Origin of the sequence: Bacillus sp. FSL K6-2944, assembly GCF_038005385.1 — a bacterium.
GTDB classification, from domain to species: domain Bacteria; phylum Bacillota; class Bacilli; order Bacillales; family Bacillaceae_G; genus Bacillus_A; species Bacillus_A cereus.
Genome location: NZ_JBBOTE010000003.1, coordinates 602,501 through 660,171 on the forward strand (window position 1 = coordinate 602,501; position 57,671 = coordinate 660,171).

Below are 57,671 nucleotides of genomic sequence, written 5' to 3' on the forward strand. Positions count from 1 at the left end.
ATTAAAGCGGTACGCGAGCTGGGTTCAGAACGTCGTGAGACAGTTCGGTCCCTATCCGTCGTGGGCGTAGGAAATTTGAGAGGAGCTGTCCTTAGTACGAGAGGACCGGGATGGACGCACCGCTGGTGTACCAGTTGTTCTGCCAAGGGCATAGCTGGGTAGCTATGTGCGGAAGGGATAAGTGCTGAAAGCATCTAAGCATGAAGCCCCCCTCAAGATGAGATTTCCCATAGCGTAAGCTAGTAAGATCCCTGAAAGATGATCAGGTTGATAGGTTCGAGGTGGAAGCATGGTGACATGTGGAGCTGACGAATACTAATAGATCGAGGACTTAACCATATAATATGTAGCAATGTTATCTAGTTTTGAAGGAATATGCCTTCATAGTTTGGTGATGATGGCAGAGAGGTCACACCCGTTCCCATACCGAACACGGAAGTTAAGCTCTCTAGCGCCGATGGTAGTTGGGACCTTGTCCCTGTGAGAGTAGGACGTCGCCAAGCTATTTATATTGTCGCGGGGTGGAGCAGCACGGTAGCTCGTCGGGCTCATAACCCGAAGGTCGCAGGTTCAAATCCTGTCCCCGCAACCAAATGGTCCCGTGGTGTAGTGGTTAACATGCCTGCCTGTCACGCAGGAGATCGCCGGTTCGACCCCGGTCGGGACCGCCATTTCATATAAAGAAAAGAACGAAACAAGTTGTTTCGTATTTTTTTATTTGTTTTAACAAAAAACTAATAAAGACAGTCAAACTATCCTTAGGACAACTCCTAAGGACTTTTTTATATATTCAAAACCTGTATAATAAAGAGCAGAGAACATTGTGAGTAAAGTAGGTGAAGTCTGTGAGTAAATATGAAGTAACAACAAAATCTTCTGAGGAAACACAAAGGTTATCAGAAAAACTAGGTGAGCTCGTAGAGGCACAAGACGTAATTATTTTAGAAGGAGATCTTGGAGCTGGTAAGACGACTTTTACAAAGGGACTAGCAAAAGGTCTTGGAGTGAAAAGAGTTGTAAATAGTCCTACCTTTAATATCATCAAAGAATATAAAGGAAGATTACCGCTATATCATATGGACGTGTATCGCTTAGCAGAAAGTGAAGAGGACTTAGGCTTTGATGAATATTTCTACGGTGAAGGAATTACGGTAGTAGAATGGGCTCATTTAATAGAAGCATATTTACCGAATGAAAAGTTACAAATTAGTTTATTCCATGCTGGAGATGACACAAGAAAAATTATACTCGAGCCAATTGGAGATCGCTATATTAGATTATGTGAGGAGCTATTACAAGATGAAAGTACTAGCAATTGATACTTCAAATTACGTAATGGGTGTATCCCTTATTGAGGAAGAAAACGTAATTGGGGAAATCATTACAAATTTAACAAAAAACCATTCTGTACGTCTTATGCCAGCTGTAGAGAAACTGTTAAAAGAGTGTGGCGTAAAACCGAAGGAATTAACTAAAATCGTTGTAGCTGCTGGACCTGGATCCTATACAGGTGTTCGTATAGGCGTGACAGCGGCGAAAACATTAGCTTGGTCACTTCAAATACCAATTGTAGGTGTATCAAGTTTAGAGGTAGTAGCTGCAAACGGTGCTAACTTTAACGGGTTAATTTGTCCTTTATTTGATGGAAGACGTGGGCAAATTTATACTGGGTTATATACATATGAAGGAGAGCAGTTAACTTCAATAGAAGAAGACCGAATTATTCTTATTGTAGACTGGTTGCAAATGTTAAAAGATAAAGGACAGCCTGTTTTATTTATCGGTAACGATGTTAAATTGCATAAAGAAACAATTATAGAACATTTAGGTGATCAAGCTGTATTCGCTCCATTTACTAAAAATAACCCAAGACCAAGTGAGCTAGCATTCTTAGGATTACAAAAAGAAGAACAAGATGTGCATACGTTTGTTCCAAGCTATCTTCGTTTAGCTGAAGCTGAAACAAAGTGGTTAGAAAGTCAAAACAAGTAGGAGCTTGCAGAAGATGGATATGATATTTAGAAAGATGGAGCTTGATGATATTGCTCAAATTGTAGCTATTGAAGAAGCGTCTTTTTCAACTCCTTGGACTGCAGATGCCTTTCACCGTGAATTAACGATGAATGAACATGCACATTATATTGTGTTAGAAAAAGATGGTCGTGTAGTCGGGTATTGTGGATTGTGGATAATTATTGATGAATCACATATAACAAATATAGCTATTTTGCCAGAATACCGAGGTCAAAAGTTAGGAGATGCCCTATTGAAAGCAGTTATTTCTGAAGCGAAAGAACTAGGGGTAAAAACAATGACACTTGAAGTACGTGTATCAAATGAAGTAGCAAAGCAGTTATACAGAAAATACGGATTTCAAAATGGTGGGATTCGTAAACGATACTATGCAGACAATCAGGAAGATGGTCTCGTAATGTGGGTGAATATATAATGGAAAAAAATACGATTATACTTGGTATTGAAACAAGTTGTGATGAAACAGCAGTAGCAGTTGTTAAAAATGGAACGGAAATTATTGCGAATGTCGTTGCATCACAAATTGAAAGTCATAAACGTTTTGGCGGCGTTGTACCAGAGATTGCATCCCGTCATCATGTAGAAGAAATTACAGTTGTGTTAGAAGAAGCTTTAAAGGAAGCAAACATCACATTTGATGATATTGATGCAATTGCTGTAACAGAAGGTCCTGGTTTAGTAGGAGCACTTCTAATTGGAGTAAATGCAGCGAAGGCAGTAGCGTTTGCACATGATATTCCGTTAGTCGGTGTTCATCATATTGCTGGTCATATTTATGCGAACCGTTTAGTAAAAGAAGTTCAATTCCCGTTATTATCACTTGTTGTATCTGGTGGGCATACAGAACTTGTTTATATGAAAGAACATGGTTCATTCGAAGTAATTGGTGAAACACGAGACGATGCAGCTGGAGAAGCATATGATAAAGTAGCTCGTACGTTATCTATGCCATATCCAGGTGGTCCTCATATTGATCGCCTTGCACATGAAGGAGAACCGACAATTGATTTGCCTTGTGCATGGCTAGAACCGGATTCGTATGATTTTAGCTTTAGTGGATTGAAATCAGCAGTTATCAACACTGTGCATAACGCAAAACAGCGCGGTATAGAAATTGCACCAGAAGATTTAGCGGCAAGTTTCCAAGAAAGTGTAATAGATGTACTTGTAACGAAAGCAGCTCGTGCAGCAGAAGCTTATAATGTAAAGCAATTACTTCTTGCTGGTGGAGTAGCTGCTAATAAAGGACTTCGTGCGCGATTAGAAGAGGAATTTGCACAAAAAGAAAACATTGAATTAATTATTCCGCCACTATCTTTATGCACAGATAATGCAGCGATGATTGCAGCGGCAGGGACAATTGCTTATGAACAAGGTAAGCGTGCAACATTAGCCTTAAATGCAAATCCAGGATTAGATATTGAAGCATAGTTATACACATAATTAACCACAGGTTGTGGATAAAACCCATATTATCTGTTGATAATGTGGGTTTTATTGTGTATATAAAATGTTGATAACTTTTTTATTGACTGTGGATAATGTGGAAAAGTTATTTTGATGTTTATTTTATAAAGATGGATATGTGTATAAACTTGTGGATAAATAGGTTGATGTCAGACCTTTGAATTTGTTCTTTTTCGGGAAATAAAAAGCAAGAAGATATCCCCGAAAAACATTTTGAAACATCTCCCCATTATAGAAGATGCTAATATTGTCAATCTTTGTCGTTAAAACGATATTTCGTGTCGAATTGTTAATATATATAGGGTTACAATAGATATATTTAAAAAATCGTTAGTATATTCTAAGTTACGATAGATATATTCAAAAAATTGTTTAAGTACTAAAAAAAGATGTCACATAGTCAAAAATCCTGACTTATGAGACATCTTCCTTATTTAAATATGCTTATACATGCAGCTCTTCCCATTCTGCCATACAAGTTTCAAGTTGTTCTTGTAGCGTTTGCTTTTTAGTTGTAATTTCACTAGCTTTTTCATAATCTGCATATATTTCTGGTAAGCAAAGTTGATCTTCTAACGTAGCAATTTCTTCTTCTAATTCCACTATACTTTGTTCTAGCTCTTCAATTTTTCTAGTGCGTTGACGCTCTAGTTTTTTACGCTCTTTTTCTTCTAAATAATTTAATTTCTCTTGTGCAACCACCTTTTGAACAGGAACGTCACTTTCTTGCTGTTCAAGTTCTGCACGTTCAATCATTTCATTTTTCTTTTCAACGTAGTAATCGTAATCCCCTAAATATTCCTGTGCACCTTCTGTTGATAACTCAACCACAGTCGTTGTTACACGGTTAATAAAGTAGCGGTCATGTGAGACGAATAGAAGAGTACCTGGGTAATCAATTAAAGCATTCTCCAAAATCTCTTTACTATTTAAATCAAGGTGGTTCGTAGGCTCATCTAGAATTAACAAATTTGACTTTTGCATCATAAGTTTTGCAAGAGCTAATCGAGCTTTTTGTCCACCACTAAGGGAAGATACTGGTTTCAGTACATCATCTCCTGTGAATAAAAAATTCCCAAGTATAGTACGGATTTCTTTTTCCGGTTGCAGTGGATATTCATCCCATAGTTCATTTAAAACCCGTTTAGAAGATGTTAAGTTTGCTTGTTCTTGATCATAATAACCAACAGATACATTTGATCCGAAAGAAACATCACCATTTAATAGTGGTAACTTATTCACAATGGATTTTAACAATGTGGATTTCCCAATTCCGTTTGGACCAACTAAAGCAACACTATCTCCGCGAGTTAAGCGCATAGTTACATGTTCAATTATAGGGTTTTCATCATAGCCGATGGTTGCATCATTTACTTGTAAAACATCATTTCCACTTTGTTTTTCAATATCGAAGTGGAATGATGCTGACTTAGAATCCCCTAATGGTCTCGTTAATAATTCCATTCTGTCTAGTTGTTTACGGCGACTTTGAGCACGTTTCGTTGTAGAAGCGCGAGCTATATTCTTTTGAACGAAGTCCTCAAGTTTTGCGATTTCATCTTGTTGTTTTTCGTAACGTTTCATTTCTTGCTCATATAATGCTGATTTTAAGTCTAAATATTTACTGTAGTTACCAACAAATCGTCTGCTTTCTTTATTCGAAATTTCATATACTTGTGTAACGAGTTTGTCTAAGAAATAACGGTCATGTGAGACGATTAATATTGCGCCAGGATAACCTTGCAAATATTGCTCAAGCCATGTTAATGTTTCGATGTCTAAATGGTTTGTAGGCTCGTCCAAAATAAGTAAGTCTGGTTTTGTTAATAATAATTTCCCGAGAGCTAATCTTGTTTTTTGCCCGCCGCTTAAAGTAGAGATCGTCGTCTGGTGCGTTTCAACTGGGAAGCCAAGGCCGCTTAAAATGGAGCGAATATCCGCTTCATATTGATATCCACCTTGATCTTTATAATTGAGTTGTAGTTGGTCATAATCAGCTAACAATCTTTCATATGTAGCTTCGTTTGAAAAGTTTTCTTCTTTTCCCATTTCTTGCTCAAGCCTTCGAAGTTTTGTCTCCATTTGCTGTAAGTGGGTAAAGACGGTTAGCATTTCATCCCAAATTGTTAAAGACGTTTCTAGTCCAGTATTTTGAGCTAAATATCCGATTGAGACATCTTTCGGTTTTATAATTTCGCCACCATCATGAGATAATTCACCAGCGATAATTTTTAATAATGTAGATTTTCCTGCTCCATTCCTTCCAACTAATGCGATACGATCTTTTGTTTGTACTTCCAATTTTATGTTTGCAAGAATCGTTTCTGCACCGTATAATTTCGAAAGCGCGTTTACTTGTAATAAAATCAATGTTTTCACCTCAAATAATTTCTTAACTTTGCCATGTTTATATTTCTCAATCATACTAAAAATAGTGTATAGTTTAAAATAAAGAGAGAATACTTCTTCTCTTTATTATACAAGGAATTTAATGAGTGCTAAACTTCTGTATTTGATTAAAGTATATGAATAAAGATAGGAAGAGAGGAGAGGTCATATGGATCAGCAAAAGATTCCACAAGCCACTGCTAAAAGATTGCCTCTATACTATCGATTTATCCAAAACTTATCTCTTTCTGGTAAGCAGCGTGTTTCATCGGCCGAATTGAGTGAGGCAGTAAAAGTAGATTCCGCAACAATACGAAGAGATTTTTCGTATTTTGGAGCGTTAGGGAAAAAGGGATATGGATATAACGTAAATTATTTATTATCATTTTTCCGCGAAACACTTGATCAAGATGATATAACACGTGTAGCACTTATTGGAGTAGGTAATTTAGGGACCGCTTTCTTACATTATAATTTCACGAAAAACAATAATACAAAAATTGAAATGGCATTTGATGTTAGTGAAGAGAAAGTTGGAACAGAAATCGGGGGCATTCCTGTATATCATTTAGATGAATTAGAAGAGAGATTATCAAATGATATACAAGTGGCAATATTAACAGTACCGGCTACAGTAGCACAAGCTGTAGCAGATAGATTAGCTGAAACAAGCGTGCACGGTATTTTGAATTTCACACCAGCGCGATTAAACGTATCAGAGAATATTAGAATTCATCATATTGACTTAGCTGTAGAGTTACAAACATTAGTTTACTTTTTGAAAAACTATCCACAATAAAACGCAGAGGAAGCGACCTCTGCGTTTTATTATTGTTTCTTCTTTGTGAATTTAACTAATATAAGGCGAAGTGCCAAATTAAAATCAATTGTTGCCATAACTGCAAATAGTATTGTCCACATATTCCAGATTGTATCTGTCACGTTCGTAATGGCGAAGCGTGTAAAGATACATCCAAGAAGGAAGTATAGTGCAGCCATGAACAATGGTGAGTTTCTCATACAAAAAATCCTCCGATAAAGCCTTGCATTTTTTCAGCTTCTTTAATCATTTCTTGAATTTGTTCATTGCTCATAAAAATTTGCCCAATAGCGACTAATGTATTCATCGCAACATGAGCTGCAATCGGAACGATAATACGTTTCGTCTTCACATATAAGAAGGCGAATACGAGCCCCATAGCAGTGTATACCAATAAGTGAGTAAAATCAAAATGAATTGTTGCGAATACAAGCGAACTAATGATAGCTGCGATAAAGAAGTTAAACTTCTTATAAAGCGTGCCGAATAGAATTTTTCTAAATACGATTTCTTCTAAGATAGGTCCAATTATAGATACAACAATAAGGAACCAAGGTATCGTTCTTGCGATGTCCATCAGTCTGTCTGTATTCTCAGATCCACGTGGAACCCCAAATACATACATTTCAATCATACCTGCAATGGATTGTGAGATGATTGCTAAGAAGAACCCGATAAAAATCCATCCAATAGTAGCTGGAACAGAAGAGCGCATTGGATCTAAATGCCTGTCACGAATATCTGTTCTAAGTAACCAAAGCACGATACATAATGCAATAAAGAAGCTAATGATTGCCCAGTGTCCCGTTATGATTTGTCCTTTTTCTTCAATGGTAAATCCTCTATTATCATAGAGTCCTGTTTTTAGGAGAAGTGGTAATCCAACAACGCCAGATAACTGCATTAAAATGTATGTAATGATAATCCACCAGTATTGTTTCTTCAAATGGTTTAACCATCCTTTCTAACTATAGTGTATGAGATAAGTTAGGATAACATGTAAATATGCTACCTACGATATAAACCTCTTGAATTATGTTTTTTTCGTAAATCCTTATTTGAAATTATAATAGAAGACAGGAGAAAGTTGTATGTGTAGCGAAAACAACTTAGGGTGTCCTTTCATATTGTAACATACGAGCAGTGGAAACAACGATTCATATAGTAAAGGCAGTATTGTATATAGAAAGTTTATATAGTGATTTGCGAAAAAATTATGATTTTTTTACTTGCAAAAGAAATTGAGATTATTTATTATTATAAGTGTGTTAGCACTCGGATGACTTGAGTGCTAATAAAAGAAATTTACATAACAAAATGAGGAGGTTATTGTTCATGCTAAAGCCATTAGGTGATCGCGTTGTAATTGAGCTTGTTCAAGCAGAAGAAAAAACAGCAAGTGGTATCGTATTACCAGATACTGCAAAAGAAAAACCACAAGAGGGTAAAGTTGTTGCAGTAGGTACTGGTCGAGTGCTTGAGAATGGTGAGCGTGTTGCTTTAGAGGTAGCAGCAGGTGATCTTATCATCTTCTCAAAATATGCAGGTACTGAAGTGAAATATGAAGGTACAGACTACTTGATTTTACGTGAAAGTGACATTTTAGCAGTTATCGGTTAATTATATAAATCTTAAAAAATCCAAGGGGGTCAATTATTATGGCAAAAGATATTAAATTTAGTGAAGAAGCACGTCGTTCGATGCTTCGCGGTGTCGACACTCTTGCAAACGCAGTAAAAGTTACGCTTGGACCAAAAGGTCGTAACGTTGTACTTGAGAAAAAATTTGGTTCACCACTTATTACAAATGATGGTGTAACAATCGCAAAAGAAATCGAATTAGAAGATGCATTCGAAAACATGGGTGCGAAATTAGTAGCAGAAGTTGCTAGCAAAACAAATGACGTAGCTGGTGACGGAACAACAACTGCAACTGTATTAGCGCAAGCTATGATTCGTGAAGGTCTTAAAAACGTAACAGCTGGTGCGAACCCAATGGGTCTTCGTAAAGGTATCGAAAAAGCTGTTACTGCTGCAATTGAAGAATTAAAAACGATTTCTAAACCAATCGAAGGCAAATCTTCTATCGCACAAGTAGCTGCTATTTCTGCAGCTGACGAAGAAGTAGGTCAATTAATCGCTGAAGCAATGGAGCGCGTTGGTAACGACGGCGTTATTACTTTAGAAGAGTCTAAAGGATTCACAACAGAATTAGACGTAGTAGAAGGTATGCAATTTGATCGTGGCTATGCATCTCCTTACATGATTACTGATTCTGACAAAATGGAAGCAGTTCTTGATAACCCATATATCTTAATTACTGACAAAAAGATTTCTAACATTCAAGAAATCTTACCAGTATTAGAGCAAGTGGTACAACAAGGTAAACCACTTCTTATCATTGCTGAAGATGTAGAAGGCGAAGCATTAGCTACATTAGTAGTGAACAAACTTCGTGGTACATTCAATGTAGTAGCTGTTAAAGCTCCTGGATTTGGTGACCGTCGTAAAGCAATGCTAGAAGATATCGCAATCTTAACTGGTGGCGAAGTGATCACTGAAGAATTAGGCCGTGACTTAAAATCTGCTACAGTTGAATCTTTAGGACGCGCTGGTAAAGTTGTTGTTACAAAAGAAAACACAACTGTAGTTGAAGGTGTAGGAAGCACAGAACAAATCGAAGCTCGCATCGGTCAAATCCGTGCGCAATTAGAAGAAACAACTTCTGAATTCGATCGCGAAAAATTACAAGAGCGTCTTGCTAAACTAGCAGGTGGCGTAGCAGTAATTAAAGTAGGTGCAGCAACTGAAACTGAGTTAAAAGAGCGCAAACTTCGCATTGAAGATGCACTTAACTCAACTCGTGCAGCAGTAGAAGAAGGTATCGTTGCAGGTGGTGGTACTTCACTTATGAACGTATACACAAAAGTAGCTTCTATCGTAGCTGAAGGCGACGAAGCAACAGGTATCAACATCGTACTTCGTGCACTAGAAGAGCCAGTTCGTCAAATCGCAATCAACGCTGGTCTAGAAGGATCTGTAGTTGTAGAGCGTCTAAAAGGCGAAAAAGTAGGCGTTGGTTTCAACGCAGCTACTGGCGAATGGGTTAACATGCTTGAGTCTGGTATCGTAGATCCAGCTAAAGTAACTCGTTCTGCACTTCAAAACGCAGCATCTGTTGCAGCTATGTTCTTAACAACTGAAGCTGTAGTAGCTGACAAGCCAGAACCAAATGCACCAGCAATGCCTGACATGGGCGGCATGGGCATGGGCGGTATGGGCGGTATGGGCGGAATGATGTAATTTAGGTGTAAAAACATTGTTATATCAACATTCGTAGGCCTTTACACCTAATGTAGTGTCCGGAAAAGTGACCGATATTAGTCAATAAGATTTTTAGAGAGGTCTTTCATTAAGTTGCCAAACTTATTGGAAGCCTCTTTTTTTATGTTCTTTGTCATGTGTGCGTATATGTCCATGGTTGTATTAATATCTGAATGTCCTAATCGTTCTTGTATCTCTTTTATGTGTACATTTGCTTCAATTAACAAAGACGTATGAGTATGTCTAAATGAATGAGGTGTTACTTGTTTTTGAATAGATGTTTTCTTCAGTAATCGTTGCATTCTGATTGATAAATGCTTAATTGTCTTAGGATAACCTTCATTAGTTGAAAAAATAAAATCATTGTCTTTATAAAAAGGTTTGTTATCTATAATTATTTTATCTTGTTGTTGTTTGTGTTGTTTGAGCATAGCAACTAAAAGAAGGTCTATTGTTATTGTCCGAATGGACCCCTCTGTTTTTGGTGTTAGTAATGTATATTTTAACTTGTTGTTTGATGGATTGTAGTAAGTTTTTATAACTCTTAGTGTGTGTTCATAAAAATCTATATCAGACCATTTTAAAGCAATCATTTCACCTATTCGTAAGCCAGTATACGCTAGCATAGTAAAAGCTAATAAGTCACCTTCTAATCCATCATTTTTAGTAATCGTTAGAAATTCCTCTAATTCTTCTTTTTCAAGAAACTTTTCATGAATTTCGTTACCTTGTTCAAGATCAGAGACAGTTTTCTTTTTCTTAGGTAGTTTAATTCCTTTAGTTGGTATATCTTTAATCAATTTATTTTCTTGAGCATACACAAAAACCATGTTGGTAGATGAATGAATACTTGAAATGTAGTTGAAACTGAAAGTATTTGCTAACTTATCTATTGTGTCTTGGTATGTTTTTTTAGTGATTTTTTGAATAGGTATTTGTCCTAAATCATCAATAACACGATCTAACGCAATCCTTCTTGCTCTTATGCTACTTACTTTTGCCCCTTGAGATTCATAATGCTTTAACCAGTCCTTACACATTGTTTCGAAGGTTATTTTTAATGGTTCGACATATTCCCCATTATGAAATTGTCTTTCAAATAAAGCAGCTGCAAGTTTCGCATCTTTTTGAGTTAAAAAACCAGATTTACTCTTTTTTATTTCCTTTCCTGTTACGGGATCAGTACTCATATATGCACGAAATGCCCACTTTTTTCCCTTTTTATAGATGTATGCCATCGGATTCCCCTCTTTTTTATGTTAGTAAATCATAGTGATCGATAAATAAGTTGTCAACTCCTTCTATTTCTTCACCATAAAAGAATTCAACTCCCCACTCGATTATATAATCATCTAATATGTCATGGACGTATGATTGCGCATACGGAGGTACTTGAAGTAAATCTAAATTAAATTCAAAAATGGTAGAAGTCCCTATGAATACACTGTGGATAAGTTTTTCGTTGCTTATCAAGTACTTTACTTCCACTTGAAAGTCAAATTCATGATTTTCTCCTTCATACAAAATTTTGCAATGTAGTTTTAATTTTGTTTCGATTTTTGAAATATACTGATATTCGTTTCCTTCTTTATCTACAATATGAGTCTCTTCATTCATTGATATTTCTGGTTCTTCAGTAATAACTTTGAATTCTGGCTTTATATCAATGTAAGAAATTAGGTCACCGGGCTTGCACTTTAGTAATTCGCACAATTGTTTTATGGTATCAAATTGAATTCCCGATCCGTAATTATTGTATAAGTTAGAAATGGTTGTCCTAGATAAAGTAGTTTTATCTTTAACTTTTTGAATATTGAGTCCCCGTTCAGCCATTAAAACCCTCAAATTACAATGAATTAATCCCATAAGAATAAACTCCTTTTTCAAATTAGTTTACCCTAATGATATCATAACTAATCAAAATAACCAATAGACTAATCAAAATGACTTGACAACCAATTAACGAATCATTATGATGGATATGTAAAACAAAATAACCAATGAACTGATCATTTTGTTTTGTGTATTATTTATAATGGTGGTGGAGAAGTTGATTGTATTAAAATCTCATAATGAATTTAATGAAATTATTGCAAAAAGAGGGTTTTCTAAACGTGCTTTTGCACGTAAAAGTGGTATGTCAGAAGCAACATTCATTCAAATATCAAATGGAAAACAATCACCAAGACCTGATACTGCAAAAAAATTTGCGATACTTTGCTATTAAACTTTGATGATATTTTCGCAATTGAAGAGAGGTCGAGCAAAAAATAAAGAGGTGATCTAAATTGTTAAATGTTCAGATTGATGAAAAGACGGTTAATTCAATGTTAGAAAAAGCAATTAATGAAAAAGTTGAGGAATTAGCTGCACAAAAATACTTCATGACTTATAAAGAGTTGTCCGAATATCTAAACATTAGCAAACCGACCATTGAAGAGCGGTTAGTCAAAAATGGATTACGATACTACAAAGTTGGTAGCAAATATCTTTTTAGGAAAAGTGAAGTAGATGCATTTTTGGATGATATGATTTCCAATATGAATGCTACTAATAATGACATAAAGTTTTATAAAAATAAGAAGTAGGAAATATCATCATTTTTCAGATTACATAATGAAGGAGAAAAAAACATGGCCCAGTTAACAGTCAATGAACAACCAACAGTTGCAAGTTGAGGAAATGCAAAAATGTATTCTAAGGATTCTTTTAAAGGTGATTCTTGTGCAGAAGTAATTTAAGAGAAATTATCCATGAATTAGACGAAGAAGAGATATTCAATAAGGTTGTGAAGAAGAATGGTAAAAACCAATAAAAAAAGATATATGAACGGCGAATTCATATACCTTTGAAAAATCATTTTTAAAATATTATTGCTTACAGTATATCAGCTTTTTGCAAAAAATACAACAATGGTGGTGAGGACTTGCAAGCCGTTTCAATAAAAGAGTACCAATCGTTTCCGGTAGAACTTACCACGCGCCCCCAGTGGGTATTATGGAAACTTGAACCGATAATTGATAAAAAAACTGGTGAATATAAGGTTAATAAAGAAAACGGACAATTCAAATATACCAAAGTACCCTATCAAATAAACGGTTTAAAAGCAGATTCAACAATCCCATCTACATGGGCAAGCTATGATGAAACAGTCAAAGCTTACAAGAGTACCAATAAACATAACGGCATAGGGTATGTATTATCAGAAGATGACCCTTACACAGCCATTGACTTAGATGACCATATAAAAGATGGGGAAATTCAACCAGAAGCACAATCCATTGTGAATGCGATGGATAGCTACACTGAATATAGCCAAAGCGGAACAGGTCTTCACATATTTATAAAAGCTAAGAAGTCAGGTAAGCGATCAAAGAATTCAACTAAGGGTATTGAAATATATGATAGCGAACGTTTCATTGTGATGACTGGGGACCATGTAGATGGTACACCAACAGAAATACATGAACGGCAAGATATTTTGAGTTACATCTATGATAGTTATTTTCCTGCAAGTAAAAAAACGCAGGAGATAAAGCCGTCTAAGTTGGATTTATCACCTAAATTATCAGATGAGGATGTTTTGAACATCGGATTCAAGGCAAAAAACGGTCAAAAATTCAAGGGTCTTTATTCGGGTAATTGGAGTAATTACGGCAGTCAAAGTGAAGCGGATCAAGCGTTATGCAATTTGATTGCATTTTACACACAAGACCCAGAACAGATTGATCGAATCTTTACTGGAAGCGGCTTATATCGTGATGACAAATGGGAAAGACAGGATTATAAGGATGGTACTATTCAACATGCCTTAGATGGACTAAAGGCAACGTATCAGCAGCCGACACCTAATGAAAGTTTTCATTTATACATTAAAGATTCACCGACCATTGACCTGAAAAAAGAATTAAGAGATAGATATTTTAGGGAATTAGTCGAAATGGAAGCAGAATGGGAAGCGAACGGAGGCAAAGGAAGAAAACCTACTACCATTAGCCCTATAAGGTGTGCAGAAATATTGCCCGAATATATAAGCTTCATACTTTTTGATTATGAGGAAAATACTAGATTGGCAATGTACCAGCCAATAGAGGGAACATATACACGAAACGTCACGCTCATAAAAAGAGTGATCTCATGGTTAGAACCTAAGTTGAACAATTCAAAAGCTGAGGACGTCATTTACCATTTAACGAACAAAACCGATATGAAGGAAAAAACGGAATCAAGATATTTAATTCCAGTTAAAAATGGTGTATTCAATTTAAAAACCAAGACACTAGAATCATTTACCGCTGATTATGTGTTCACCACCAAGATTACCACACCTTACATTGAAAATCCTGTTAACCCTGTTATAGATGGCTGGGACGTACATAACTGGATAAATTCAATAGCATGCGGGGATTTAGAAATTGAGAAGCTTTTATGGCAAGTCATAAATGATTCGCTTAATGGTAACTACACACGAAAGAAAGCGGTTTTCTTAGTGGGTGACGGAAACAACGGTAAGGGTACTTTCCAAGAGCTGATTATCAATTTAATTGGTATTCAAAATATCGCTACTTTGAAAGTGAATGAATTTGACGAGCGGTTCAGATTGAGCGCACTGGAAGGGAAAACGGCCGTTATTGGTGATGATGTGCCAGTTAATGTGTACATTGATGATTCCTCTAATTTTAATAGTGTTGTTACTGGTGATCGGGTACAAGTTGAGTTTAAAAATAAGCCGTTATACAGTACCACATTTAGGTGTAGCGTGATTCAATCAACAAATGGAATGCCGAAATTTAAGAACAAAACAAACGGAACGATAAGAAGGATTGTAATCGTACCTTTTAAGGCTGATTTCAATGGAAGTGTGGAGAACTTCAAGATTAAAGATGAATACATCCGAAATGAAAAAGTGCTGCAATATGTTCTTCATAAAGCAATTCACTTAGATTTTGAAAGGTTCGATATTCCGGAAGTTTCTAAGCGTGAACTGGAAGTATTTAAACAGGACAATGACCCAGTACTTGATTTTAAAGTATCTGTATTTGATAAGTGGGAAATACCTAAAGTACCGAAGTATATAGTTTATGGATTCTATAAGAAATTTTGTATGGACAACGGTTATAAACCTTTATCAGATAGGCTTTTCCACAAGCAATTTAAAGCGTATTTGGGTAAAGAATGGAATACGAGTGCACAAGGGAAGTTTCGTTATGACAGTCTTATAAATTATGTAGGGGACTTGGATAAGGTGAATTTAGGGTTTGGGTTTCCCGATCAAAAGAAAAATCAAAGTGCATATGAAAATACAAGATTAACAGTCGTTTAGTGGTAAGTGGGTAATTGAAAGGTAATTGGAATTTTACTTTTCAATTACCCCCATAAAACTTACAGCCCCAAGGGTTTATAGGTGCTTGGTAATTGGGTAATCGTAATTTCTTAACTTTTAGTAATAATTTTTAATATCCAATAAAAAAGTGAAGGTATAAAAATATAAAAGAAGTGAAATTTTCAATTACCAATTACCAAATCACTGTATCGATTGTGGGAGTAAGGGCGGGGGCGGTAATCGTAATGTTGATTTCAATTACCAGGCAGTCAAAAAACAATAAAAGAGATAATATGAAGTGACCTCCTAGATTATCAAGTCAGGGATTTTAACTCATAATAATGAGTAAAAACAAACATTATGAATGGGTTTATACCCTATGATAATAGGAGGCCACTATGGAAAATATAATCTATATTGGGATGGATGTCCATAAGGACAGCTTTAGCTTATGTGCATTGCACGGAACAACTGGGGAAATTGTAAGAACCTGTTTAAAATCTTTTCAATAAAATTGCCACACCTGCCAATAAGCAAATCTGTCTACTATTTTCAAGTGTTCGTTCACAATTCTTCCACAGTCTACGGTAATTTTCCAACCAAGCAAAGGTGCGTTCCACAATCCAGCGTTTTGGTAACACGACAAATTTGTGAAGTTCAGATCGTTTGATGATTGCAACCGAACAATCAATCGTTTCTTTTATGGATTGCGCAAAGGATGGCCCTGTATATCCGCCATCACAAAGTATATTTGTCACCTTTTCCAATGTTTTCTTGTGCCTTTCACACATTTGGATGGCACCCTCTCGGTCTGTTATGTTCGCGGTTGTTACATCAATCGCATGAATGAGACCATTCGTATCTACAGCGATATGACGTTTGATTCCTGACACTTTCTTTCCAGCATCATAACCCTTTTCACCAGCTATCCATGTGTTTTTCACGCTTTGTGCATCTAGGATGCAGAAACTTGTCTCATTCTTACGTCCATCTTGTTCGCGATAGGTTTTAACCAATTTTTTTATGCACTTTTTCGAGAAGACTTATGCCATTCTCGTCTACTTTCCGCCAAATCTGATAGTAGAAATAAACAGTTTGCCAGTTTGGGAAGTCACTTGGTAGATTGCGCCATTGGCAACCTGTGGTAAGCACGTATAGTACGCCGCAGAATACCTCATATAAATCAACTGTACGTGGACGCGTCCTTTTACGTGCGTTTTCCAAATCTTCTCGAATGAGTTCAAACTGTTCATGTGAAACGTTACTTGTATAATTATGTATCATAGAAAATATCCTTTTTTGTACAGATTATATCATAGATTCTAAACAGGTTCTAAGGCATGGCTATGTGTATGAAGGGAAATCAAGCTGGACAATCGCTTATATGAAATGGTTAAAGAACCTTGATCTACAAGGATTATGCAAAGAAACGTTAGACGAATATCTATTATAGTATAATGTTCTAGTTGATAAAATTGAGCGGGTCAGTCTGAGATTAGACGAATTATCTCATAGTGAAAGATATGAAGAACCAGTTGCAAAGTTAAGATGCTTAAAAGGTATAGACACAACATCGGCAATGACTGTTCATATGGAAATTGCAGACTTCACTCGTTTTCCCACGGCTAAAGCATTTATGGCTTATGTAGGATTGACGCCAAGCGAAAGCTCAAGTGGAGAGAAAATCAGTCGAAGTTCAATTACAAAACAAGGAAATTCGACCGTTAGGTCTACTCTTGTAGAATGATCTGGTCAATACAATTTTTTTAAAATTGTCATAGAAAATATATATGTGATAGATGTGAGCAGACACTTTCCTATATTATAGGAGAAATTTGCATGGAGTGTGGGCGGCCTTTAGAATATGTTCCTGCCTCATTTCAAGAAGACGGTATTTGTATAGATTGTCTAAGGTGGATGAAAGAGGCGAAGTATCGTTCTTTTAAAAACCGTTCGTTATATATGTATGATGATGAGATGAAAGAAATAGTAGCGCAGTTTAAGTTTCGGGGGATGCAGAGTTAGTGCGCATTTTTTATCGTCCTTTTCGAAGTGTATTTCAAAAGTATTTTGCTAATGTTTCAACCGTTATCGCTGTTCCACTTAGTAAGGAAAGGGAAGTTGAACGTGGTTTTAATCAAGCTGAGTTATTAGCAACTTGTTTACCTGTCAAAATTTCTTATCCATCATTAAGAAGAAGGGAAACAGAAAAGCAAAGTAAGAAGACACGTAAAGAAAGGGTGTCAGGAAGCAATCCTTTTTATTTTCAGGGAGAAGAGATGTTTTCTGGGCAACATATTTTACTCGTTGATGATGTGTATACGCCTGGAATTACAGTTAGGCAAATCGGAAGTTTGTTATATGAAAAAGGGGCAAGGGAAGTATCATTCCAAATACAATCCACTAGCGTTACTGGGAAGGCTAAATACATTTAAAGCAAAATACGGTTTTGAAATCGTGTATTTGGATAAGAAATTCAGTGGGAATTGGATTTATCATCATTTTTATTATCAAGCGAAACATTACTTTAAATTGGGGGCTTTTTAGGAGATAAAAAAGAGGACTCTTATATAAGAGCCCTGAGAGGAAATTAGGTGAATCGCAAATTCAAAAAATTGGCGTATGAATAGTATATCCAAAGTATAAAAATATATACAACAAAGCAGCTAGCAAATGCTAACTGCCCAGTTGTTAAGAGGAATTTAATATAGCAGGCTAGGTACATCATGTATACGAGTATAAAGTGAAACAAAAGTATGTTTTGAAGAAAAAAGACTGACAGAAACCTAGGAAATCGGGGGTTGAATTCTTTCTGAATACCATAGGTATCTAGAAGGGTAAAGTATCTGTAAATGGATGTTAAGTATGTATAATGAGTTTTGAGAATGCAAGGTGTGTTTTTGAAGGGATTATCTGTAACCTACCTTGCCATCATGAAAAATAGAGAAATTTGAGGAGTCCACACCATGAATGCAAAAGAAATAAGAATGTATATATTAGATTTGCAAGACAAGCATTGCGCAACGTGTGAATATCGGGCAAATCAGTCTCCGAAGTATTGTTTGAAGAATTGTAAGGTCGGAGAAGAATTGTATAGATTAGGAAAAAATTAGCTCCTTGTGTAGGACAAGTCAGAGAAAATCCGAAACGGAAAAATTGGGAAGAATTGATGCCGAAAATTTTAGAAATGTTACAAAGAGAACTACCGATGTATGTAATTGCGATAGAAGTAAACTGTGAAGTGAACACGTTGCAGAAGCAACTCAAAAAAATGGGATTGTGGCAGTCAACAAGCAGAAAACAAATACAAGAAAATGCTCATAAAAGATGGGATGAACGATGTAAACAAGCTGTCATGTTACGTGAAAAAGGACTTACTTATCAAGCAATCTGTCAGCAATTAGGGTGTAGTCGGAACAGTTTGTCTCATCACCTTAAAAAAAGAGGGCTAAAGTAAACATGGAACCGGTGTGGTTTATAGCATCATAAAATTATAACAGTGTAGACGTGGTAAGGTAAAAATAACAGTAACGAGTAGGTGTATCGTCATTGTTCAATTGGCTGAAAGAATATCAAAGATTAGAAGAGGAGATTGTATATTTAGAATATAATCTAGATAAAACCAAAGCAGAATTAAAACGTTGGATCTATGGTGATTTACAAAGTATACGCTTATCTGCAGCATCGGAAGGTGCAAAGGTAGAGGAACGTATGGAAGTAATTACATATGAACTGGCTCATAAAATGAATGAAATGTATACCTTAATAAAGTTAATGAATAAGTTTAGAGGATTGGATAATCAAATACTCAAAATGAAGTATGTGGACGGTATGACATTGGAAGAAATAGCCGAAGCTAGTAGGTATAGTCTAAGTCATATAAAAAAGAAACATGCAGAAATCGTTCGGCTTATCAAATTCATAGAACAAGAAGGTATCATTTAGGTTCACTCTTAAAGTGAATCGAAACCATTGAAAAAATGAGTTATAGTAATAAGATAAGATTTTGAAGAGCGACTATCGTGCATAAAAGTTCTATAAAAAAGAGCCACATGACTTATGTAAAGTCATATGGCTGTAAGAATGGTTTGGAAGACAAGGAAGTGATGCCTTCGCAGAAATTTAATTAGGATCCATGCATTATAACATGTTAGGTATCTTAGTGGATGCAAAAAATGATATTTGTCAAAGGATAAAAAATGTAGGTTAATGAGGGGACTATATGATAATTTAGAAAAGGTAAGAAATAGTAAGAAATAGTAAGAAATAGTAAGAAATAGCGGAAACTGTTTCTTACTATATATGTCTACAGGCTTTCACGGGCAACCATTGTAACAGGAAGAGCCGTAACCAGCAACCATAGTTGTTAATGGAATGATTATGGTAGTAACGGGAGAGCGGTTGCTCTTCTTTCAGGCGCCAAGATGGAGATAGATAGGTATGTGTAATGTGGGCAAGTTACATATATACTTGGCGTTTGAAAGAGGCGCTATACACATAATGGAGGCGTATGTTTTTAGGGGGAAGGAATGAAGAATGCCAGCATATATAAGTGTGGGTAGGCCGTAGTAGGTGTAAGGTATCCTGAGCATTCTTCAACCTTCTGAAAGAAATGCTGGAGGAAAACAGTTTAGATGGTTTGTTTTCCAACCATTTGTAGTATATGCGGAAAAATGGTTTTTAAAACCAAAATAATGTATTGTCTAGAACTTTTTTGGTGAGATAAGCATATAATGAAGCATGGGACAACACCTATTGATGGTGCTTTTTCCAAAGACCTACCTCTCTATATAAATGATGTAAGAGCAGCCATTCCTTTTGGTTGCTCTCTTCTTTTTTATCAACATGATTACAAATGGTTTTATATACCAAATGAGAGCATATACATGTGGTAAACATCTACTAGGATGTTCTTTTAGTGGAAAACAGTGAAAAGGGCGTGAAAAGATGGATACCACAAATACAGATTTACAAATGAAAATTGATAGGTTACAGCTATGTCCTGTGGATGATTGTGTTTATCAGGAGCATTTGAAGGCATACGAGGAATTAGGGCTTTATACAAAGCGTTTTACGTATTATAAAATGTATGGACAATGTTTTGTGCCCTATTCAAAAGAATATGTCATGCGTTCAACTATGGAAGAGTTGTTAAAAAGGGATAAAGAAAAGTGCATACAATGTAGTCCGTCTTTTTTTAACCGGTTAAAAAGAAAGATGGGTATATGGATATGGAGGGGAAAGATGAAGTCGTTAGGAGGAATAGCGGAGTGGGTCCAGAAACGTGCAAAGGATGAGAAGTGATAGAACGTTTTTCTTATTTGCATGAAAAAGAACAGCCGAATTATTGTAGGATACATAACCTGGCTGTGTAGAGAGTGAATAGATCGTGAAAAACATAATACCCTTCTAAGGGGGAAGGATTATGTTGACTGGTTTTCATCATAACATGAGGAGCGTCACATGATAATGGGAAAGATGCTATTTCATACAGGTAAATAATCAAGGATGAAGAGTGACCGTATCGTTATAAAGATGAAGTTTGTTAGGGGGGTACGAGTACACTGTTCATCTGTGGTTAGTATGATTTGGTTTTTAATACCAATACAAATATAAAATGAAACAGCATCTATAATGGGTGCGTATGTTGTAGGGGATGGGGAAATGATGATAGAAACAAGACAAACTGCAGCAGGAAAAGAATGTGAGTACAAAATAGAAAAGAGAAATGTATGGATTCCAACGGCTAGGAAAAAGAAAGAAGACATCATTGCATTACTATCATGAAGTACTGTGACTTCAATGGCTGCTCTAACAAGATAAGCAAAGGACGTTACTGCGGGGAACATAAGCGTAACAAGCCGAGGAAGAAGAAGGATAAGAAGAACATCTACCATCATGAGAACAAGCCATTCTATCGTACGGATGCATGGAAGTTTGTCAGGTCTCAAGTTTACGAAAGAGAGAATGGCTGCTGTCAACGATGTGGAAGGTTCGTCTTTGGCCGAAGTGCTCATGTTCATCATGTAATACCAATCAAAGAAGATCCAACTCTTAAATTAGAAGAGAATAACCTCAGATTACTTTGTCCAGTTTGCCATACAATTGAAGAAAATGAAGATAAACCAAAAAAAGTTTTTCCAAGTTATTTTGGAAGCCCCCCTATCAAAAATTAAAATTTCTCCTCTGGGGAGGATAGGTAGCGTAGGGGGCACGCAAATAGTTGCGCCATTTTTGAAAAAGGAAGGGGGTGTGAAAATGGCTCGTATGTCAAAGAAGAAAAGGTTGGAAATGCTAGACGTAGCAAGGGATGAAGAGCGAAATAGAATCATACAATTATTGAATGAGGAGGACAATTTCACACCTTCCTTAGAACCATTAATCGATAATTATGTAGATGCGTTTATTATTTATAAAACCATGTTTGAGGAGTGGAAAGATGATGGGCTTCCGCCTACAAAAACGCATAAGAACAAGGCTGGAGCGACAAATGAAATGAAGCATCCACTGGCACAACAGGTAGAAACTTGGAATGATAAAAAGAATAAAATGTTAGAAGCTCTCGGAATGACGAATAAGGGAAAAAGTGTACAAAAAGCGTCCAAAAATGAAAAAAATAGCCCATCTCATGAACCAAAAGATGAATTAGCGGCTCATCGAGCCAAATGGCGGAAATCTACATGATGATTACACCAGGCGTTAACTATGCTGATCAGTATGCGAATAATGTGATGTGTACTAAAAAGAAATACCCAAAATCGATCATTCTTGCGGTAGAGCGTTATAAGAAGTGGAAAAAGCGTAAAGATATTTGGTTTGAGGTGGATCGTGCAAATGAGATGTTGGATTTTGTTCAGTCGTTCATCCGTCATGTTAAGGGGCCACTCGCAGGTCAATTGATGGAATTAGAACTTTGGGAAATGTTTGTTTTTGCAAACATGTATGGTTGGTATCGTAAAAATGAAAAAGGGAAAATTGTTCGTGTTGTTCGAGAGGCGTATGTGCAAGTTCCAAAGAAGAACGGGAAAACCATTATTGCAGCTGGGGCATTGCTTTATGCGATGTATGGAGAAGGTGAACTTGGTGCGGATTGTTATTGTGCGGCATCGGATTATGAACAAGCACAAAATGCAGCTGAACCAATTGCACAAGCGATAGAAAACTCCGAACCTCTGGCACGACATACACAAATTTATAAAGGTGTGAATGGTACAGTCAGTGGTGCGATGTATCGTTATAACATTAATGGAATTGCATATCAAAATAAATTCAAAGTACTAACAAAAAATACAAAGGGTCTTGAAGGAAAGAACCCTTATTTTGTGTTGAATGATGAACTTCATGCGCAAGAGAATATGGATATGTATGATAACTTGAAATCAGCACAGATTTCTCGTGAACAGCCGATTATGTTAAATATTTCGACGGCTGGTAAAGGCTCATCTTCTGTTGGTATGCGTGTATATAAATATGCAAAACAAGTTCTTGAAAATGATAATGACGATTCTTTATTTGTTGCAATTTGGGAGCCGAATAAAAATTATGATTGGGAAAATCGTAAAGTTTGGGCGATGGTGAATCCAAACATTGGTGTTTCCGTCACCATGGAACAACTTGAAATAGAGTTTAAAAAGGCAAAACAATCCGCACATTCAAAAGCAGAATTTCTTTCCAAGCATCTAAATGTCTTTGTAAATAGTGCAGACAATTATTTTGAACACGATCAAGTTCAACATGTACTTGTAGAAGATTTAGGTGATCTCACAGGAGAAGTATGCTATATAGGATTGGATTTATCGAAAACAACGGATTTAACTTGTGTAAGTTTGAATTTCCCCACTCATGATGAGGAAGGTAATTCCATTTTAAAAGTGAAACAAATGTACTTTATTCCCACCGATAACATTGAATTTAGAGAAAAAGAAGATAATGTTCCTTATACCGATATGGTTGAACGTGGTTTTGTTACTTTTTGTGATGGCAAGATGATAAACCAAGATCAGGTTATGGACTACATTGTGGAATGTATGAATTTATATGACGTACAACAAATAAACTACGACCCAGCGATGTCACAAAAGTTAATTGAAAAACTTGAGAACCTAGGCCTTGAATGTATTGCTGTAAATCAATTCCCTAATGTTATGAATGCAATGCTTGATGATTCAGAAATACTAATTTATGAAAAACGTTTAATTACTGACAATCCTTTATTTGTTTATTGTGCTCTTAATGTTGTAGTAGTTACAAATATTAACGGGATGAAAGCCCCTAGTAAGCGACAGTCCAAAAAGAAGATTGATGGATTTGTTGCTTTTTTAGTTGCTCATAAAGAAACCATGATGATTATGGATGATGTGAGTGAAGAGGGAATGGATGAATTAATTGGTGAGATTTATAGATAGGAAGGCGGTGAGAAATTGGGTTTACGAGATCGGTTTTCAAATTATTTATTTAAAAAGACTGAAAAGCGTGGTTATTTGGATGACGTTTTAGGAAAAAGCATTCGTTACGGCGGTGTATATGTTACGGATTCAAACATCTTACAATCTAGCGATGTTTACGAGTTGTTGCAAGATATCAGTAATCAAATGGTATTGGCTGATATCGTTGTGGAAGATGAATTTGGGAATGAAACTAAAGATGATATTGCACTTTGTATTTTAAAGAATCCGAATGATTATCTTACACAATCTGAATTCATTAAATTAATGACGAATACTTATTTACTCGAGGGAGAAACGTTTCCTATATTAAATGGCACTCAAATACATTTAGCTTCAAATGTTTTTACAGAGTTAGATGATAATTTAGTAGAGCATTTTAATATTGGTGGTCACGAAATTCCTCCGTTTATGATTCGTCATGTAAAAAATATTGGTGCGGATCATTTAAGAGGAAAAGGTATTCTTGACTTGGGAAGAGATACACTCGAGGGTGTTATGTCAGCCGAGAGAACTTTAACTGACAAATATAAAAAAGGTGGATTATTAGCATTCTTGTTAAATTTAGATGCTCATATCAATCCGCAGAATGGTGCGCAGTCAAAGTTAATCAATGCCATTTTAGATCAACTGGAATCCATCGATGAATCACGATCTGTAAAAATGATTCCTCTTGGAAAAGGGTACTCAATAGACACGCTTAAAAGCCCACTAGACGATGAAAAAACTCTAGCATATCTAAATGTATACAAAAAGGATTTGGGTAAGTTTTTAGGCATAAACGTGGATACATACACAGAGCTAATTAAAGAAGATATTGAGAAAGCTATGATGTATATCCACAACAAAGCAGTTAGACCAATAATGAAAAATTTTGAAGACCATTTGAGTCTTCTTTTTTATGGCCAAAATTCAGGGAAACGTATCAAATTTAAGATTAATATTCTTGATTTTGTTACGTATAGCAATAAGACAAATATCGGTTACAACCTGGTACGTACAGCTATTACTTCACCTGATCATGTTGCCGATATGCTTGGATTCCCTAAACAAAATAAAAAGGAATCACAGGCCATTTATATTTCAAATGATGTAACTGAAATTGGCAAGAAAGAAGCGGGAGATGGTTCTTTGGGAGGTGAAGAGAATGAAAATTGAGGTCCGAGGAGATCAAGTCATACTTGATGGTTATGTGAATGTTGTGGACAGAGAAAGTCGCATGTTGCCTTCTCCAAGGGGATATTTCAAAGAGAGAATTGTTCCAAAGGCGTTTGAAAAAGCGTTAAAGAAAGCAAAGAATGTGGATTTACTTTTTAACCACGATAAGAATCGAAATCTGGGTTCCATTAAAAATGGCAATCTGGAATTGTGTGAAGACAATATTGGTTTAAGAGCTATTGCTACAGTTACAGATGAACAAGTGATTGAGAAGGCAAGGAATAAAGAATTGCGTGGTTGGTCATTTGGTTTTGTTTCTGAAAAAGATTCATGGGAAGAAGGCGAATCGGGTGTTCAAAAACGATCTATTGAAGAACTAGAGCTTTTAGAAGTATCTATCTTAGATATGACACCAGCCTATGTTGCAACTTCCATTGAAACCAGGGGCGAAAATACAGCCATGATTGAAATGAGAAGTGAAGAAGCAGCTGTAAAAACAGTTGTGGAAGATGATACAGAAGAAAGAAGCAACCTTATCAAACAAATAAAAAAAGTTTTGGAGGAAAATTAACATGAATTTAAAAGAAATCTTAAACGCATCTTTAACAAGAACGAAATCTCGATTAGCAGAATTACAAGGGAAAGTAGAAAAAAATGAAGTTCGTTCAGAAGAATTAGCAGCCGTAAAAGCAGAAGTAGAGCAATTAACAAAAGAAATTCAAACTATTTCTGAGGAATTAGCAAAGTTAGAAGAGAAAGAAAAAGAAGAAGATCCCGCCAAAAAGAAAGACGATGATCCAGATAAAAAAGAAGACCCAGCAGCAAAAGAAAATTCGAATGAAAAAACGGAACTGTCAGAAGAACAACGTTCCGCTATTTCAGCATCTATCGCAGCAGCTCTTTCTACTAAAGGTCATAAATCTACTAAAAATAAAGAAAAGGAAACTCGTTCAGCTTTTGCAAACTACATTGTAGGTAACATTGATGAAACAGAAGCCCGTGCATTAGGGTTAGTGACTGGTAATGGTTCTGTTACGATTCCAGATTTTTTAAGTAAAGAAATTATTACGTATGCTCAAGAAGAAAACTTCTTACGCCGATTAGGGACAGGGGTAAAAACAAAAGAGAACATTAAGTACCCTGTTTTAGTGAAAAAGGCAGAAGCTCAGGGTCATAAAAATGAGCGAACAAATAATGAAATTCCAGAAACGGATATTGAATTCGATGAAATCGAATTATCACCAACGGAGTTCGATGCACTTGCAACTGTAACGAAAAAGTTATTAGCGCGTACAGGTTTACCAATTGAACAAATTGTCATGGACGAGCTGAAAAAAGCTTATGTTCGTAAGGAAACGCAATATATGGTGAATGGTGATGAAGCGAATAACATCAATGATGGTGCATTAGCAAAGAAAGCTGTTGAGTTTACAACTGATGAAAAGAATCTTTATGATGCATTAGTGAAAATGAAAAATACACCTGTTAAAGAAGTACGTAAAAAAGCACGATGGGTATTAAATACAGCAGCACTAACAAAAATTGAAACAATGAAGACGGATGATGGTTTCCCATTACTTCGTCCATTTAATCAAGCAGAGGGCGGCATTGGTTATACATTATTAGGCTTCCCTGTTGAGGAAGAAGATGCAATTGATATTCCTGATTCACCAGATACACCAGTATTCTATTTCGGTGATTTCTCTAAGTTCTATATTCAAGATGTTATTGGATCACTAGAAGTACAAAAGTTAGTTGAGTTATTCTCACGTACAAACCGTGTAGGCTTCCGTATCTGGAACTTACTAGACGCTCAATTAATTCATTCTCCATTTGAAGTTCCAGTTTATAAGTATGTTCTAAAAGCTTCTACTGGGTCTTAATATGGATGATTTAATTGAGAAATTAAAATCTCATATTCATTGGGAAGAGGGTATGGATGATTCTATGCTCTCTTTTTATATTGAACAAGCAAAGACTTATGTAAAGAATGCGACAGGCAAACAGACCGAGTATTTAATTATTATGGTCGCCGGTATTATCTATGATTACAGAGTCTCTGAAAAAGAATTAGAACAGGCACTTGATGCTTTAACACCATTCTTTGTCCAGGAGGTTTATGATGCCGAAGAGGAAGACGAATAAACTCAAATGGATGGGTGAGCTACTTCAATTAGGAGAAACAATTGATTCGGAAACAGACCGTGTTGTGATGGGATATCCGTTAGAACGTAACATTCGTTATAACAACATTGGAGTTACGGCCACTGATAAATTTACAACGAAAGATACGAATGAAATTGTAAAGAAAATTGAAGTTCGTATGGATCGAGATATTGAAACCGATCAAAAGAATTATCGTGTAAAAGTGGGTGGGCGTATCTATGATATTGAGCGTATTTATGTACGTGAAGAAGATCGATTAATGGAGGTGTCATTGTCCTATGCAAATTAGCTTTCAAGAGTTACGAGATATCATGAGGAAATCTGGTATACCAGTTTATCGTGATAGTGCACCTATAACAGCAAAATATCCTTACATTGTGTATGAATTTGTGAATGAACAGCATAAACGGGCTTCAAATAAGGTTCTAAAAGATATGCCACTTTATCAAATTTCTGTTATTACAAATGGAACTGAAAAAGATTATGAGCCGTTAAAGGCTGTTTTTAATGCAGTAGGCGTGTCTTATTCTCAGTTTGATGGAATGGGTTATGACGAGAATGACGACACTATCACGCAGTTTATCACGTATGTGAGGTGTATCCAGTAATGGCTTCCAATAACAATGGCTTTTCTGAAGCTTTAGAAGATATTAATACGCTATTACGTGTGAATAAAAAGGTCGAACTGGATGTATTGGACGAAGCAGCCAAGTATTTTGCGAGTAAATTAAAACCAAAAATCAAAGCATCCAATAAAAACAAGCGGACACATTTAAGGGATAGCCTAAAGGTTGTTGTGAAAGATGATCGTGTATCTGTGGAATTTAAAGATGAAGCTTGGTATTGGTATTTAGTTGAACATGGCCATAAAAAAGCAAAAGGTAAGGGGCGTGTGAAAGGAAAACACTTTGTCCAGAATACCTTTGATGCAGAAGGTGACAAAATTGCTGATATGATGGCACAAAAAATAATAAATAGAATGTGAGGATGATATACATGACAATTGAAAATAAAGAAATTCAATACTCCGTAGGGATTGAAGATTTATATCTATGCTTGATGAAGGGAAATGAAACTTCTAGTGCACTACCAACTTATGAGGATATTGTTTATAGACAAACGAATATTTCTGATTTAACGATTTCCACTACTTCTACTAATTTTACAAAGTGGGCATCTAACAAAAAAATGATTAACATTGTCAAAAATACAGCATTTGGATTAGCTTTTAATCTTGCTGGTCTAAATCGTGAAGTGAAAGATAAAATCTTTGCTAAAACACGTAAAAAAGGCGTGTCTTTTGAAACAGCGAAGGCGAAGGCGTATCCAAAGTTCGCAGTAGGTGTTGTATTCCCTTTAAATGATGGAACTAAAATATTACGTTGGTATCCAAAATGTACAGTTGCGCCAGTAGAAGAATCTTGGAAAACACAAGGTGATGAAATGGCTGTGGATGACATTGCTTACACAATTACAGCAGATCCATTGTTATGTAACGATGTAACACAAGCTGAATTGGATACTGGCGATCCAGAGGCAAAAGGAATGAAAGCTGAAGATTTCCTAAAACAAGTCATTTGTGATGAATCTCAATTAACGCAACTTGGTGGAACATCGACACCAGGGAAATAAGGAGTGATAGTATGTCACGTTTAAGTGATTTAGTTAACGTTAATATAACTAGAAACAGCATTAAAATACAGGGTGTTACAATCCCTGTTGTTTTTACTTTTGAATCTTTTCCTTATGTGGAAGAGGCGTATGGAACACCCTATCATGAATTTGAACAAGAAATGAATGATATGTTAGGAAAAGGTCAATTTAGCCTGGGAGAAAATGAAGCGAAATTGATGCGTGCATTAATTTATGCGATGGTACGTAGCGGCGGTACAGAATGTACATTAGCTGAATTGAAAGGTGCCATTCCTATGAATGATTTACCTGATATCTTCATCGTTGTATACGAAATTTTCAGTGGACAAACTTTCCAAACTTCTGATATGGAGAAGCTGAAGCAAGAAAAAAAGTAAAAAACATACTGACTAAAAATGAGGAATCTCAGTCGGAACTCGACTGGGATTTTTATTTTTATGTCGGTAATACATTGCTTGGTTTAAGTATGGATGACTTCTGGAAAATCACACCTGCACATTTTTTAAAGCAATTCATCATGTATCTCAGATACAACAATCCGGATGCATTACATGAGCAGAAACCAAAACAAATCTACACGCTAGATCAAACACCATTCCTATAAGAAATGAGGTGAAAAAATGCCAGGGAATAGTAAAGAAAGGAACGTCGTCCTTAATTTTAAAATGGATGGTCAGGTTCAGTATGCAAATACATTGAAGCAAATCAATATGGTGATGAATAATGCAGCGAAAGAATATAAAAATCATATTGCAGCAATGAGTCAAGATGCAACGATGACTGATAAACTTCTTGCTGAGAAGAAGAAGCTTGAAATTCAAATGGAAGCAGCTAAAAAGCGTACAGCTATGTTGCGTGCTGAATATCAAGCTATGTCCAAGGACACAAGTACAACCGCTGAACAACTCAATAAAATGTACGGGAAGTTGCTTGATGCAGAACGTGCTGAAACTTCTCTTGAACATGCAATGAAAAGAGTGAATGAAGGACTTTCCGAACAAGCAATTGAAGCGAGGGCAGCACGTGGAACTTTATTGGATTTACAAGAGAATTCTAAGAAGCTTGAAGCTGAACAGAAGCGTTTGACAAGTTCATTCAAACTTCAAAATGCTGAATTAGGTCAAAATGCTAGTGAAGCGGATAAGTTGGAATTAGCACAGAAACAACTACGTCAGCAAATGGAAATGACTGATAGGGTCGTCCACAACTTAGAACAACAATTAAGTGCCGCAAAGCGTGTGTATGGTGAGAATTCTACTGAAGTGCAGCAACTTGAGGCTAAATTAAACCAAGCAAAAACGACAGTAAAGCAATTTGAAAACTCCTTACAGAGTGTTGGGCGAAGTGGTTCACAAGCAGCGGATGGTATGGCGGAAATCAATAAGAAACTTGATATGAACAATTTAATGGAAGCCGCTGAAGTTCTACAAGGAATATCTGAAAAGTTAATTGAAATGGGAAAGTCGATTGTAAATACAGCAATAGAATTTGATGGATCACAGAGAAAAATTCAAGCTTCATTAGGATTGACTGGGAAAGGTGCCGAGAATCTTCAAAAAATTGCAGTTGATACATGGAAAAAAGGCTTTGGTGAAAATCTTGAAGAGGTAGACAATGCACTGATAAAAGTCTATCAAAATATGCGTGATGTACCACATGAAGAATTGCAAGGTGCATCGGAAAACGTTTTAACGCTCGCTAAAGTTTACGATGTTGATTTAAATGAAGCGACTAGAGGTGCAGGACAGTTAATGAGTCAGTTTGGTTTATCTACACAGGAAACCTTTGACTTACTTGCTGCTGGTGCTCAAGAAGGTCTAAATTATTCAGACGAGTTATTTGATAACCTCTCTGAATATGCGCCTTTATTTAAACAAGGTGGTTTTAGTGCGCAAGAAATGTTTACGATTTTAGCAAATGGAACAAAAAGTGGTTCGTATAACTTAGACTATATCAATGACCTAGTGAAAGAATTTGGTATCCGTGTACAAGATGGTTCGAAAGGTGTATCAGAAGGATTCGGCGATTTATCTGAAGAGACACAAAAAGTATGGAAGTCATTCAATGAAGGTAAGGGAACTGCAGCCGATGTTTTTCATGCTGTGTTAGGTGATCTTCAAAAGATGGATGACAAAGTAAAAGCAAACCAGATTGGTGTTGCTTTATTTGGCGTGAAATGGGAAGACATGGGCGCTGAAGCGGTACTTAGTTTAAATAATGTACATGGTGGTCTTGGTGATGTAACTGGACGTATGGATGAAATGAAGAAACTTCAGGAAGAATCTTTGGGACAACAATTTCAAAAAGCATTAAGAGAAACACAGGCTGCGTTAGAGCCACTTGGAAAGAAATTTGCAGAATTAGCGAAAGATATTTTACCTCCAATTGTTGATGGAGTTAAAGCTGTAATGGATTGGTTTAGTAAGTTGTCTGAAGCTGATCAAACACTTTTAATCGTGATGGGTGCATTAAGTACAGCGTTTATTATTCTAACTCCAATTGTAGCAGCTCTCGTTGTTTCATTTGGTGCGTTGAATCTGGCATTTTTACCTGTGATAGCTACCATTGCAGCAGTTTCCTTAGTGATAACTGGTATTATCATGTTAATAAAAAACTGGGGTGCCATAACGGATTGGCTTTCTGAAAAGTGGTCTGAATTTAAAGATTGGTTTGGTGAATTGTGGGATAGCATAGTTCAAACTTGTGAAGATGCTTGGTCATCCACAGTTGATTACTTTTCTGGAGCCTGGTCAGATTTTTTGAATATGGCAAATGAGTTCTTTGAACCTATCGGTCAATTTTTCGCTGATCTATGGACTGGAATTTCTGATACAGTATCGAAAATTTGGACAGGTATTACTGATTATTTTTCAGAATCATGGTCTTCATTCATTGAATTAGCAGATAGTATATTGTCTCCTTTAAGTGAATTTTTCAGTGAATTGTGGACGGATATTGTTGAAACGGCAACTTCTATTTGGGATCAATTAAAGACAGCTTGGCAAGAAACGTGGGATACAATATTTACAGTTTTAGATCCGATTATTTCAGCAGTTTCCACAGTTTTAGAAGCAGGTTGGCTACTCATTCAAGCAGGGGCACAAATTGCATGGGCTGCAATATCTCAATATATTATACAACCCATCCAGGAAGCATATGATTGGATAAGTGCAAAAATTTGCGAATTAGTCACATGGCTTAGTACGCAGTGGGAACTTATAAAGGCTGCTGCACAAGTTACTTGGGGCTTATTTAAACAATATATTACTCAACCTGTTCAAGAAGCATGGGATTGGGTTAAAGAACAGATCGGTACGCTTGTTTCTTGGTTACATTCACAGTGGGAGACAGTGAAATCATATACTTCCGCAGCGTGGAATCTAGTAAAACAATATGTGATTCAGCCTGTTCAGGAATTGTGGAATGCAACGAAAGAAAAATTGAATGATTTGGCGAATTGGATACTAGGTAATTGGGCCAAAATCCAATCTTATACACTTACGGCATGGAATCTAGTTTATAAATATATTATTGATCCAGTGATTTCAGCTTATAATTCTGTAAAAGAGAAGTTCAATGATATGTACAATACGGCACGGGAAAAATTTGATTCTGTAAAGAATGCAGCGCAAGAAAAATTTGATGCAGCAAAGAGATTTATCATTGACCCGATAAAAGATGCGGTGGATAAAGTGAAGGGATTCATTGATAAAATCAAAGGATTTTTCAGTGATTTGAAATTAAAGATTCCGAAACCGGAAATGCCTAAAATGCCGCATTTTAGTTTAGAAACTAGCACGAAAAACATTTTAGGGAAAGACATTACGTATCCATCTGGCATTGGTGTACAATGGCGTGCAAAAGGCGGTATTTTTACTAGACCTACAATTTTCGGTATGAGTAATGGTCAGTTACAAGGGGCAGGAGAAGCTGGAAATGAAGCGGTTTTACCGTTGAATAAAAAAACATTAGGCGCGATTGGTGAAGGGATTGCAGCAACGATGTCTAATGAACCAACTGTAATTAATATTTATAATCCTTCAGTGAGGGATGATCGTGATATCGACCGCATGGTCGGAAAAATAGATGATGCACTTGCTCAAAAAGGGCGTAATTCAAAAATAGGAATAGGGAGGACTTAAATTGCTAGACATAGGTATCGATAATCAGTTAGCAAGTGACTATGGAATATGTATGGTAGAGCGCCCTGTTATTCCTACAGCAGAACAAGAAGTAGAACATATTGAAGTATCTGGTAGACATGGTTCACTGACAAAAAAAAGGGCGTTTAAAGACGTCCCTTTAAAAATAAAGTTCAATATGCTTGAAGAAGAGAATATTAAGCCGTTAGTGCGACGTATGAAGTCGTGGTTGATGAATGGAAAAACATTATATTTTACTGATGATGATGTTTATCGAAAAATTAAACATGTTGTAGTAGGTGATATTGTAAATGAAATTGAAGAACACGGTGAATTTGAAGTGGATTTTAAGCTAGATCCCTTTGAATATACAGAGGATGTAAATCTGAAGCTCACCAAAAAAACTGGTGTGATTTATAATCCAGGTACAATTGAATCTGATCCTAAGTTTTGGATTGTGGGAAATGGTACTTTCCGTATAACAATCAATGACGTCTCTTTTCAAATAAAAGATGTGAATGGTTTTGTTGTCATAGACTCAGAAATACTTGAAGCATATACCGATACCATATCAATGAATCATAAAATGGTCGGGCAGTTCCCTATATTTAACGTAGGAGAAAATATAATAGAGTGGTCAGGCGCAATTCAATTTATGGAAATTCGACCTAGGTGGAGATATAAATGATTACTTTATATAAACCAAATGAGACTGACTTTACACACAATGGTATAGGGGCTTTAGATAAAAATATTTATAACGCAACTGTTGAGGAAGAACTCAATGGTTTATTTTTATTTTCATTTAGTTATCCATTGTTTGCACCACGTGGTTTGGAAATAGAGGGAATGAGTATCATTAAAGTCCCAACTCCTGATGGTGAACAACTATTTCGAGTGGCAGCTCCTAAAGTCAGTATGGGTGAGATTACAGCACAATGTTACCACATCTTTTATGATTTAACGGAAAATCTTATTGAAGACATTTTCGCTGAAACAACAAATGGTAACGGAGCTATGAATCGTATGTCAGCAGGATGCCAATACAAGCATCCTTTTCAGTTTTATTCAGATGTACCAAAGATAGCCAGTGCACGTATTGTCCGTAAAAATCCTGTGGAAGCATTATTGGATTTTAGTCAAGACAATTCATTTGTTAATCGTTGGGGTGGCGAATTAAAACGAGATAATTTTGACGTGAAGATGCTACAAAATCGTGGTATGGATCGTGGGGTAGTGATTCGTCATAAAAAAGATTTATTAGGCTATGAAGGTAATGTGGATTGGAAAAGTCCTATAACTAGAATCATGCCACAAGGGTTTGATGGGTTATTTCTTCCTGAAAAATATGTGGATAGTCCACTTATAAATAAGTATCCTCATCCTAAAATTAAAGTGATTGAATTTAAAAATATTAAAGCGGCTATTGGTGAAAATGCTGACGATGAAGATGCAGTTCCGTTAGAAGAAGCGTATAGATTATTACGACAGGCCGCCAAAGATATGTTTACGACTCAAAAGATTGATCAGCCTAAAGCAAATTATAACGTTAAATTTCAGGAATTATCACAAACGGAAGAGTATAAGGATTATAAGCATTTACAAAGTGTTTATATGGCAGATACTGTTACGGTTGAACATCAAGAAGATGGTATTGATATAAAAGCGAAGGTAATTGCTTATAAATATGATCCAATAAAAAAAGAGTATCTGGATATAACCATTGGTAACTTCAAAGAATCCTTTACGGACGTTTCCGGTAGGGTTGACCTGGTACAAGAAGAGTTATCCAATATGCCAAGCTCTATTTTAGATGCAGCAAAAGCAAATGCTACAAGCCTTATTAATTCGGGATTCGGAGGACATGTCCGCGTTTATCCAGATCGTATTTTAATTATGGATACGAAAGATGAAAAGAGTGCGAAAAAGGTTTGGCAATGGAACTTGAATGGATTAGGGTATTCTTCCACAGGTGTGAATGGCCCATATGGAACTGCCATTACAAGTGACGGAAGAATTGTTGCTGATTTTATTACTGCAGGTACATTAAGCGGGAACGTTGTTCGAGGGGGAGAAATAACAGGTTCAACATTACGAACTTCAGATAGTGTGAACTATGTAAATATTTCAAAGCAATTTATACGCTTGTATGAGTCATCTAAAACAAGGGTGTTTGTAGGGTATTACAAAAATAGTAGAAATGAAATACAGCCTACTCTTATTTTAGGTGGAGATTCAGATTCCACAGGGGCAAATGGCGCTATTATGGTGTACCAATTCTCGGATACGAGTGTTAAGTCTGGGGGAATTGGAATTACTAAAGGACTTGATGGCAATGGATACTTGAATGCAGCATCCTTATACTTTTCACAAACAGGTAACGCAATGCTTGACGCTGATAAAATGATTGTCCTAAATGCCGAAAGTGAAATGAGATTTAAGGTTAAAGATCAGTTTCGCTTTTATCGGAATGACAATTGGATTGCAAGTATTGGAGTTGCATCTGGAGGGGATACGGATATTATGCTCCCTAATGCAATAATACGAAATTCGAGTTGGGATAATGGGTATATCCAAGTGAAAACCGCTCTTGGGACATATTATCAAGGAGTAATTGCTTCAGACTTCAAAGTTTCTTCAAAAGAAACCTATAAAACTAATATCCGCCCTGTTGCATTCAGCGCACTGGAACAGGTAATGGAATGGGAAATTAAACAATACAATTTGAAAACCGACATTCCAAAACTGTATGAGATGCGTATGAATCGTAAGGAAGGAGAGCCAACAATTACTACAGATGCAATTCCTACACATTATGGTTTAGTTATTCCAAAAGAATCAGAGGAAAATGGTGTAGGCTTATATGGAATGCTTTCACAATTAACAAGTGCATTTCAAGAGTATGTAACTAAAACTAGGGTTAAATTCGAAGAAATAGAGCCGATAAAGCCTAAAGGGAATATAAAACATAGGAACAAAGTAAAACGTCAAAGAAGACCACCTAGACGCGTGAAAAGGAATAGTTAGAGAGAGGTGTAGTCATGCGAAATGAGGAAATTATTATAGATTTAGCAGATCCTGTGTTTACCAAAACAATTCGTTCGAGACAAAATGATAAAAACGGATTGAAGCTTACTGTATATGTAAGAGAAAAGGGGCAAATTGTTGATTTAACAGGGTATGCAGTAAAGTACGAAGCGATTAATCAAGTCGGACTGTTCGTTCGGGATGATGCCCAAATAGTTGATGCAAAGAATGGCGTATTTTCATACACATTGTCCTCGCAAGCTGTTTCCACATCGGATGATTGGACAGCTTATTTTGTGATGGAAAAAAGTACAGAACGAATGAGTACACCAGACATTCGGATTACTTTAAAACGGGATGTAAAAGAAGGAAACATTAAAATAGAAAACTATATTTCAGAGTTCGATAAGCTCAAGAAACAGATAGATGCTTTGCAGCAAGCGGTTGATAAAATGGATGTTGTAAAGCGATCTGGTGGGATAATGACAGGTTATCTAACAATGAGACCAACGCCCGGTTCCAATATCGGAGTTGGATTCAATAGTGAGGATAAGTTATTAGATATCGGTCTTGTAGGAGCCTCGGATGGTCAATTCTATTTAAAAGACTGGAAAAACAATAAAGTGTTGCTTGATAAATCACCTACTGGGGTATTCAATGTTTTTGCTGATAATCTTCTAAAAAAAGCTGGCGACATCATAAATGGATTACTTGAATTTAAGAGCGATAACGCAATTATTTTGGGAAGTCGTTCTTTTAAATCAGTTATTCATAAGGGTTCACAGGGAGAGCTGATATTTGCTCCTTCTACAAAAGAACAAGGTGATTCTTGGGATTGGTCCAAACGAGTAGAATTTCGAACTGATGGCACAATCAGACAAGCGTATGATACAGGATGGATTAACCTTCCTACAACTGGTGTAGAGAATGTTCCTGATAGAATTTTGAAGTATAAAAGAAGTGGAGAACACGTTAATGTAATTGGTTCTATTCGAAATGCGCAAAAAGCAACAGTATTTGCTACACTTCCAGTTGGATGTAGACCTGTTCAAGACATTGCGGTTCCAGCTATTATGATAACTGGAGGAGTGAATACAAACTTTTGTGAAGTTACAGTAAAAAAAGATGGTGGGATTTTCGTGAATGGTGTTCAAAGTGGAAGTACTTTTCATATTGCAATGAGCTTTTTAATTTGAATATTACAGATTAAGCGTGCATAAGCAGGCTTTTTTATTTTGCTAAAAGAGGAGATGAGAAAAGTGGAGGAACAGATTTTCAATTCAATGATTCAACAAGGAGCATTCGCAGCGTTATTTGTGTGGATGCTTTTTACTACGCAAAAAAAGAATGAGCAGCGTGAAGAACAGTATCAAAAAGTAATCGAGAAAAACCAGGCAGTCATCGAAGAACAGGCAAAAGCATTTGGTTCACTTTCAAAAGATGTATCAGACATTAAACAAAAAATTATGGGGAATGGTGACGAAAAATGAAAAAATCTATTAAATTATTAGCCTCAATTTCTACTGCAGCTATCATTATATTTACTTCGGCAGGGAGTGTCTTTGCTGATCGAGAAATGATTATTCCAGGGTTACCTAAAGCTGAATATCACAATGGATATGGGGCATATGAAGGTGTAGTAGCACATTCTACAGCCACTCCAGAAGCACCTGCTATTAATATCCGAAACTATGAAGCAAGAACATGGCGTTCCGCATTTGTACATTATGCAACAGATTGGGATGAAACAATTCAAATTGCTTCTACTAAGTATCAGGCATGGGGAGCAGGCCCAGCAGCCAATAAACGATTTGTTCATGTAGAGCTCTCTGAAACGAGTGACCCTATTAAATTTAAAAAATCCTATGAGAGATATGTGAAGCTACTAGCTAAGATTTTACGTGATAGAAACATTGATCCATCCATTGGATTGTGGACGCATAAAGGCATTACGTATAAGCTTGGTGGCACAGATCACGAAGATCCGATTGATTATCTTCGCAGTCATGGTGTATCAGAATCAAAGTTTCGTGCTGATGTATTAAAAGCATATAATGGAAATTCCATTTCAGTTGAAGCGAAACCAAAGCAACCAAGTGAAGTACCTGGTGTTATGAATGAAGCGGGAGTAGCATATATTGATGGATACAATATAAACCTTCGTTCTGGTCCATCCACAACAAATAGTGTTATTCGTAAATTACAAAAAGGTGAAGCATATAAAGTCTGGGGTAAAGTAGGCAACTGGTTGAATCTTGGAGGAAATCAGTGGATTTATAACGATTCCTCATACATTCGATATAAAGAAGAATCTTCATCTGTGGAAGGCAAACGTGTTGTTTCTAAAGTGAATGACTTACGATTTTATTCAAAACCTTCTTGGTTAGATAGAGACGTTGTAGGAACTGTAGATGAAGGGTTAGGATTTACAATTGAGGCAAAAGTAGGTGTGGATGGTTCCTCGCAATATAAAGTACACAATAGCAAAGGCAAAACATATTATGTAACTGTAAATGAAGCTTATGTATATGTAAAGTAAAAAAATAAAACCGGCTCTTAATTGAGTCGGTTTTTGTATTTCTATGTAATTAGAATTTACATTTCCATAATTTTTTTATAAAAAGCTTCAGCTTGTTCTTCTCCATCATCTAATAAACTCAAATATTCATCAAAAAAGTCAAAAATGACCGCAACTTGATGTTCGCGTAACTTCATATGTTTGACAACGTACATCGTACCTCTAGCGGCAAGGTCATCGGAGTATGTCTTCTTTTTACTCATCCATTTTTTCCATATTGTTAATGCACGTTCAATACATTGTTTATCTGCAGCGAAACGTTCCAATGCCCATTTCATTAACATTATGTTCAGCTCCTATGCTTTTAAAATTAAGTAAATCATACTAAAATAAGCAGCAATTTGTAAATATCACATATTCCAAAAATCAGAGGCTAGTGTATCCAGCTGTCATGAAAAATAGCCTTTAATTGTTTTCATAACAGCTAGACGTTTCAGTTGAGTAAATGGCTTTGGTTGTTTCTATAGCTATAGTTGTCCACAACTCGATGAGAGGAGAAATCTGGTAATAGGAATATGGTGAATAAAAGTAAACGGATGTACTCATTATATATTTATCTATTTAGTAGTGAACTGAGGCTAGAAAATAAAATAAGAAACAAAGGCAATAAACATTAAACCTGTAAGAATTACACGCATCCAATTTGTTAATATTGATTCAGTATCTTTTAATAGTTTATTTTGAATCCAAAAGCACACAAAAAAGACGATAATAATAACGATTCTATTGTGTTGTATACTAAATTTATGTAGCAAATAATCACCTAGATAAGAGCTCTCATTAATTTTAATGCTCATTAATATACATAAGTACATAATTAGTCCTGAAAATACAGCGAAAGTTAGCTTTAATTTATTCATTTTTCAATCTCCCTTTATGACAACTATTTTATATTTTTTCCTCTTTAAGATTTCCCTCATGCAAAACTAGAACTCTAGTGGCTAATTTAACGCTTATTTCCGAAAGGTGTGAGGTGAACAGAATAATAGAACCTTCGCTTGCTTTCTGTTTAATAATATCGATAGCTAATTTTTGAGCATCACTATCAAATGCTGAAAGTGGTTCATCAAGCAGAATAATTGATGATTTACGTGCTAATACAGCAGACCAATACAATTTATGTTTCATTCCTAGTGAATACTCCTGTACAAATTGATTTAGAGCATGATCCATTTGAAATTCATTTATCATCTTAAGGAAGGAGCTTGAAAATTGCTTTTGATCTACATTAAATAGTTTTTGTAAAAAATCTGCATTTTCAGTTCCTGTTAAATAATTAAATAAATAAGGTTCTGCAGGTATATATGTTAAATTTGCTAATATTTCTCTTCTATTTTCAATCAATTTCCCTTTGAAAGAAAATGTACTTTCCGCATTAATCAGTTGTGCAATTATACGTAGTAATGTAGTTTTTCCACATCCATTGTCTCCTTTTAGCCAAATGATGTCACCAGGATTGGCTGAAAATGAAATGTTTTCTATTAATTTAAGATTTTTATCATATCTAAAATTTAAATTTTGTATATGAAACATTTTTACTCTCCTTTAAATAGAATCTTGTGAATAATGTAAGATAAAACTTATAATGCGAACATAGTTTCCATGCATCCTGCAATTATTAATAAAAGTGTAATTATTATTGGTACAGGTATTATTTCTCTTTTTAATAAATTGAAATCAATCCCTCTCTTTTTGGTACTTTGAAATATGAATCCCCAAATCATATATGGGTATAAACATGATAATAAAATGGCAGGTATCTCAAAAACTCCATGAGGGAGAAAAGCTGTAAAAATTTCTAAAGTCATATCATTTTGAACCATTACAGCAAGCACAATACCTATTAATGAGCCATTCAGAACTAGCAAAATTAAACTACCGATTCCATAAGTGATTATCCCTAATCCAATAGAGATCATTGATTGATTAATATTATGAGAAAAATAATGAAACCATGAATAGCTAGGTGGATCCGGTGGAAAAGGATTATGATGCCGTTGAAAAATACCTCCCCAAAAACAAGCAGCTAAAAAAATCAATGTAATGAATGCAAGCTTTCTAGAATATTTAGACCAAATACTTTGAAATAATTTATTTTGTTCACTCCTCATTTCATTACACACCTATCTTCTTCTTTTTCTTTTTAGAGAAAAAGAAACTAAATCCCCATACAATGATTAGCATCATAAAAATATCATAGAAGAATGTTCTTCCTAATGAATGATCAAGAAATACCCCTATAAAGAAAACGATGAATAACAGACCATTTAGTATTCGTTTCGGGATAGTAAAGAAATATTGAAGAACTTTCGTTTCATAAGTATCTAAACGAATCATAAATATATTTTCATAATCAAACCGACTGCATAATTGTAGCCAATAAGTTGATAAAATACAGCTCACGAAAGAAAGCAACCAACTACCAATAATCCCTATACATAATTCGAGAATGGAACCGTCCATAAGTATAAAGCCAATCATAAATATAACACTAATTATTAATTGTAGTGGGCACAATAATAGCATTAATAATTTTCGTTTACTTTCCATATATTGTTTATCTGAAAAGGATGGAGTTAATTTCACTAAATCTATTTGTCTCAATTCACTTGATGGATGAAGGATAGGATAATTCCATAACCATAACCAAATAGTCTGTGAAATTGCAATCCAACATATAAACCAAAATCCTAATATGAAATTTGTGAAGTTATCCAAATTTCCGATGAAAAATATTGAAAATCCCACAATTGAACAAAAAGCGGGTGGAATAAGCAAGAATGTTTTCTGGGAAATCTTTGTATGTATGATTAATCTTTCAAGAATTATTAAATCTCTACGTATCCATGGGTCCCTAGAATAAACTATTTTACCAAGCCATTGATAAAATTTAAAAATATCACTTTTAGATTTTTTTAAGGCAAGTGTATTACGTTTTTCTGTAAAATTCTTTGCGTTAGAATAATAAACAAAATAAAAGACTGTCATAACCAAATAACCAATGATACCCATACCTAAGATGTAATAAATCCAATCATGGTGAACCGCCTTTAATAATGCTTGAAAATGATTAATAAACACTAATTCAATATGCTTTGAAAAGGTAGAAAATGTTTTAAATATTCCTTGGCTATAGATATTCCTTGGAATGGGTTCTTTGATTAAAGGAAGAAATAGCGTTTTAATGAGTAGCCAAATTCCTGCTGATATTAAAATGACCCTTAATAAATAAAAACTTTCATTATATTTTGTATTACGAACCTGAGTATCCCAAGACTGTAATATTGCTTTCTTCAATCTTGAAAAGTAAATTGATGAAATTAATATGATCCAACACATAATAAAAAAAACACCAATGATAAAGTTAGGAGAAACTTTTATTATGATATATACTCCCATAGCTTGTAACATAAATTCATGAACCCAGAACATAATTACTTCAGCTAATAATGTTACATTTAGAAGTTGATTTTGATTATATTGAGACTGCCACAGTGTATCGAATAATGGATTATTGCTAATACGATTTGAATTTTGTCTAGCCATTGAACTAGGGAGAATGAAATTAAACAAGAGCACAGCAAATATGATCCAGGTTCTAACTGTATCATTGGTAATACTTTCAAAGAAAAAGACAAAAAATAAAAAGAAAATATTTTGCGATAAAAGTATTATAATCCAATTTAACATAGTAGGTAATTTCAATCCTAGCTTTGTCCTTAACTGCTCACTCATACCTGAAAAGTCTTGCCTAAGTTGTTCCAAAATAATATTTCTCAAAATAATTTTGTAGAAAATTTTAAAAACCACCTTTCTATATATAAAATATATCGAAATAGGGGGAGATATATTTATCTCCCCCTAAGTAATAAAGTATAATTGCGATAATTAGAGCTTACCAAACAACTGCAGCAGCTTTCATATCTTTTTTGATGTATTCCTTAATAGTAAAGATTGCAACGTCAACTGTAGCAGCTGCAACAGATAAACCACCTGCTGAAATAATTGCAGCAATTGTTGATGCAGCGATGATGCCATAACCTACTGAATCAACGACATTAACGATTGCCTCTCCCATTGGTTTACCTACACCAAAGAATCCCATAGCCTCAAACATTCTAAGCACCTCCTTGTTTAAAAAATATAATGTATGTAAGTCGCGATCTTAAAAAATATATCATACAATTTTTTAAGTAACATTAATTAAAAATTCCATTTACAAAGGTAAAAATATATGAACATCTTGAAAGAATTTAGGATAAGATTAAGAATTGGTTTTGTATTAACATGCATGATTTTAAAGAAACTTATCAATTAAAGGAGGCCTATTATGCAATTAACTATTATCTCTCATCCGAAACGGAAGAAAAAATGGATTATTATCGGAATTATTATATTAATAATTATCGTTGCGGCAATTAATATTTTTGTTATGCAAGGTAAGAAGAAGGGTGCATCAACAAATGCTGATGCTGTAAGTTTTGAGAAAGTGACAGAGCGTAAGCTGAATAATACAAAGTTAATTTCTGGTCAGGTGAAGCCTGGTAATATTGAAAGTTTTTATGCAGATCCGGCTAAAGGAAAAGTGAAAGATATTGAGGTAAAAGAAGGGCAAGAGGTAGAAAAAGGCACGAAGTTATTCTCTTATGATAATGAAGAGATTAATCTTCAAATGAAGCAAGCTGAACTTGATCAAAAGATGGCAGATATGCGTTATGATCAAGGGAAAAAGAAGATTGATTCGCTAAAGAAAGAAATTAAGAAGGCGAAAGATAGCGGAGCTGGGAAAGAAGTAACAGATCCGATGGACGAGCAAGTAAACGAATTAGAGATAGCTCAAAAGACAACTGATCTTGAGAAAGAAAAGGGAAAGTTGCAGAAAGAAGAGTTAAGTAAAAAGCAGAAAGAGCTTACGATTTATAGTAATTTCGCTGGTGTTGTTCAAAAGTTAGATAAAGATGCAGCACAAAGTTCATCTCAAGCGTTAGGTGGTCAAGGAAAATCGTTTTTACAAGTAGCTTCTAAAGATCCATTCCAAGTTCAAGGTACGTTAACTGAGCTTCAGAAGTCACAAATTCAAAAGGATCAAACATTCACTGTAACTGCAAAAGCAAATAGCAAGAAGAAGTGGACAGGTAAGATTACAGAGGTAAGTGAGTTCCCAACGAGCGCAGAGATGGCGCAAGCTGGCGGCGTGGGTGAAGCAACTCAAAATATGTCTCAGTATACATATAAAGCAAGTCTTGATAGTCAAGATGGTTTATCTCCGGGTTACCACGTTTCATTGCAAGTAAACTTAGAGAATAAGACGATGGTTGCTGTTCCAAGTAAAAGCATTGTAGAAAAAGGCGATGATGCATTTGTTTATGTTGAGGATAAAGGGAAGCTTCGTAAACAAAATGTGAAAAAAGGTTCTACTGATGGAGACTGGACAGAGGTTGTAGAAGGCGTAACAGTGGGGCAAAAGGTGGTTAAAAATCCTTCCGACGATGTGTATGACGGAATGGAAGTGAAAGAGAAATGATTACGTTAAATAATATTGCTAAAACGTATTATCAAGGAAAATTGGCGGTGCCGATTTTGCATGGTATTAGTTTAATGATTCAGAGTGGTGAGTTCGTTTCGATTATGGGACCGTCTGGTTCTGGTAAGTCGACGCTTATGAATATTATTGGTTGCTTAGATCGTCCAACAGAAGGCGAATATATGCTGAATGACGTGAATATCTTAACAGCAGACGAGTCAAAGCTTGCTTTAATTCGTAATGAATATATTGGCTTTGTATTCCAGCATTTTAATTTACTACCTCGTCTTTCCGCAGTGGAAAATGTTGAGCTTCCGCTCGTATATGGTGGCGTGAAGAAAGCGGAGCGTCGCAAGCGTGCTTTGGAGGCGCTAGGTAAAGTTGGATTAGCAGACCGCGTGCATCATTTACCAAATGAGTTATCCGGTGGACAGAAGCAGCGTGTAGCGATTGCAAGAGCGATTGCGAATAACCCAACGTTCATTATGGCCGATGAACCGACTGGTGCACTTGATACGAAGTCTGGTGAGCAAGTTATGGATATTTTCACGAAGCTTAATGCAGAAGGTACAACAATTGTTATGGTTACGCATGAAGAGGAAGTAGCAGCGTATTCTTCCCGCCGCATTGTACTGCGAGACGGGAAAGTTACAGAAGATAGAAGGTGTGCGGTATGAGTTTACTAGATAGTATAAAAATTGCCCTATCTTCTATTTTAGCTCATAAATTGCGTTCTGCTCTTACGATGCTCGGTATTATTATCGGGGTAGGTTCGATTATTACGGTCGTTGCAATCGGGCAAGGCGGGGAAGCGGCATTGAAATCGCAGTTTGTTGGGGCAGGTAATCAAACAGTTCCGATTCATTATAGTGCAGATATAAACGATCCTTTCGGTATGGGAATGGTAGAAGCACCGAAGATAACTGAAGAAGACATTTTTGAAATTAAAAAAATTCCAGAAATCGCACATGTGGTAACAACAAATTCAACCATGGAACCACTTGATATTGAAGATAAAAAAGAAATGGTGAGTATTACTGGATTAGATAGTGAGTACTTTGCAGTAAATAAAGTAAAGTTGTTAAAGGGACGTTCTTTACAAGAATCAGATGTGGATCAAGGTAATAACGTTGTTATGATTAGTAAACAAATGGAAGAAAAGGTGTTTAAGGATACCAATCCAGTCGGTAAAATTATTGAAATGAAAGGTCAACCGATGCAAATTATCGGTGTCTACAAATCAGATAATGAGTTTATGGGAATGGGACCATCAGAAGCGCTAGTTCCCATTTCATTATGGCCGACACTGTATGGAAAAGATGAAATTCAAAATATTTCTGTGCAAGCAAAAAATGTAGATAATCTAGAAAAAGCAGGTAAAAAAGCTGCAGATGTTTTAAATAGTCGTAAACCGACTGATGCAACTGGTAAATATGAAGTTATGAATTTAAAAGAAATTCAAGAAGGTATTTCGAAAATGACCGGTATTATGACAATGATCATCGGCGGTATCGCTGGTATTTCATTAGTCGTTGGTGGAATTGGTGTTATGAACATCATGCTTGTATCTGTAACGGAGCGTACGCGTGAAATTGGTGTACGTAAAGCACTTGGAGCAACGCGTAGTAAAATTTTACTACAATTTTTAATTGAAGCAGTTATGTTAACACTTCTAGGTGGTTTAATCGGAATTGGTCTTGGGTATGGCGGAGCATATATCGTTTCTACATTCGCAAAATGGCCACCACTCGTTTCATGGGAAGTTGTCGTTGGAGGCGTACTGTTCTCGATGACACTCGGTATTATTTTCGGATTAATTCCAGCAAATAAAGCTGCGAAATTAGATCCAATTGAAGCATTGCGTTATGAGTAATTAATAGTGTAGTAGAACTACACATTACCGTTCTAGTGGGCGGTTCGTAGCCTCTTGCGAGGAAGTGAACCGCCCGTTAGAACGGGTTATATAAATAGAAGGAGGCGTTATAATGGAAGTGAATTTGAATACGCAAAAGGTTGGCGGAGAGAAGCCATCATTATTTGGAATGATTACTTCTCCTGGTTTACAGTTTGAGAGAATGAAGGCGAGCGAGAAAGTTTGGGGTATGTTCTTTTTAGTTACATTGTTACAAGGGCTTGTAGGTGGTTTGACAACATATGTTGTGAACACGTCACCTGAAATGATTAAAATGCAGAAAGAATTAGGTGAACTTGCTGGTAAGGGTTCAATAACATCAGAAGTTATTTATGGAATTGGATCTGGTTTTGTTGGAGCGATGATTGGAGCGCTATTTGTAGCGGCTATTTATAAAGTATTTATGATGTTCTTTGGAAATGATACGTCTTATAAGAAGTTATTAACGATTGTTGTATATACTAATATTATTCTTATTATTGGTGGACTTATTAATGGTATTATAGCCCTAATTTTAGATGGTGGAGCAACCCAGTATACAAGTTTAGGACCATTATTTGAGCAAGGTTCACTTGCATATGGAATTGGTAATACAATTGAAATATTCTATGTATGGAATTTAGTCTTAATTTGGCTTGGATTGCATATTACAGCTGGCTTAAGCAAAGTGAAAGCATTAATTCCGATTATTATTCCATTCATTATTAAAGCGGTATTCTTAGCAGCAATTTTGGTATTAATAGCTAAGTTTTTACCAAGTATGCCAATATAAATAAATTATATGTATTATAAATAAGTTCAGTAAAAATTAGCAATATTATTAACCGGTGTTTTAATATACAATGTGCCGGTGAATTTGTCTTCGAATGATGTTTAAACATAGGTAATCTTGTGGAGAACAGATACTCAAATAATAAATGTATCGTCAAAATAGAACTTGTCCATTAACTTGTTAACAATCCCGTTGAAATAAGCGAACTTACCCTTGTTCATTTTTGTGCCCGCTTTAATTTTCATAATAAGCTCTTTAATAGCTTGTAAGCCGATAGTAAGTTCCTGGTCTTTAGTAAATGCTTTATCACCTGTTGTATGGTTAATGATTTTATTACACTGTCTTACGACCTTCCACAGTTCTTGAATGGTTTTAGATTCACTGTAAAAAGAGCCAACTAAAGAAATAAAACGCTCTGGCACCCAATGTGCTACGAAATTAGCGTCTTTAATGTTTTCTCCTGAAATATTACTATTCTCATTACTATTACGTTTGTTTATATCTTTTATATTTTGTTTTAAGGAAACAGGTTTTGTTTTAATGGTAGGACACTTTGCAGAACTTTTTGCAGCTACCTTGTTGGACACTTCTTCCACAATTGGTTGAATGATAATAGCATTAGAAGTTTGTAACATATCTTTTGTACGCTTCATTGCTACTTGTTTAATCATCTCTAGATCCACAAGTTTCTTCATTAAACGTTGTACAGTTTTATATGAAACTCCAATCATGTCAGCAATTGAATTTTTGCAAAGGAAACTAACGCCCACATATTTGCAACTGTGACGCTTTAAAATATCCAATAATGTAATAAGTCTAGCTTGTACATCGACACGTTTAACAGACGTTCTAATGACGTCTCTGTACGTTCTAACTACTTTGTTTAGTTCTTCCAAATCTTTGAATGATGATAAGTTGTGGAGGGATTCTTTAGTTGCGATAACATCGATACGTTTTCTTTCCATAGTATACGTCCCCTTTGTGGAAACAAAAAAGCAACGTCACCAATTTGGTAAACGTTGCTGAATAAACCCTACATGATGTAAAATAATTCATGAGAGTATAGCAAATGTTTACCTGGCGTAATCAGGTGAACGGTATATAGAGTGTTGGTAGCACTTTATACACACGCTGTGCTCTTTTGTTTTGTCTCGAATTTTTTTCGGTATTCAAGACTGGCTACTTGCGGGGCTGGGAAAACAGAGATGTTGTTTTACGGTATTAACGAAGCGCTTCAAAAAGGAGAAAGAGTTTGTATCGCAACGCCAAGAACGGATGTTGTTTTGGAATTAGCACCGAGATTACAAAAAGTATTTCCATATATAAAGGTAGCGGCTTTATATGGAGGGAGTGTAGATAAAGAAAAAGATGCAGTACTAGTCGTTGCGACCACGCATCAATTATTACGTTATTATAGGGCGTTTCATGTCATAGTTGTAGATGAGATAGATGCTTTTCCATATTGTGCAGATCAAATGTTACAGTACGCGGTAAAACAAGCGATGAAAGAAAAAGCGGCGCGTATTTATTTAACTGCGACTCCAGATGAAACGTGGAAGCGAAAACTTAAACAAGGTAAACAAAAAGGTGTTATTGTTTCTGGACGATATCACCGTCATCCGTTGCCAGTTCCCCTATTTTGCTGGTGCGGAAATTGGAAGAAAAGCCTCAACCGTGAAAGAATTCCTCGAGTTTTACTACAATGGTTAAAGATGTACTTAAACAAAAAGTATCCTGTTTTTTTATTCGTTCCCCATGTACGATATATAGAAGAAATAAGCTCGTTATTGAAATCATTGCATAATAAAGTTGAAGGGGTACATGCAGAAGATCCGATGAGAAAAGAGAAAGTCGCAGCGTTCAGAAAAGGAGAAATCCCAGTATTAGTTACAACGACAATTTTAGAGCGAGGCGTAACAGTAAAAAATTTGCAAGTAGCGGTTTTAGGGGCGGAAGAAGAAATATTCTCAGAAAGTGCACTCGTACAAATTGCGGGCCGAGCAGGGCGGAGCTTTGAAGCACCGTATGGAGAGGTCGTTTATTTTCACTATGGTAAGACAGAGGCGATGGTGCGCGCGAAAAAACATATTCAAGGTATGAATAAAAATGCGAAAGAACAAGGATTGATCGATTAATGCATTGTTTACTTTGTGATGAGTGTTTTGTAGAAAAGGTTAGTTGGTACACTTTTTTTGTAAAGTGTCATAGAAAATATATATGTGATAGATGTGAGCAGAAACTTTCCTATATTATAGGAGAAATTTGCATGGAGTGCGGGCGACCTTTAGAATTTGTTCCTGCCTCATTTCAAGAAGACGGTATTTGTATAGATTGTATAAGGTGGATGAAAGAGGAGAAGTATCGTTCTTTTAAAAACCGTTCGTTATATATGTATGATGATGAGATGAAAGAAATAGTAGCGCAGTTTAAGTTTCGGGGGGATGCAGAGTTAGTGCACATTTTTTATCGTCCTTTTCGAAGTTTATTTCAAAAGTGTTTTGCCAATGTTTCAACTGTTATCGCTGTTCCGCTTAGTAAGGAAAGGGAAATTGAACGTGGTTTTAATCAAGCTGAGTTATTAGCAACTTGTTTGCCTGTCAAAATTTCTTATCCATCATTAAGAAGAAGGGAAACAGAAAAGCAAAGTAAGAAGACACGTAAAGAAAGGGTGTCAGGAAGCAATCCTTTTTATTTTCAGGGAGAAGAGATGTTTTCTGGGCAACATATTTTACTCGTTGATGACGTGTATACGACAGGGATTACAGTTAGGCAAATCGGAAGTTTGTTATATGAAAGAGGGGCAAGGGAAGTATCTAGTTTGACACTTTGTAGAAGTTAATATGACAGTGTCGAAAGCGATAATAAAAAGGCGATAAGTCTTCTTTGACTTCATATGTTGTCATTCGTTATAGTCAAAATATGGGGCGAATGCCCTGATTTTTAGAGTGAAGGGAATGGAATGAACATGCAAGGAAGAGTGAAATGGTTCAATGCAGAAAAGGGATTTGGGTTTATTGAGCGTGAAGATGGTGACGATGTATTTGTCCATTTTTCTGCTATTCAACAAGATGGGTATAAGTCATTGGAAGAAGGGCAACAAGTAGAGTTTGACATTGTAGATGGAGCACGTGGACCACAAGCAGCTAATGTTGTGAAACTGTAGGGTATATTGTTTTGGGAAGAGAAAGCTGCGTTTGTGGCAACGTTATATATATGTAGTAGAACCTCTTGTTTTTCGCAAGGGGTTTTTGTTATAGGGTAAGTTGTCAAAAAGTTGTTTCTTTTCTGTAACGAATTGTCCACAGAAATATTCGTTATTCACGATGTTAATAGGATAAAATAAAGATAGAAACGATGCATCTTTTCATTTCAACAAAAAACGATAAAAAAATCGCAATTCCACTAATTTTTTTAAAAAAGTTAGAAGGAGTTTTTAAGCCAATGTCGAAATTATAGTACATAGGCTTGAAAGGAGGAATTCATCTATGAAATTCAACATTCGTGGTGAAAATATTGAAGTAACTCCAGCATTAAAGGAATATGTAGAGAAAAAACTAAGTAAGTTAGAGCGTTATTTTGATACATTCCCAGAGATTAAAGTTAATTTAAAAGTATACTCTGACAAGCAACGTGTCGAGGTAACAATTCCATTTACTGATTTATTACTTCGTGCAGAAGAAACTAATAGCGATATGTACGCTGCTATCGATTTAGTAGTTGATAAAATTGAGCGACAAATTCGTAAACATAAAACAAAAGTAAATCGTAAGTTACGTGAGAAAGGTTCTATAAAAACGAACTTTATCCTTCCGGAAGCAGTAGCTGTTTTGGATGAGGTAGAAGAAGATGAATTAGAACTTGTACGTACAAAACGATTCGATTTAAAACCGATGGACGTTGAAGAGGCAATCCTACAAATGGATATGCTAGGACATAATTTCTTCGTCTTCACAAATGCTGATACAAATGAAACTAATGTTGTATATGGCCGTAAAGATGGGAAATACGGTTTAATCGAAACTAAATAATAATTCGAAAGCGCAGCCGAATGAGGCTGCGCTTTTTTTGCTGAAAATAGATTTTTAAAAAACTTTTCTTAATTTAGAACGAGACAATCGGCCGATTGTTGTCATAGTTATAAGACAAGTGTTACAATTATCATTAGGTATATACATTTTAGTTTTTTTAATTAGGAGAAAAATTGGCATAACATACATTTGATTTTTATAACGACTGATTGTAATAGAGAAAAAGAAAAACAATCGGAAGTTTTATTTTAATAAAAAGAGGAGCGTATTTCCTATGATCGGTATTTTAAAAAAGGTGTTTGATGTAAATCAACGCCAAATTAAACGTATGCAAAAGACAGTTGAGCAAATTGATGCATTAGAGTCATCTATTAAGCCACTAACTGATGAACAATTAAAAGGAAAGACGCTTGAATTTAAAGAACGTCTAACAAAAGGTGAAACAGTAGATGATTTACTACCTGAAGCTTTTGCAGTTGTTCGCGAAGCGGCAACTCGTGTTCTTGGAATGCGTCCATATGGCGTACAGTTAATGGGTGGTATTGCCTTACATGAAGGGAATATTTCTGAGATGAAAACGGGTGAAGGTAAAACGTTAACATCTACATTACCTGTATATTTAAATGCTTTAACAGGAAAAGGTGTTCACGTTGTTACAGTCAATGAATATTTAGCACAACGTGATGCGAGCGAAATGGGACAACTTCATGAGTTCCTTGGCTTAACGGTAGGAATTAACTTAAATAGTATGTCACGCGAAGAGAAACAAGAGGCTTATGCTGCTGATATTACGTATAGCACAAATAATGAGCTTGGATTCGATTACTTACGTGATAACATGGTTTTATATAAAGAGCAGTGCGTTCAACGTCCACTTCACTTTGCTATTATCGATGAAGTCGATTCTATTTTAGTCGATGAAGCACGTACGCCGCTTATTATTTCAGGACAAGCTCAAAAATCAACAGAGCTATACATGTTTGCAAATGCATTTGTTCGTACGTTAGAAAATGAAAAAGATTATTCATTTGATGTGAAAACGAAAAATGTAATGCTAACAGAAGATGGTATTACGAAAGCAGAGAAAGCTTTCCATATTGAAAACTTATTCGATTTAAAACATGTAGCACTTCTTCACCATATTAATCAGGGGCTTCGTGCACACGTTGTTATGCATCGTGATACAGATTATGTTGTACAAGAAGGCGAAATTGTAATTGTAGACCAATTCACTGGTCGTCTTATGAAAGGTCGTCGTTATAGCGAAGGATTACACCAAGCGATTGAAGCAAAAGAAGGTGTAGAAATTCAAAATGAAAGCATGACGCTTGCAACAATTACATTCCAGAACTACTTCCGTATGTATGAAAAATTATCTGGTATGACTGGTACAGCGAAAACAGAGGAAGAGGAATTCCGTAACATTTACAATATGAACGTTATTGTAATTCCGACAAACAAACCGATTATTCGTGATGATCGTGCCGATTTAATCTTTAAATCAATGGAAGGTAAGTTCAATGCTGTTGTTGAGGATATTGTAAATCGTCATAAAAAAGGGCAACCTGTTCTTGTAGGTACAGTTGCAATTGAAACTTCAGAGCTTATTTCAAAAATGTTAACGCGTAAAGGTGTACGTCATAACATCTTAAATGCGAAAAACCATGCTCGTGAAGCAGATATCATTGCAGAGGCTGGTATTAAAGGTGCTGTAACAATCGCGACGAACATGGCAGGTCGTGGTACAGATATTAAGCTTGGAGACGATGTGAAAAACGTTGGTTTAGCAGTTATCGGTACAGAGCGTCACGAAAGTCGTCGTATTGATAATCAGTTACGTGGTCGTGCTGGTCGTCAAGGGGACCCTGGTGTTACGCAGTTCTACTTATCGATGGAAGATGAATTAATGCGCCGATTTGGTTCAGATAATATGAAAGCAATGATGGACCGCCTTGGTATGGATGATTCTCAGCCGATTGAAAGTAAAATGGTTTCTCGTGCGGTAGAATCTGCACAAAAACGTGTTGAAGGAAATAACTATGATGCACGTAAGCAGTTACTGCAATATGATGATGTACTTCGTCAGCAACGTGAAGTTATTTACAAACAGCGTCAAGAGGTAATGGAGTCTGACAACTTACGCGGCATTATTGAAGGTATGATGAAATCTACAGTAGAACGTGCTGTTGCTCTTCATACACAAGAGGAAATTGAAGAAGATTGGAACATTAAAGGTCTTGTTGACTACTTAAATACAAACCTTCTTCAAGACGGAGATGTAAAAGAAGAAGAATTACGTCGCCTTGCTCCTGAGGAAATGAGCGAGCCAATTATTGCGAAATTAATTGAGCGATACAATGAAAAAGAAAAGCTTATGCCAGAAGAGCAAATGCGTGAGTTTGAGAAGGTTGTTGTATTCCGCGTTGTAGATACGAAATGGACAGAGCATATTGATGCGATGGATCACCTTCGTGAAGGTATTCATTTACGTGCTTACGGTCAAATCGATCCACTTCGTGAGTACCAAATGGAAGGGTTCGCGATGTTCGAGTCAATGGTTGCTTCTATTGAAGAGGAAATTTCTCGTTACATTATGAAAGCTGAAATTGAACAAAACTTAGAACGTCAAGAAGTTGTTCAAGGTGAAGCTGTTCATCCTTCTAGCGATGGCGAAGAAGCAAAGAAAAAGCCAGTTGTAAAAGGTGACCAAGTGGGCCGCAATGATTTATGTAAATGTGGTAGTGGTAAAAAATATAAAAACTGCTGTGGTATCGTTCAGTAATATAGGACGATAGCTTTGGCTGTTTTGCAAACTTTTATATCAAAAATGTATAATTAAGAAGGATTAAACTCTCTCCGTAATAAGTGGAGAGAGTTTCCCTTGTTTTCATACGAAAGTAACAGCAATTACATAGAGGTGAAGGAAATGGAATTAGTAGAAATTAGACAGGAATTAGAGAAAATGGCTAAGCGATTAGCGGCTTTTAGGGGGTCTCTTTGACCTCCCTACTAAGGAGAAACAAATTGCAGAATTAGAAGAGAAAATGATGGGCGCAGGATTTTGGGATGACCAACAAGGCGCACAAGCTGTAATTAATGAAGCGAATGCGTTAAAAGATATGGTTGGAAAGTTCCGTCAGTTAGATGAGACGTTCGAAAATTTAGAAATCACGCATGAGCTTTTAAAAGAAGAGTATGATGAAGATTTACATGAGGAATTAGAATCAGAAGTAAAAGGCTTAATTCAAGAAATGAATGAGTATGAGCTTCAGTTACTATTAAGTGATCCTTATGATAAAAATAATGCGATTTTAGAATTACATCCAGGTGCAGGTGGAACTGAGTCACAAGACTGGGGTTCTATGCTATTACGTATGTACACACGCTGGGCTGAAAAACGCGGATTCAAAGTAGAAACGGTTGACTATTTACCAGGTGATGAAGCTGGTATTAAGAGTGTAACTTTATTAATTAAAGGTCATAACGCTTACGGTTACTTAAAAGCAGAGAAAGGTGTACATCGTCTTGTACGTATTTCACCATTCGATTCTTCAGGGCGTCGTCATACATCATTCGTATCTTGTGAAGTTGTACCAGAGTTCAATGATGAAGTTGAAATCGAAGTACGTACAGAAGATTTAAAAATTGATACGTACCGAGCAAGTGGAGCTGGTGGACAGCACGTAAATACGACAGATTCAGCAGTTCGTATTACACATACACCGACAAATACGGTTGTAACATGTCAGTCGGAGCGTTCTCAAATTAAAAACCGTGAGCATGCGATGAAAATGTTAAAAGCGAAATTATATCAAAAGAAACTAGAAGAGCAACAAGCAGAATTAGATGAAATTCGCGGAGAGCAAAAAGAAATCGGATGGGGTAGCCAAATCCGTTCTTACGTATTCCACCCGTATTCTCTTGTAAAAGACCATCGTACAAATACGGAGGTTGGTAACGTACAAGCTGTTATGGATGGAGAGATTGATCCATTTATTGATGCTTACTTACGTTCTCGCATCTAATAAGCGAAAAAAAGCCAACGAAATTGTTGGCGCATGCTGAGGACAATAGAGGATATAAAGAATTTGATTTTATTTTTATAGATGAAGTAAAGAGGAAGAGAAGTTGGAAACGACAACTTCTCTTTTTGATGGGATTATATGTAGATTACAATGCTGTATATTGTTTTGTAAAAAGTAGAGAATAGTAAAATAGAGCGGTAATATGGTAAAGATTTATATAGAACTTTCTAATTTTCCTTTTAAAAAGGATGCTTTATAGGAGTTTTTTAAGTTGTTCACAGAATTGAAACAACTTATGAAAGCATTATTTTATCAAGGTTCTCACTGTATTTTTGAGGAATATGAAATACACCTTAGTTTTTCTATATAAAGATAATGCTTATAATGAAAATGAGTGTGTTAGGAATAAAAAGAATATCAACAATGGGGAGCGATAGAAGTGAAAAAGAAATTGTTGGCTATTGCGCTAGGGACATCGGTTGTTTTTGCTTTAGGAGCATGCGGAAATAAAGAAGAGAGTAAGTCTTCGAAACAGTCTGCAAGCACAGACAGCGCAGAACAAATTTTCCAAAGAAGTTGTGCGGGATGTCACGCAACAGATTTATCAGGGGCAACTGGACCTGATTTAAGAAAAGTAGGCGGTAAGTACGACGCTGCAGATATCGAAGAGATTATTAAAAAAGGCCGCGGTTCAATGTCACCAGGACTTATTCAAGGTGAAGATGCGAAAAAAGTGTCTGAATGGTTAGCTGAACATAAATAAAAAAGGTGAAATGGACGAGTTGATAATATAGTCAACTCGTTTTCCTTTTTTCTGGTATGTAACATAACTGTAACAAAAATGTATCCAAATTGGAAACCGTTTGATGTTACAATGGGGTTTGTAGAATTTTGCTGAAATATATTACATAGAGTGGTATTGCTTATGAGAAAGCATAAGTAAACTATCTTCAACAAGGATGACTAAATGAAAATGAAGGATGTCTTTTGTTTTCAGATGTACAGAAAAGTATTTCGAAAAAAATCATTAAGTATTGGGTGATAAATAATGATAAAAATGACGAATGTTTATAAGGAGTACCCGAATGGTATGAAAGCCATTGCTGGTCTTACAGTTAACATTAAACAAGGTGAATTCGTATACGTAGTTGGACCGAGTGGAGCCGGAAAATCTACATTTATTAAAATGATGTATCGTGAAGAGAAACCATCTACAGGATCTATTAATGTAAATGGACTTACTATCGAAACATTGGCAGAAAGAGATGTTCCGTATTTCCGTCGTCAATTAGGCGTGATTTTCCAAGATTTCAAATTGCTACCTAAATTAACGGTATATGAGAATGTTTCGTTTGCTTTAGAAGTAATTGAAGAAGAACCGGATGCAATTCGTGAGCGTGTAACAGAAGTTCTAGGTCTTGTAGGCCTTGAAGATCGTGCAGACGCACTTCCAAGTGAGCTTTCGGGCGGGGAGCAACAACGTGTGGCTATTGCAAGAGCAATTGTAAATAGACCAAAGGTTGTAATTGCCGATGAGCCAACAGGTAACTTAGATATTGAAACAGCTCTTGATATTATGAATATTTTTACTCGCATTAATGAGCGCGGCACAACGATTGTTATGGCGACGCATAATGCAGATATCGTAAATACAATCCGTCATCGTGTAATCGCGATTGAAGGCGGAAAAATTGTTCGAGATGAGATTGAGGGAGGATACGGATATGAAGGCTAAGACCCTTAGTCGACATTTGCGAGAAGGTGTAAAGAATCTATCACGTAACGGATGGATGACATTTGCTTCTGTTAGTGCAGTAACAGTTACATTATTACTTGTAGGTGTCTTTTTAACAGCGATTATGAATATGAACCATTTTGCGACGAAAGTAGAGCAAGATGTAGAGATTCGTGTACACATTGATCCAGCTGCAAAAGAAGCGGATCAAAAGAAATTAGAAGAAGATATGAGTAAGATTGCAAAAGTAGATTCTATTAAATATTCTTCTAAAGAAGAAGAGTTAAAACGTTTAATTAAAAGCTTAGGTGATAGTGGAAAAACGTTTGAGTTATTTGAACAAGATAACCCACTTAAAAACGTATTCGTTGTAAAAGCGAAAGAACCAACCGATACAGCGACAATCGCGAAGAAGGTTGAAAAAATGCAGTTTGTTAGTAATGTTCAGTACGGAAAAGGGCAAGTTGAACGATTATTTGATACTGTAAAAACTGGTCGTAACATTGGGATTGCGTTAATTGCTGGTCTTTTATTCACAGCGATGTTCTTAATCTCTAATACAATTAAAATTACAATTTATGCTCGTAGTACAGAAATTGAAATTATGAAACTTGTTGGTGCAACAAACTGGTTTATTCGTTGGCCATTCTTGCTAGAGGGATTATTCTTAGGAGTATTAGGATCAATTATTCCAATTGGCCTAATTCTAATTACGTATAATTCGTTGCAAGGTGTGTTTAATGAAAAACTTGGCGGAACAATTTTCGAGCTTCTACCATACAGTCCATTCGTATTCCAATTAGCTGGTTTACTAGTGTTAATCGGTGCTTTAATCGGTATGTGGGGAAGTGTAATGTCAATTCGTCGCTTCTTAAAAGTATAAAAAGTTGCAAACATAATTCGTACAAGCTTATCATATAGTAGAAATAGGTAAAGGCATCACACAATGTGTGATGCCTTTTGCTACACCACCTGTGTGTTTTGGAAAGGGGAATTCCGCATTGAAACGTAGAGTTGCAATTATTGGAATGGTTGTTGCATTTTTAATTGGTGCTGGCGGAATGTTTGCAGGCATGTCTGTATTTGGGGTTAACCCATCAGAAGTAACGCAAACAATTTCGAGTGGGAATGCTAGCACTGCGCAAGGGAATT

General features: G+C 35.9%; 58 protein-coding genes, 2 tRNA genes, 2 rRNA genes and 4 pseudogenes (2 of these 66 running past the window's edge). 54 read left to right on the top strand and 12 right to left on the bottom strand.

Going from position 1 to position 57,671, the window contains the following annotated elements:
• The 8 genes from MHH55_RS29700 to tsaD form a co-directional block, all read left to right on the top strand.
• A 23S ribosomal RNA gene (locus tag MHH55_RS29700) occupies window positions 1-339 on the top strand (it extends 2,583 nt beyond the left edge of the window).
• Window positions 340-387: 48 nt separating this feature from the next.
• Window positions 388-503, top strand: a 5S ribosomal RNA gene (gene rrf / locus MHH55_RS29705).
• 12 nt (window positions 504-515) lie between these two features.
• A tRNA-Met gene (locus MHH55_RS29710) sits at window positions 516-592 on the top strand.
• Window positions 593-595: 3 nt separating this feature from the next.
• Window positions 596-671 (top strand) — tRNA-Asp (locus tag MHH55_RS29715).
• A 174-nt stretch (window positions 672-845) separates the two neighbouring features.
• Window positions 846-1,319, top strand: coding sequence for a tRNA (adenosine(37)-N6)-threonylcarbamoyltransferase complex ATPase subunit type 1 TsaE (gene tsaE, locus MHH55_RS29720; RefSeq protein ID WP_000049642.1), 474 nt, complete (start codon window positions 846-848; stop codon window positions 1,317-1,319).
• A complete protein-coding gene (gene tsaB, locus MHH55_RS29725; protein ID WP_000865740.1) occupies window positions 1,300-1,992 on the top strand; it encodes a tRNA (adenosine(37)-N6)-threonylcarbamoyltransferase complex dimerization subunit type 1 TsaB in 693 nt (230 codons plus the stop codon). Before tsaE ends, tsaB begins: the two co-directional genes overlap by 20 nt.
• A 13-nt stretch (window positions 1,993-2,005) precedes the next feature.
• Entirely contained in the window at window positions 2,006-2,449 is a 444-nt protein-coding gene (gene rimI / locus MHH55_RS29730; protein ID WP_000367190.1) for a ribosomal protein S18-alanine N-acetyltransferase, read from the top strand.
• Window positions 2,449-3,465 carry a tRNA (adenosine(37)-N6)-threonylcarbamoyltransferase complex transferase subunit TsaD gene (tsaD, locus tag MHH55_RS29735; RefSeq protein ID WP_340881923.1) on the top strand — a complete coding sequence of 339 codons (1,017 nt, stop codon included), beginning with the start codon at window positions 2,449-2,451 and terminating at the stop codon, window positions 3,463-3,465. Before rimI ends, tsaD begins: the two co-directional genes overlap by 1 nt.
• Before the next feature lie 480 nt (window positions 3,466-3,945).
• Here tsaD and MHH55_RS29740 read toward each other — a convergent pair whose 3' ends face one another.
• Window positions 3,946-5,871: an ABC-F family ATP-binding cassette domain-containing protein gene (locus MHH55_RS29740; protein ID WP_000602146.1), complete on the bottom strand. Its 1,926-nt coding sequence runs from the start codon at window positions 5,869-5,871 to the stop codon at window positions 3,946-3,948.
• A gap of 187 nt (window positions 5,872-6,058) precedes the next feature.
• Between MHH55_RS29740 and MHH55_RS29745 the strand changes: the two genes are divergently transcribed.
• A complete protein-coding gene (locus MHH55_RS29745) occupies window positions 6,059-6,688 on the top strand; it encodes a redox-sensing transcriptional repressor Rex (RefSeq protein WP_000372699.1) in 630 nt (209 codons plus the stop codon).
• A 29-nt stretch (window positions 6,689-6,717) separates the two neighbouring features.
• Here the strand turns inward: MHH55_RS29745 and MHH55_RS29750 are convergent, their stop codons facing one another.
• Both MHH55_RS29750 and MHH55_RS29755 read right to left on the bottom strand, forming a co-directional pair.
• Window positions 6,718-6,909 carry a YdiK family protein gene (locus tag MHH55_RS29750; protein WP_001246201.1) on the bottom strand — a complete coding sequence of 64 codons (192 nt, stop codon included), beginning with the start codon at window positions 6,907-6,909 and terminating at the stop codon, window positions 6,718-6,720.
• Window positions 6,906-7,655, bottom strand: a complete 750-nt coding sequence (locus MHH55_RS29755; RefSeq protein WP_000745314.1) for a CPBP family intramembrane glutamic endopeptidase — start codon at window positions 7,653-7,655, stop codon at window positions 6,906-6,908. The genes MHH55_RS29750 and MHH55_RS29755 overlap by 4 nt, the downstream gene beginning before the upstream one ends.
• A gap of 389 nt (window positions 7,656-8,044) precedes the next feature.
• Here MHH55_RS29755 and groES point away from each other — a divergent pair, with 389 nt between their 5' ends.
• Entirely contained in the window at window positions 8,045-8,329 is a 285-nt protein-coding gene (groES, locus tag MHH55_RS29760; RefSeq protein ID WP_000917311.1) for a co-chaperone GroES, read from the top strand.
• 38 nt (window positions 8,330-8,367) lie between these two features.
• A complete protein-coding gene (gene groL / locus MHH55_RS29765; protein WP_006920745.1) occupies window positions 8,368-10,011 on the top strand; it encodes a chaperonin GroEL in 1,644 nt (547 codons plus the stop codon).
• Between the two features lie 77 nt (window positions 10,012-10,088).
• On the opposite strand, the gene MHH55_RS29770 is transcribed toward groL, so the two are convergent.
• Both MHH55_RS29770 and MHH55_RS29775 read right to left on the bottom strand, forming a co-directional pair.
• On the bottom strand, window positions 10,089-11,270 hold the full coding sequence (locus MHH55_RS29770; protein ID WP_078187228.1) for a site-specific integrase: 1,182 nt from the start codon (window positions 11,268-11,270) through the stop codon (window positions 10,089-10,091).
• A gap of 16 nt (window positions 11,271-11,286) precedes the next feature.
• Complete coding sequence (locus tag MHH55_RS29775) at window positions 11,287-11,898, bottom strand: helix-turn-helix domain-containing protein (RefSeq protein ID WP_078187229.1); 612 nt, start codon at window positions 11,896-11,898, stop codon at window positions 11,287-11,289.
• Between the two features lie 184 nt (window positions 11,899-12,082).
• Here MHH55_RS29775 and MHH55_RS29780 point away from each other — a divergent pair, with 184 nt between their 5' ends.
• From MHH55_RS29780 to MHH55_RS29790, 3 genes are all read left to right on the top strand, one after another.
• Window positions 12,083-12,259, top strand: coding sequence for a helix-turn-helix domain-containing protein (locus MHH55_RS29780; protein ID WP_254849756.1), 177 nt, complete (start codon window positions 12,083-12,085; stop codon window positions 12,257-12,259).
• A gap of 61 nt (window positions 12,260-12,320) precedes the next feature.
• On the top strand, window positions 12,321-12,620 hold the full coding sequence (locus tag MHH55_RS29785; RefSeq protein ID WP_078187230.1) for a helix-turn-helix domain-containing protein: 300 nt from the start codon (window positions 12,321-12,323) through the stop codon (window positions 12,618-12,620).
• A 338-nt stretch (window positions 12,621-12,958) separates the two neighbouring features.
• Window positions 12,959-15,355 (top strand): phage/plasmid primase, P4 family, encoded by a 2,397-nt coding sequence (locus MHH55_RS29790; protein ID WP_078187231.1) that lies wholly within the window; start codon window positions 12,959-12,961, stop codon window positions 15,353-15,355.
• A gap of 494 nt (window positions 15,356-15,849) precedes the next feature.
• Here MHH55_RS29790 and MHH55_RS29795 read toward each other — a convergent pair.
• Window positions 15,850-16,639 (bottom strand): IS5 family transposase gene (locus MHH55_RS29795; protein ID WP_438284848.1). Its coding sequence is split into 2 segments (ribosomal slippage): window positions 15,850-16,366 and window positions 16,365-16,639, totalling 792 coding nucleotides; the frame shifts between segments, so codons are not numbered across the junction.
• Between the two features lie 46 nt (window positions 16,640-16,685).
• Here MHH55_RS29795 and MHH55_RS36515 point away from each other — a divergent pair.
• The 26 genes and pseudogenes from MHH55_RS36515 to MHH55_RS29920 form a co-directional block, all read left to right on the top strand.
• Window positions 16,686-17,099: pseudogene (locus MHH55_RS36515) on the top strand (transposase); the annotation flags it as partial.
• A 32-nt stretch (window positions 17,100-17,131) separates the two neighbouring features.
• A pseudogene (locus MHH55_RS29805) lies at window positions 17,132-17,790 on the top strand (ComF family protein); the annotation flags it as partial.
• Window positions 17,714-17,902 (top strand): annotated as a pseudogene (locus MHH55_RS29810) (ERCC4 domain-containing protein); the annotation flags it as partial. The pseudogenes MHH55_RS29805 and MHH55_RS29810, both read left to right, overlap by 77 nt.
• Window positions 17,903-18,342: 440 nt before the next feature.
• Window positions 18,343-18,468, top strand: a complete 126-nt coding sequence (locus tag MHH55_RS36520) for a zinc-finger domain-containing protein (protein ID WP_367946722.1) — start codon at window positions 18,343-18,345, stop codon at window positions 18,466-18,468.
• Window positions 18,469-18,524: 56 nt separating this feature from the next.
• A complete protein-coding gene (locus tag MHH55_RS29815) occupies window positions 18,525-18,812 on the top strand; it encodes a helix-turn-helix domain-containing protein (protein ID WP_340881721.1) in 288 nt (95 codons plus the stop codon).
• Between the two features lie 92 nt (window positions 18,813-18,904).
• Entirely contained in the window at window positions 18,905-19,300 is a 396-nt protein-coding gene (locus MHH55_RS29820) for a hypothetical protein (protein WP_078188066.1), read from the top strand.
• 1,002 nt (window positions 19,301-20,302) lie between these two features.
• Window positions 20,303-20,659, top strand: coding sequence for a hypothetical protein (locus MHH55_RS29825; RefSeq protein ID WP_078188067.1), 357 nt, complete (start codon window positions 20,303-20,305; stop codon window positions 20,657-20,659).
• Window positions 20,660-21,019: 360 nt separating this feature from the next.
• On the top strand, window positions 21,020-21,142 hold the full coding sequence (locus MHH55_RS29830) for a hypothetical protein (protein WP_303047675.1): 123 nt from the start codon (window positions 21,020-21,022) through the stop codon (window positions 21,140-21,142).
• Window positions 21,139-21,531, top strand: a complete 393-nt coding sequence (locus MHH55_RS29835) for an HNH endonuclease (protein WP_078188068.1) — start codon at window positions 21,139-21,141, stop codon at window positions 21,529-21,531. Before MHH55_RS29830 ends, MHH55_RS29835 begins: the two co-directional genes overlap by 4 nt.
• Before the next feature lie 82 nt (window positions 21,532-21,613).
• Entirely contained in the window at window positions 21,614-22,039 is a 426-nt protein-coding gene (locus tag MHH55_RS29840; protein WP_340828000.1) for a P27 family phage terminase small subunit, read from the top strand.
• On the top strand, window positions 22,036-23,760 hold the full coding sequence (locus MHH55_RS29845) for a terminase large subunit (RefSeq protein ID WP_340881930.1): 1,725 nt from the start codon (window positions 22,036-22,038) through the stop codon (window positions 23,758-23,760). Before MHH55_RS29840 ends, MHH55_RS29845 begins: the two co-directional genes overlap by 4 nt.
• Before the next feature lie 15 nt (window positions 23,761-23,775).
• Window positions 23,776-24,957 carry a phage portal protein gene (locus MHH55_RS29850; protein ID WP_078188084.1) on the top strand — a complete coding sequence of 394 codons (1,182 nt, stop codon included), beginning with the start codon at window positions 23,776-23,778 and terminating at the stop codon, window positions 24,955-24,957.
• Window positions 24,947-25,528, top strand: coding sequence for an HK97 family phage prohead protease (locus MHH55_RS29855; protein ID WP_006929824.1), 582 nt, complete (start codon window positions 24,947-24,949; stop codon window positions 25,526-25,528). Before MHH55_RS29850 ends, MHH55_RS29855 begins: the two co-directional genes overlap by 11 nt.
• A 1-nt stretch (window position 25,529) precedes the next feature.
• The gene (locus tag MHH55_RS29860; RefSeq protein ID WP_078188082.1) at window positions 25,530-26,840 is read left to right on the top strand and encodes a phage major capsid protein; all 1,311 of its coding nucleotides are present in this window, start codon (window positions 25,530-25,532) and stop codon (window positions 26,838-26,840) included.
• A gap of 1 nt (window position 26,841) precedes the next feature.
• The gene (locus MHH55_RS29865; RefSeq protein WP_098771174.1) at window positions 26,842-27,102 is read left to right on the top strand and encodes a head-tail connector protein; all 261 of its coding nucleotides are present in this window, start codon (window positions 26,842-26,844) and stop codon (window positions 27,100-27,102) included.
• On the top strand, window positions 27,080-27,412 hold the full coding sequence (locus tag MHH55_RS29870; RefSeq protein WP_142343347.1) for a head-tail adaptor protein: 333 nt from the start codon (window positions 27,080-27,082) through the stop codon (window positions 27,410-27,412). Before MHH55_RS29865 ends, MHH55_RS29870 begins: the two co-directional genes overlap by 23 nt.
• Window positions 27,402-27,731 carry a hypothetical protein gene (locus tag MHH55_RS29875; protein WP_078188254.1) on the top strand — a complete coding sequence of 110 codons (330 nt, stop codon included), beginning with the start codon at window positions 27,402-27,404 and terminating at the stop codon, window positions 27,729-27,731. The genes MHH55_RS29870 and MHH55_RS29875 overlap by 11 nt, the downstream gene beginning before the upstream one ends.
• Window positions 27,731-28,108 (top strand): HK97-gp10 family putative phage morphogenesis protein, encoded by a 378-nt coding sequence (locus MHH55_RS29880; protein ID WP_098771171.1) that lies wholly within the window; start codon window positions 27,731-27,733, stop codon window positions 28,106-28,108. The genes MHH55_RS29875 and MHH55_RS29880 overlap by 1 nt, the downstream gene beginning before the upstream one ends.
• A gap of 11 nt (window positions 28,109-28,119) precedes the next feature.
• Window positions 28,120-28,755 (top strand): major tail protein, encoded by a 636-nt coding sequence (locus MHH55_RS29885; RefSeq protein ID WP_098771170.1) that lies wholly within the window; start codon window positions 28,120-28,122, stop codon window positions 28,753-28,755.
• An 11-nt stretch (window positions 28,756-28,766) separates the two neighbouring features.
• Entirely contained in the window at window positions 28,767-29,153 is a 387-nt protein-coding gene (locus MHH55_RS29890; protein WP_078188247.1) for a hypothetical protein, read from the top strand.
• A gap of 243 nt (window positions 29,154-29,396) precedes the next feature.
• Window positions 29,397-32,918: a phage tail tape measure protein gene (locus MHH55_RS29895; RefSeq protein ID WP_340881944.1), complete on the top strand. Its 3,522-nt coding sequence runs from the start codon at window positions 29,397-29,399 to the stop codon at window positions 32,916-32,918.
• A 1-nt stretch (window position 32,919) separates the two neighbouring features.
• A complete protein-coding gene (locus MHH55_RS29900) occupies window positions 32,920-33,606 on the top strand; it encodes a phage tail domain-containing protein (RefSeq protein WP_078186863.1) in 687 nt (228 codons plus the stop codon).
• The gene (locus tag MHH55_RS29905; protein WP_078186862.1) at window positions 33,603-35,945 is read left to right on the top strand and encodes a phage tail spike protein; all 2,343 of its coding nucleotides are present in this window, start codon (window positions 33,603-33,605) and stop codon (window positions 35,943-35,945) included. The genes MHH55_RS29900 and MHH55_RS29905 overlap by 4 nt, the downstream gene beginning before the upstream one ends.
• A gap of 14 nt (window positions 35,946-35,959) precedes the next feature.
• Window positions 35,960-37,141 (top strand): BppU family phage baseplate upper protein, encoded by a 1,182-nt coding sequence (locus MHH55_RS29910; RefSeq protein WP_078186861.1) that lies wholly within the window; start codon window positions 35,960-35,962, stop codon window positions 37,139-37,141.
• A gap of 63 nt (window positions 37,142-37,204) precedes the next feature.
• Window positions 37,205-37,435, top strand: a complete 231-nt coding sequence (locus tag MHH55_RS29915; protein ID WP_033692567.1) for a BhlA/UviB family holin-like peptide — start codon at window positions 37,205-37,207, stop codon at window positions 37,433-37,435.
• Entirely contained in the window at window positions 37,432-38,484 is a 1,053-nt protein-coding gene (locus MHH55_RS29920; protein ID WP_078186860.1) for an N-acetylmuramoyl-L-alanine amidase, read from the top strand. The genes MHH55_RS29915 and MHH55_RS29920 overlap by 4 nt, the downstream gene beginning before the upstream one ends.
• 56 nt (window positions 38,485-38,540) lie before the next feature.
• Here the strand turns inward: MHH55_RS29920 and MHH55_RS29925 are convergent, their stop codons facing one another.
• From MHH55_RS29925 to MHH55_RS29945, 5 genes are all read right to left on the bottom strand, one after another.
• Window positions 38,541-38,807, bottom strand: a complete 267-nt coding sequence (locus tag MHH55_RS29925) for a hypothetical protein (RefSeq protein WP_078186859.1) — start codon at window positions 38,805-38,807, stop codon at window positions 38,541-38,543.
• A 604-nt stretch (window positions 38,808-39,411) separates the two neighbouring features.
• The gene (locus MHH55_RS29930; RefSeq protein ID WP_078186857.1) at window positions 39,412-40,056 is read right to left on the bottom strand and encodes an ATP-binding cassette domain-containing protein; all 645 of its coding nucleotides are present in this window, start codon (window positions 40,054-40,056) and stop codon (window positions 39,412-39,414) included.
• 47 nt (window positions 40,057-40,103) lie between these two features.
• A complete protein-coding gene (locus MHH55_RS29935) occupies window positions 40,104-40,634 on the bottom strand; it encodes a stage II sporulation protein M (RefSeq protein ID WP_078186856.1) in 531 nt (176 codons plus the stop codon).
• 4 nt (window positions 40,635-40,638) lie between these two features.
• The gene (locus MHH55_RS29940; RefSeq protein WP_254849750.1) at window positions 40,639-42,288 is read right to left on the bottom strand and encodes a hypothetical protein; all 1,650 of its coding nucleotides are present in this window, start codon (window positions 42,286-42,288) and stop codon (window positions 40,639-40,641) included.
• A gap of 130 nt (window positions 42,289-42,418) precedes the next feature.
• Window positions 42,419-42,640 (bottom strand): uberolysin/carnocyclin family circular bacteriocin, encoded by a 222-nt coding sequence (locus MHH55_RS29945; protein WP_078186855.1) that lies wholly within the window; start codon window positions 42,638-42,640, stop codon window positions 42,419-42,421.
• A gap of 213 nt (window positions 42,641-42,853) precedes the next feature.
• Between MHH55_RS29945 and MHH55_RS29950 the strand changes: the two genes are divergently transcribed.
• The 4 genes from MHH55_RS29950 to MHH55_RS29965 all read left to right on the top strand — a co-directional run bounded on the left by MHH55_RS29950 (window position 42,854) and on the right by MHH55_RS29965 (window position 46,731).
• A complete protein-coding gene (locus MHH55_RS29950) occupies window positions 42,854-44,047 on the top strand; it encodes an efflux RND transporter periplasmic adaptor subunit (RefSeq protein ID WP_078186854.1) in 1,194 nt (397 codons plus the stop codon).
• A complete protein-coding gene (locus MHH55_RS29955; protein WP_078186853.1) occupies window positions 44,044-44,724 on the top strand; it encodes an ABC transporter ATP-binding protein in 681 nt (226 codons plus the stop codon). Before MHH55_RS29950 ends, MHH55_RS29955 begins: the two co-directional genes overlap by 4 nt.
• The gene (locus MHH55_RS29960; RefSeq protein ID WP_006922891.1) at window positions 44,721-45,920 is read left to right on the top strand and encodes an ABC transporter permease; all 1,200 of its coding nucleotides are present in this window, start codon (window positions 44,721-44,723) and stop codon (window positions 45,918-45,920) included. The genes MHH55_RS29955 and MHH55_RS29960 overlap by 4 nt, the downstream gene beginning before the upstream one ends.
• Before the next feature lie 112 nt (window positions 45,921-46,032).
• Complete coding sequence (locus MHH55_RS29965) at window positions 46,033-46,731, top strand: Yip1 family protein (protein ID WP_078186852.1); 699 nt, start codon at window positions 46,033-46,035, stop codon at window positions 46,729-46,731.
• Window positions 46,732-46,865: 134 nt separating this feature from the next.
• Here MHH55_RS29965 and MHH55_RS29970 read toward each other — a convergent pair whose 3' ends face one another.
• On the bottom strand, window positions 46,866-47,696 hold the full coding sequence (locus tag MHH55_RS29970) for a cytosolic protein (protein ID WP_078186851.1): 831 nt from the start codon (window positions 47,694-47,696) through the stop codon (window positions 46,866-46,868).
• 213 nt (window positions 47,697-47,909) lie between these two features.
• Here MHH55_RS29970 and comFA point away from each other — a divergent pair.
• From comFA to MHH55_RS30020, 10 genes and pseudogenes are all read left to right on the top strand, one after another.
• Window positions 47,910-48,866: pseudogene (gene comFA, locus MHH55_RS29975) on the top strand (ATP-dependent helicase ComFA); the annotation flags it as partial.
• Complete coding sequence (locus tag MHH55_RS29980) at window positions 48,866-49,570, top strand: ComF family protein (protein WP_013142274.1); 705 nt, start codon at window positions 48,866-48,868, stop codon at window positions 49,568-49,570. The pseudogene comFA and the gene MHH55_RS29980, both read left to right, overlap by 1 nt.
• 126 nt (window positions 49,571-49,696) lie before the next feature.
• On the top strand, window positions 49,697-49,894 hold the full coding sequence (cspC, locus tag MHH55_RS29985; protein WP_001990088.1) for a cold shock protein CspC: 198 nt from the start codon (window positions 49,697-49,699) through the stop codon (window positions 49,892-49,894).
• A gap of 322 nt (window positions 49,895-50,216) precedes the next feature.
• Entirely contained in the window at window positions 50,217-50,759 is a 543-nt protein-coding gene (gene hpf / locus MHH55_RS29990; protein WP_000671185.1) for a ribosome hibernation-promoting factor, HPF/YfiA family, read from the top strand.
• A gap of 274 nt (window positions 50,760-51,033) precedes the next feature.
• A complete protein-coding gene (gene secA / locus MHH55_RS29995) occupies window positions 51,034-53,541 on the top strand; it encodes a preprotein translocase subunit SecA (protein ID WP_000579385.1) in 2,508 nt (835 codons plus the stop codon).
• 144 nt (window positions 53,542-53,685) lie between these two features.
• Window positions 53,686-54,784 (top strand): peptide chain release factor 2 gene (prfB, locus tag MHH55_RS30000; protein ID WP_096001716.1). Its coding sequence is split into 2 segments (ribosomal slippage): window positions 53,686-53,757 and window positions 53,759-54,784, totalling 1,098 coding nucleotides; the frame shifts between segments, so codons are not numbered across the junction.
• A gap of 439 nt (window positions 54,785-55,223) precedes the next feature.
• The gene (gene cccB, locus MHH55_RS30005) at window positions 55,224-55,547 is read left to right on the top strand and encodes a cytochrome c551 (protein WP_000727971.1); all 324 of its coding nucleotides are present in this window, start codon (window positions 55,224-55,226) and stop codon (window positions 55,545-55,547) included.
• A gap of 285 nt (window positions 55,548-55,832) precedes the next feature.
• The gene (gene ftsE, locus MHH55_RS30010; protein ID WP_000594321.1) at window positions 55,833-56,519 is read left to right on the top strand and encodes a cell division ATP-binding protein FtsE; all 687 of its coding nucleotides are present in this window, start codon (window positions 55,833-55,835) and stop codon (window positions 56,517-56,519) included.
• Entirely contained in the window at window positions 56,509-57,402 is an 894-nt protein-coding gene (gene ftsX / locus MHH55_RS30015; RefSeq protein WP_000645027.1) for a permease-like cell division protein FtsX, read from the top strand. Before ftsE ends, ftsX begins: the two co-directional genes overlap by 11 nt.
• A gap of 118 nt (window positions 57,403-57,520) precedes the next feature.
• On the top strand, window positions 57,521-57,671 hold the 5' end (the start) of the coding sequence (locus MHH55_RS30020; protein ID WP_000830313.1) for a S41 family peptidase. 1,286 nt of this gene lie beyond the right edge of the window; only the first 151 of its 1,437 coding nucleotides appear in the window; its start codon is at window positions 57,521-57,523; its stop codon lies beyond the right edge, outside the window.

Bases quoted from the DNA above. Each gene is read 5' to 3' on its own strand.
- MHH55_RS29890 (WP_078188247.1), top strand. From the start codon at position 28,767: ATGTCACGTTTAAGTGATTTAGTTAACGTTAATATAACTAGAAACAGC.
- MHH55_RS29750 (WP_001246201.1), bottom strand. From the start codon at position 6,909: ATGAGAAACTCACCATTGTTCATGGCTGCACTATACTTCCTTCTTGGA.
- MHH55_RS29910 (WP_078186861.1), top strand. From the start codon at position 35,960: ATGCGAAATGAGGAAATTATTATAGATTTAGCAGATCCTGTGTTTACC.
- MHH55_RS29840 (WP_340828000.1), top strand. From the start codon at position 21,614: ATGGCTCGTATGTCAAAGAAGAAAAGGTTGGAAATGCTAGACGTAGCA.
- MHH55_RS29935 (WP_078186856.1), bottom strand. From the start codon at position 40,634: ATGAGGAGTGAACAAAATAAATTATTTCAAAGTATTTGGTCTAAATAT.
- MHH55_RS29880 (WP_098771171.1), top strand. From the start codon at position 27,731: ATGGCTTCCAATAACAATGGCTTTTCTGAAGCTTTAGAAGATATTAAT.
- MHH55_RS29830 (WP_303047675.1), top strand. From the start codon at position 21,020: ATGATGATAGAAACAAGACAAACTGCAGCAGGAAAAGAATGTGAGTAC.
- MHH55_RS29905 (WP_078186862.1), top strand. From the start codon at position 33,603: ATGATTACTTTATATAAACCAAATGAGACTGACTTTACACACAATGGT.
- MHH55_RS29875 (WP_078188254.1), top strand. From the start codon at position 27,402: ATGCAAATTAGCTTTCAAGAGTTACGAGATATCATGAGGAAATCTGGT.
- MHH55_RS29860 (WP_078188082.1), top strand. From the start codon at position 25,530: ATGAATTTAAAAGAAATCTTAAACGCATCTTTAACAAGAACGAAATCT.
- ftsE (WP_000594321.1), top strand. From the start codon at position 55,833: ATGATAAAAATGACGAATGTTTATAAGGAGTACCCGAATGGTATGAAA.
- cspC (WP_001990088.1), top strand. From the start codon at position 49,697: ATGCAAGGAAGAGTGAAATGGTTCAATGCAGAAAAGGGATTTGGGTTT.
- MHH55_RS29845 (WP_340881930.1), top strand. From the start codon at position 22,036: ATGATGATTACACCAGGCGTTAACTATGCTGATCAGTATGCGAATAAT.
- MHH55_RS29770 (WP_078187228.1), bottom strand. From the start codon at position 11,270: ATGGCATACATCTATAAAAAGGGAAAAAAGTGGGCATTTCGTGCATAT.
- MHH55_RS29930 (WP_078186857.1), bottom strand. From the start codon at position 40,056: ATGTTTCATATACAAAATTTAAATTTTAGATATGATAAAAATCTTAAA.
- tsaB (WP_000865740.1), top strand. From the start codon at position 1,300: ATGAAAGTACTAGCAATTGATACTTCAAATTACGTAATGGGTGTATCC.
- MHH55_RS29970 (WP_078186851.1), bottom strand. From the start codon at position 47,696: ATGGAAAGAAAACGTATCGATGTTATCGCAACTAAAGAATCCCTCCAC.
- MHH55_RS29895 (WP_340881944.1), top strand. From the start codon at position 29,397: ATGCCAGGGAATAGTAAAGAAAGGAACGTCGTCCTTAATTTTAAAATG.
- MHH55_RS29855 (WP_006929824.1), top strand. From the start codon at position 24,947: ATGAAAATTGAGGTCCGAGGAGATCAAGTCATACTTGATGGTTATGTG.
- hpf (WP_000671185.1), top strand. From the start codon at position 50,217: ATGAAATTCAACATTCGTGGTGAAAATATTGAAGTAACTCCAGCATTA.
- MHH55_RS29885 (WP_098771170.1), top strand. From the start codon at position 28,120: ATGACAATTGAAAATAAAGAAATTCAATACTCCGTAGGGATTGAAGAT.
- MHH55_RS29825 (WP_078188067.1), top strand. From the start codon at position 20,303: ATGGATACCACAAATACAGATTTACAAATGAAAATTGATAGGTTACAG.
- MHH55_RS29865 (WP_098771174.1), top strand. From the start codon at position 26,842: ATGGATGATTTAATTGAGAAATTAAAATCTCATATTCATTGGGAAGAG.
- MHH55_RS29965 (WP_078186852.1), top strand. From the start codon at position 46,033: ATGGAAGTGAATTTGAATACGCAAAAGGTTGGCGGAGAGAAGCCATCA.
- MHH55_RS36520 (WP_367946722.1), top strand. From the start codon at position 18,343: ATGTATATATTAGATTTGCAAGACAAGCATTGCGCAACGTGTGAATAT.
- MHH55_RS29775 (WP_078187229.1), bottom strand. From the start codon at position 11,898: ATGGGATTAATTCATTGTAATTTGAGGGTTTTAATGGCTGAACGGGGA.
- MHH55_RS29980 (WP_013142274.1), top strand. From the start codon at position 48,866: ATGCATTGTTTACTTTGTGATGAGTGTTTTGTAGAAAAGGTTAGTTGG.
- MHH55_RS29815 (WP_340881721.1), top strand. From the start codon at position 18,525: ATGCCGAAAATTTTAGAAATGTTACAAAGAGAACTACCGATGTATGTA.
- groES (WP_000917311.1), top strand. From the start codon at position 8,045: ATGCTAAAGCCATTAGGTGATCGCGTTGTAATTGAGCTTGTTCAAGCA.
- groL (WP_006920745.1), top strand. From the start codon at position 8,368: ATGGCAAAAGATATTAAATTTAGTGAAGAAGCACGTCGTTCGATGCTT.
- secA (WP_000579385.1), top strand. From the start codon at position 51,034: ATGATCGGTATTTTAAAAAAGGTGTTTGATGTAAATCAACGCCAAATT.
- MHH55_RS29925 (WP_078186859.1), bottom strand. From the start codon at position 38,807: ATGTTAATGAAATGGGCATTGGAACGTTTCGCTGCAGATAAACAATGT.
- MHH55_RS29920 (WP_078186860.1), top strand. From the start codon at position 37,432: ATGAAAAAATCTATTAAATTATTAGCCTCAATTTCTACTGCAGCTATC.
- ftsX (WP_000645027.1), top strand. From the start codon at position 56,509: ATGAAGGCTAAGACCCTTAGTCGACATTTGCGAGAAGGTGTAAAGAAT.
- MHH55_RS29870 (WP_142343347.1), top strand. From the start codon at position 27,080: ATGCCGAAGAGGAAGACGAATAAACTCAAATGGATGGGTGAGCTACTT.
- MHH55_RS29945 (WP_078186855.1), bottom strand. From the start codon at position 42,640: ATGTTTGAGGCTATGGGATTCTTTGGTGTAGGTAAACCAATGGGAGAG.
- MHH55_RS29745 (WP_000372699.1), top strand. From the start codon at position 6,059: ATGGATCAGCAAAAGATTCCACAAGCCACTGCTAAAAGATTGCCTCTA.
- MHH55_RS29835 (WP_078188068.1), top strand. From the start codon at position 21,139: ATGAAGTACTGTGACTTCAATGGCTGCTCTAACAAGATAAGCAAAGGA.
- tsaD (WP_340881923.1), top strand. From the start codon at position 2,449: ATGGAAAAAAATACGATTATACTTGGTATTGAAACAAGTTGTGATGAA.
- rimI (WP_000367190.1), top strand. From the start codon at position 2,006: ATGGATATGATATTTAGAAAGATGGAGCTTGATGATATTGCTCAAATT.
- MHH55_RS29955 (WP_078186853.1), top strand. From the start codon at position 44,044: ATGATTACGTTAAATAATATTGCTAAAACGTATTATCAAGGAAAATTG.
- MHH55_RS29960 (WP_006922891.1), top strand. From the start codon at position 44,721: ATGAGTTTACTAGATAGTATAAAAATTGCCCTATCTTCTATTTTAGCT.
- MHH55_RS29950 (WP_078186854.1), top strand. From the start codon at position 42,854: ATGCAATTAACTATTATCTCTCATCCGAAACGGAAGAAAAAATGGATT.